The organism is Cutibacterium namnetense (assembly GCF_001642025.1).
GTDB classification, from domain to species: Bacteria; Actinomycetota; Actinomycetes; order Propionibacteriales; family Propionibacteriaceae; genus Cutibacterium; species Cutibacterium namnetense.
The window spans coordinates 154,621-212,291 of the sequence record NZ_LWHO01000003.1 but is presented as its reverse complement, the minus strand read 5'-3'; the positions used below and the strand labels follow the sequence as shown (position 1 = coordinate 212,291).

Below are 57,671 nucleotides of genomic sequence, written 5' to 3'. Positions count from 1 at the left end.
CGGATATTCGCAGAATTGTCGTAACGTACCGCGAGGGACTAACACCGTTTGTTCTCATCATCATGGTGATGACCGTAATACAGACTGCCCCGCACGCCCCTAACAACGTTATCATTGGCCGAGCGCCTGCACGCCCCAGGAAAACGATCGCGTGGAGGCAAATTGCCGAGACATCTGCCGCAGTAAGCATTGGCTTGGCAGTCGGTATGGCTGCACCGCTCATACGGGCCTCCGCATATAAGATTTATGGTACAGATATCGTCGCCCTTATGCGAGTTTTCTGCGGACTGTTCATGGCAACATGTGTTTCCTACGCAGCATGTCTGTTATTTCGTTTTCCATATTCAGCTTTGGGTGGTCCTCTGCTATCAGGAACACTCCTTGGAATTCCACTATTCCTCAACGATGTCGTGCTGAATAACACGGGATATTCAATCCTGGCGTCGTCACTGACCTGGGGTATGACAAGTCCGGAAGGAGCGTGGGATTTCTCTGCTTCAGTGGCGATCTACCGAGTCGCATTGTTCTGTCTAACCGGCGCGTGCATGCTGAACGTTACACTCGCGGTAACGGATTCCGGTTTGCCGCTAATCCGCCGTCTCACCACATCCGCAATAAACGTCGCAGTGCCGGTCACTCTCATCACCGCAATGACGGTGTTGTCCCCAAACATCGTCGTTCCCGGCCATCGTACCGTCACATGTACCCATCAGGACAGAGTACGAGTTTGCACTTTCCCTGGTGCGAAAAACCTTCAGACTCCGGCCTTCGAAGCGGCGAGGCAGGTACTCGCGCAAGTGCCAAAGGACCAGCGCCGTTCGCTGACAATGACCCAGGACAACAGCCCTGACGCCGTCGCAGATGTCTGGTTGCCGCCAGTTCCTAGCTCCGATTCCCAAGCTTTCCGGACCCAAGTAGCCGCAGATGTGGCACGGGTGATGACGGGATCTCCGGCGTGCCCACTCTCATCAGACTACCTCGCGTCCGCGCTCGAACTTGACGCGGTCCTCCTTCAGCGAAGCGGGTTCAGCCCCGAAAACGGAACTAGCAGCCCGTTAGCTGGTATCCCGAAGCGTGCCTTTGAAGCGTGGTGGAAAGCTCACGATACCAAGATCAAGCATTGTCAACTCACCACAGGGGATCTGGGGCAAAAGTGACAGCGCACCTCATCGCACACCCATGTACGTGGGTAGCCACGAACATGACCGGAGTGTTCATCACCATCATCTGGTGGTACGCGCGCGTCAATTTATACCTCGACCATTCGGAATGGTCCAGACCTATCCTCCTTATGGAGGTAGCCCCTGTGCTCATGATAAGTCTGAGCGTGTTTGCCGCGGTAATACCCGCAACATGGCTCATCATTACCTCACCGCGGCGGCTGGAGTTATCTTTCGCAGCCACCGCTCTCCTAGTCACCGCTCCTGCAATAGTGACACCGCTCATTATGACGAGCATTCTTAGGATGCTTCCCCTAAACCTCCTGCCCGGGGCACGCTATCTTGATCCATCCTCCCCCACCCCAGTAGCCGATCTATTCGGATGGGCAGATATGGCTGCGTTTGTACCAACCCTTATGATTTGCGCCGGAATAGCGCTCCTGACTGAGGGCATACTGGGCCGGCTCGTTAGCCTTCCTATAGCTCCCCTGACGCTTCTGTTGATCGTCATATTCCAGACACGTGGGTACTGCCGATTTCTACCCGGAGTACCGCATACCGCTACCACTTCGAACACGACAGGTTGGCTTGTGGGTATAGTCACATGGGTAATCGGAATAGCAATCTTTGGGACGACGCGCGGAGGTTCTCGCGGCCTCCTATCACGGTATTGAGGGAAGCCGCCGATTTGGTCCAACTCCGCCGCACTCACGCGCACGATTCACCGCGCTAACGACCGCGTTGAAGGAGGCCAGAGCGTCGATAAACGCCGACACCGCACCGCTGTCTTCGCCCCGGATCTGAACGTCCTCGCCATCAATCCGAAGGTTGGCGGTGAGCTGATAGGTACCGGTCTCGGTGGACGTCATGCGGCTCACCACCTTGCTGCCGGGCACCTGCAGGTACTCGCGGTTAAACAGATCCCAGATCTCGTCGTGGCTGACCTCGCGGGCTTGATCGTCAGTGTAATTCTGCACTGCACCGGAGAATTCGATCTGCAGACGACGCGGCAGGTCGACTTGGTGCTCGGTCTTCAGGAGGTAGGCCATGCCGCCCTTACCGGACTGACTGTTGACACGAATGACAGCCTCGTCGACGACCGGGACGCCACCGACGTCATGTGGGCAGACCGCGCTGATCGCTGCTTCCGGTTCGTCAACATGGTGAGAGCCGGGACCGAGTTAGCACTGGGATCAGACGCCCCAGTCTCCCCCGTCGATCCGTGGGGCGCGATCCGCGTGGCTGTCGAGAGAATCGGTGACCGGCGCCCAAGCTGGCACCCTGAGCAGGCTCTTACTTTGTCCCAGGCCATCACAGCCAGCACCCGTCACGTAACACAGGCGGTCACGGGCGGGCCAGGAGACGTCATCACTGTGGCCCACAATCCCTTCGACCTGTCCGGTGTGCATTGGCAAGCCTCACCAGCGACTTAACGGTCGTCGGTGGAGAGGTGAGGGCCGTAGCACTGTGAGACCGTCACTTCCCGCCGACCCAATATTTCAGAACCCCAATCGATTGAGATATTTCGGGTCGGACTGCCAGTTCGGCAACACCTTGACCTGAAGGTCCAAGTGGATTGGCGTTCCCAACAGGGCCGCGATATGTCGCCTGGCGTGGGTACGAACCTGCTTGATATGGGAGCCATGGTGACCGATCATGATGCCCTTCTGGGAATCACGTTCCACTATGAGGGATGCGTAGACGTCCAGTAGGGGACGATCCTCCGGCTGACCTTCGCGAGGCCTCATCTCCACAATCTCCACGGCTAGAGAGTGGGGAAGCTCCTCGCGCACACCTTCAAGCGCCGCCTCGCGGATCAGCTCGGCGACCAGGGTTTCGGTCGGTTCGTCGGTCACCTCACCATCTGGGTAGTAGGCCGGCCCTTTTGGCAGCAGGGAGGCAATGACGTCGCGGACCTCGTCAACCTGCTCACCAGAGACTGCAGAGCACGGGACAATTTCAACGAACTCGATGCCAACCTCCTCTTGCAGCTTGTCAATGGCGGCCAGATGCTCAGCCATCCGAGCTTTGGACACGAGATCGGACTTCGTTGCCACAGCGATGAGAGTGGGACGATGAGGAAGATCGGCGATTTGGGAGACGAGATAGGTGTCCCCTGGTCCAATGCGCTGGTTGGAGGGCAGGCACACCCCGATGACGTCGACCTGGGTCCAGGTGTCGAAGACGAGGTCGTTGAGCCGCTGACCCAGCAGGGAACGCGGCTTATGAAGCCCCGGAGTGTCGATGACGACGATCTGGGACTTCTCGTCAGTGACCACGCCACGGATGACGTGACGGGTGGTCTGGGGCTTCGAGGAGGCAATGGCGATTTTCGAGCCAACCAGGGCGTTAGTCAAAGTCGATTTGCCGGCGTTTGGACGCCCGACGAAGCACACGAATCCAGAGTGGAATCCGGCACGGGTGGACTCAGCCACCCTGGCAGCAACGTAATCGACGTCAGAAACCTCCTCGCCGTCACCATCCATGAGATCGGCCAGCGAAGGCATCTCGTCATCACTCATCGTCGTCCTCCTGATCGGGGGTTTCCTCGGGGGCCCGCTTCACCAGGCAAGTATCAACCTGGTGACGTCGACCGGTCGCCTTCTCGGCAGTGATCTCTAAGCCCTCCCAGATGATGACAGATCCCGGGATGGGTACCACGGACAGTTCCTTGGCCATGAGTCCACCAACCGTCTCGACGTCGTCATCATCGACCTTGAGGGCGAACAGTTCGCCCAAGTCATCGACCGGCAGACGCGAGGATATTCGGAAGACGCCGTCCTCGATCTCTTCAGTAAGGGTGGGCTCGGCGTCGTATTCGTCAACAATCTCGCCGACGATCTCCTCGACGATGTCCTCGATCGTCACCAGGCCAGCAGCGCCGCCAAACTCATCGACGACAATGACAAGGTGGTTACGATCTCGCTGCATCTCACGCAGCACCTGGTCGACGGGTTTAGAATCCGGGCAGAACGCGGCAGGCCGCATGATCGATTCGACGCTTTCGGTGGCGTAACCGTCAGGATTATCGAGCACCCGCTGGGAAAGGTCCTTGAGGTAGACGATGCCACGGATATCGTCAAACCCCTCGCCGACGACCGGAACCCGCGAAAACCCAGATCGCAGGGCCAAGGACATGGCCTGACGCAGATTCTTGGTCCGCGGAACATAGACCACGTCAGTGCGCGGAACCATGACCTCCTTAGTGAGAGTGTCCCCCAGCTCGAAGACTGAGTGGATCATCTCCCGCTCGCCAGCCTCAATGAGATCCGAAGCCTCGGCGTAGTCGACCATCTCGCGTAGTTCAGCCTCAGAAGTGAAAGGGCCATCGGCGTATCCCTTACCGGGGGTCAGGGCGTTGCCAATGAGGATAAGCAGGGCCGCGATGGGGCCAAGGACGTGGGCAAGTACTCCCCACGGACGAGACCAAAAGGTGCAGATAGCGGTGTCATGTTGGCGTCCCAAAGTGCGCGGAGCCACTCCCCACGCCAAGAAGTCAACGAGTACCATGATGGCCACGACGACGAGCACCTGCTGCCAGGGCAAGTCAAAGTGGCCGAAAATAAGCAGCGCGACAAGTGCCGTCGCCGTCACCTCGGATATGATCCTCACCAACATCGCAGTATTGATGAAGGGCGCGGGGTCGGCGACCATATCAAGTACTCGCTGATGAGCAGTCTTACCGTCGGCAGCAAGCTCCTCGGCCTTGGTGTGAGACATGTGCTGAAGGGCCGTCTCCATGGCCACATTGAGGCTTGCCAGCACTGTGAAGATGAAGGCAATCGCCAGAACGATCCATTCTTGCCGTGTCACCGCTGACCTGTCTGTTCTCGATGGTCATCCCATGCCGTGATGATCTCGTCGTTCAGTCCGAACATGACGCGCTTGTCTTCAGGTTCGGCATGGTCATGGCCGAGCAGGTGCAACAACCCGTGGATGAGGAGGTATTCCGCCTCCCCGTCGGGGGTACGGCCGTTCTCGGCAGCCTGGCGAGCGGTCACAGTCGGGCACAGCACGATGTCGCCGAGTAGCCCGGAAGGCGGGTCTTCGTCGTCGCCGGGAGCACGCATCTCGTCCATCGGGAAGCTCAAGACATCAGTCGGTCCAGGAAGGCCCATGAACTTTTCGTGGTAGGCCTCCATCGTTTGCTCGTCAACGAGAATGATCGACAGCTCCGAAGAGGGATGGATGCGCAACCAGTCAAGGGCGAATGTCGCCAGACCGATGAGCCCCTCCTCATCAGACGGGGAACCAGACTCATTAGTGATGTCGATCATCGGGTCTTCCTGTTCTTGCGCGGACTTTTGGCGCCATGCGGCTCGGTGGCGATGTCGTAACTGTCATAGGCGGCAACGATCTTGCCCACGAGGCGATGGCGAACAACGTCACGGCTGGTGAGATTACAGAAGGCAATATCGTCGATACCGTCGAGGATGCCCTGTACTACTCGTAGCCCAGACTTCATGCCACCGGGCAGATCGACCTGGGTAACATCGCCGGTGACGACGATCTTTGAGCCGAAGCCGAGACGGGTGAGGAACATCTTCATCTGCTGCGGCGAAGTGTTCTGAGCCTCGTCCAAGATGACGAAGGCATCGTTGAGAGTGCGGCCCCGCATATAGGCCAATGGTGCCACCTCAACAGTTCCGGCGTCGATAAGACGTGGCACAGTATCGGGGTCGACCATGTCGCGTAGGGCGTCGTAGAGCGGGCGCAAATAGGGATCGATTTTCTCCGACAACGTGCCGGGTAGGTATCCGATGTTCTCTCCCGCTTCAACAGCCGGGCGGGTGAGGATTATCCGGCTCACCTGCTTGGTCTGGAGAGCCTGAACCGCCTTGGCCATTGCCAGATACGTCTTGCCCGTACCGGCCGGGCCGATGCCGAAGGTGACGGTGTTAGCGTCGATGGCGTCGACGTACCGCTTCTGGTTCAGAGTCTTGGGGCGAACCGTTTTGCCACGATTACTGAGGATATCGACCGTCATGATTTCGGCCGGGCCTTCTCCGTTGCGGGTCATGGCGACGATCCGGTCGACGTCGTCAGCAGACAGGCCCTGACCGGTGCGGATGATCGTGATCATCTCCGACAGGATGTCTCCGGCGTCAGCCAGATCGGCAGGGTGCCCGGTGAGGTGAATCTCGTTACCGCGTACCAGAATGTCGGCGTCAAGAGCGTCCTCGAGACGTTTGAGAAATGCGTCGTTGGGTCCGACCAAAGTCACCATGGGAATCGACGTGGGGACCGCGACGACGCGACGCGTCGCGCCCTCTTTGCCGGTATCGGTGTTGTGGGTGTGCAAGGTCGTGGTCAGGGTTCTCTCCGGTGTGAGGGGTATGTGTACCCTCCCACTGTAGACGTAGCTAACGACGGCGTGACGTACCAGGAGGTAGCGATGGGACTGGGCTGGCTCGACGATGCCGCGTTCGCCCTGGGCACTGAGCTGTCGCTGGACAAGGTACTGCGCGAGGGGGTGCGCACCAGCACAGCCCGGTGCTGGGTAGATGGTTCGACGACGGCTACTGCAGGCGCGCGCACGGTCGTGGCAAAGTGCTTTCGATCAACATCGATGTTGCACAATTCCGGCGGGCTGGGGATTGTCCGCGAGGTTGCCGGTCTGAGGTGTCTGCCGGAGGCACCACGGCTGTATGCAGCCGACCTGGACCTGGGCGTGGTGGTCATGGAGGATATGTCAGGGGTGACCTTGGAATCGATCTTGGCCGGCAATGATCCCTCAGCCGCTCTCAGCGCCGCACAAATGTGGGGACGGGCGACGGCAACCGTTATGACGGCATCGATGCGGGAAGCATCTAATCGATCGGCACGTAACGACGCCATCTCGGCATTCCAGGATGTCATCCGTCATCTTGACCCCCGGACACGCTCGGCGGGTGGTCCAGCCTCGCCTCGTCTGCCAGGGCGAGGCCTGGAGAAAATGTGCGCAGCGCTAGAGATCGAGGTGCCCAATGATGCGGAGCTCGACCTGCTTGAGTCGCTGCGTGGCACCGAGGGGGCCGAGGTCGTCACCCAAACAGACCCCTGCCCCGCCAATGTGCTCGCAACCCAGACTCAGGCCAGATTTATCGACTTCGAGGCCGCCTCCGTGCACCACCCGGCGGTCGACGTCGTCAATCTCGTCATGCCGTGGAGCAGTTGCGACGGGCTCGTCGGAGTCCCTGCCGAGTTTCTCGACGCCGTCCGCGAAGGTTTTCTCAGTGGGTCCCCCTATGCCGCTTCCTGGCTATCCGATGAGCCGATGATTGGTTTGGCGGGCACGGCAGCCACCCTTCAACTCACCGAGCTATCTTTAGATTCTCTTCGTCGACGCCATCCGAATCAACGAGGCGACATGGCTAGGCGTGCAATGGTGCACCGCTGGACATGGGCCGCAACGCATGGCGTGCTGACGCCGGTCATCGCGGATCTGTGCGGGCGAATGGCTCATCGCGCAGTTCAAGGCTGGGGATGGTCCAAACATCTGACCGTTGCAAACTGTTTTTCACACGCGAAACTCAGGAATCAGAGATGAACAATTTAATCAAGATTATGTCTGCATGCAAGGAATTTGGTGACGTTATTACCTTCATCGTCCATCCAGATTTCATTCGGGATGGACGATTTTACCCGGTCATCCCGAAGACCATTCAAAAGGTCATCAACGAAGCTGCGGCCCGACCCGAGAAGCTGTACTTCATGGATCAGGACACGAGCACTCCTGTCAAAACTACGGACAGCGAGATGCTCGTCATGGAGGTCTCGATCTTTACCGTTGGCAGAAATCTCGACAACTTAGTGGCCATGATTAATTTAGGAAAGTACTGGGAAAGCGGACCGGACGACGTCCCCAGAGCCGTCATTCGCACCCTCAGCCGACCCTTGTCAGCAATCATGTTTGGAGAGATCCCCGAGCCACCACTAGAGAAGGATGAAGAGGGATACTACTCCTTCGTCTTAACATAGTCGGGCAAACCCACCCGTCTCTATTCACTGGCGGCGTGCTATCCCCACTCACCACGTCGAAGTCCAGTCGATTTGACCGTGAGTACTCGATCAAATCGACTGGACTTAGGCCTCGACACGCCTGAGCGACAATTCATCACTCGGCGAATTCGTCACACACCTTCACTAGTTCGGAGGCAATTAGCGGCTCAAATGCAGAGTGACCTGCCATCACGATTCGCAGATCGGCACTCGGCAGAGCTCGCGACAAATCGACGGCCGTGACGTCGGGGCAGCACATGTCGTAGCGGCCCTGGACGATAACAGTCGGGATGTCGGCCAACTTATGGGCGTCGCGCAGCAACTGCCCCTCAACCATGAACCCATGATTGACGAAGTAGTGGTTCTCGATGCGGGCGAAGGCCAGCGCGAAGTTTGGATCCGAGAACTCCTCGACGTGGGATGGATCAAAGGACAGCGACGTCGTCGCACCCTCCCACGTCGTCCAAGCCACTGCAGCAGGACCGTGAACGTCGGGGTCGTCGTCCCACAGCAGGTCGTAGTAGGCGGCAATGTTGTCGCGCGAGAAGTCATGCCCCGCGCGGCGCAGCGGCTCGCAGAATTTGTCCCACAGCTCCGGGAAAACCTCGGAGGCACCGAAGTTGTAGTACCAGTCCAACTCTTGCTCACGCAGGGTAAAGATGCCGCGCAGCACGAGTTCGGTCACCCGATCGGGATGGGTTTCGGCGTAAGCCAAGGACAGGCAGGACCCCCACGATCCGCCGAAGACCTGCCAGCGCTCAATGCCAAGCAACTCCCGGATCTTCTCAAGATCCTCGACGAGGTTCCACGTCGTATTGGTGGCCATCTCACCTGGGGTGCGGGCCTGGGCAATGTGCGGGGTAGACAAACCGCAACCCCGCTGATCTAAAACGACAATGCGGTAGGCATCAGGGTTAAAGAAGCGACGCCGCTCGGTACCGCCACCGCCACCAGGACCACCATGGAGGAAAACTACTGGCTTGCCGTCAGGGTTGCCGCACTGCTCGACGTAGAGCTGCTGGCCGTCACCCACGTCGACCATCCGGGTGTCGTAGGGCTCGATCGGCGGATAAAGATTCCGCTGCGGGGTAATGTCCAGCTCCGTCGTAGCAAGGGTCACGGAAACCTCCTGTGGTCATGGTCGTCATCTCGATGATATGCACCACGGTTACCATTTCGCCGTGACGTCAGACTCCACCAGCCTCAAATTATCTGCGACAGCTCGCCCTGCGTATGCCGATCGAGGGTCGGGACACTACGACATCCTGCTCACCCTCATGTGCGTCGTAGTCATCCTGTCTAATATCGGCGGTTCAAAGGGAGTGCAGCTAGGTCCGATCACCACCGACGGCGGCTTCTTCCTGTTCCCACTGGCCTACGTGATGGGAGACATCACCACCGAGATCTACGGGATCAAGGCCGCGCGCCGCGCGATCGTCATGGGGTTTATTTGCGCAATTCTCTCCGTGCTGTGCTTCTGGGCCATCATCGCCCTTCCTGGATTCACCGACTCCTACTCGGTGTCCCATGACGCCGCCCTCTCGATGGCCCTCGGTCCGCTGTGGCAGATGGTGCTCGCCGGAGTATGCGGATTCCTCGCGGGGCAGTTCACGAATTCGGTCATCATGGTTCGACTCAAGGCCAAGTGGCTGGAGCGCGGCCTGGTCGGCCGACTGATGGGATCCACCGGTGCTGGCGAGGCTGTCGACACCATCATCTTCTGCGCCATTGCCGCCCCGGTTGTCGGGATCAGCAGTTTCGGCCAGTGGTGCAACTACGCCTTCTTCGGGTTCCTGTGGAAGACCCTCGCTGAGTACGCCTGCATCCCCATCACGACCCGGGTGATTGCCTGGATCAAGAAGCACGAGCCGAGCTATCAGGAAAGACTGGCTCATCAAGAGGACTAGCCTTTGCCGGGTTCTGGCGGGGCCCACACGGGATGGCTGCGCAGCCACGCCGTGGTGCCCCAAGACACGCCTAGACCCCTATCGTCACGAGGGTGAGATTTGCCCCGGTCAATCGGCTCGCGTCAACCGGCCGCCATTGGCGTTCCACCGCCCCATGAACTCGGCCTCAAAAGCATCGAGGTCCCCGCTACGCATGGCGCCCCGAATCTGGTCGACCAGTCTTACCGTCCAGCGTTCGTTATGGATGGTCGCCAAGGTGTTCGCAAGCATCTCTTTGGCCTTGAAGAGATGGTGGATGTAAGCGCGAGAATAGTGGGTGCATGTATAGCAGTCGCAACCGTCCTCCAACGGGCCGAAATCTCGCCGGAACCGCGCGGTATCGACGTTGTAACGCCCATCGACGGTGTAAATGGCGGCATTGCGGGCTACCCGGGAGGGGTTCACACAATCGAAGGTGTCAGCTCCCGCGCGACAAGCCGCGAAGAGGTCATCGGGCTCCGAGATGCCCAACAGATGACGGGGACGGTCCTCGGGAAGCTCCTCGGCACACCACGTGACGATGCGTCCCAGGTTCACCTTCTCAATCGCTCCCCCCAGACCGAAGCCGTCGAAGCGCTGACCGTCAACTTCCATGCCTGCTAAATCCCGGCAAGCCCTGCGACGTAGATCCTCGTATTGGGCGCCCTGAATGACACCAAAAAGGGCCTGATAGGGCTTTTCGGGCCGGACCTCGGTGAGACGGTGATGCTCAGCCAAACAGCGCTCAGCCCAGCGTCGGGTACGCTCCAAGGCCTCCTCCTGGTAGCCACGGGTGTTCATGAGTGTGGTCAACTCGTCGAAAGCGAACATGATGTCGGCGCCGAGGTGGTGCTGGATGCCCATCGACACCTCGGGGGTAAAACGATGCAGATCTCCGTTCAAGGGACTGCGGAAGGTTACGCCGTCATCGTCGACCATCGCCTTGCGATCGGCGTCAGCGGCAATGACGTCGGCCTCGGTGAGCTGGGAGACGTCCATGGCTAGGGTCTTTTTGAAGCCGGCTCCGAGGCTGAGTACTTGAAAACCGCCAGAGTCAGTGAAGGTCGGGCCAGACCAGTTCATGAACCGTCCGAGTCCCCCCGCCTCATCGACGAGTTCCGGGCCGGGTTGCAAGAAGAGGTGGTAGGCGTTGGCCAGCACCGCCTGGGCACCTAGCTGCGCCACGGATTCGGGCAGCACGGACTTCACGGTCGCCTTAGTCCCGACGACTACGAAAGCGGGGGTCTCGATAGAACCATGCGGGGTATGAATGATCCCGGTACGCCCGCACGCATCGTCCAGACGACAGGTGACCTCGAAGCCGAATGTCATGGGGTCATTCTTGCAGGATGTCCGGATCGCGTCGTTGACGCCGGTTTGCAAGCTCGTCCGGGTGGGGACTTGGCAGCCACGGCGTTATGGTAGCGCTCGTGCGCGGAGCGATCTTGGTATTCATGGCCATTCTCTCGGTGCAGTTCGGGGGAGCCTTCGCCGCAACCCTCATCCCCCGTGTCGGAGCTTTGGGCACCGTAGCGCTACGGATGTCTTTGGCGGCCCTGGTCTTAGCTCCGATTGCCCGACCCCACGTGAGGGGCCACACCCGCGCTGACTGGAGGAAGGTGCTGGCGCTGACCATCGCCTTGGCTGGCATGAACACCGTGTTCTACTTCTCTTTGGAACGCCTGCCTCTCGGCGTCGCGGTCACCGTCGAGTTCCTGGGGCCACTGGGCATGGCAGCTCTCGGGAGCCGATCCCTACGTGACTGGCTCGCCATCCTGCTGGCTCTGTGCGGGGTGGTGGGGGTCTCAGGTGCGCTTAGCGCCGACTGGGTCCACCTTGACCTCCTCGGTCTGGTGCTCGCCCTCGTCGCAGGTATCTTCTGGGCCCTCTATGCCAAGTCGGCCCAGTTAGTGGGGATGAACTGGTCGAAACTGGAGGGGCTGTGGTGGGCCATCCTGCTCAGTTCGGTTGTGTTGGCGCCGACTGGCTTCATCACTGCGGGTATACGTCTCGTCGAGCCGTACCATCTCCTCACCGGAGCGGTTGTAGCAGTGATGTCGTCGGCACTGCCCTACAGCCTGGAAATGTACGCGCTGCGCCACATCGACACCACGGTCTACGGCATCCTGACTGGTGTCGAGCCGGCCGTCGCCGCAGCCGCAGGATTCCTCATCCTTGGCCAGAACCTCACCGGGCCGCAACTGCTCGGGATGGCATTCGTCGTCACCGCGGCCTGGCTCGTCATGGCCCGCGGCCGTCAACGGGAGTGACTAGGCTGATGGCAACGGATCACGACCTCGAAAGGATCATCGATGGACGTCAACTCCCGTGTGCTCGAACCACGCGGCCTGGAGAAGGTGGCCAAGCTCATCGACAAGGGGGTACGCATCCCGAATCCGCTGACCGTCGACATTGATGAGGCAGTCGACATCAACAACATCAGTAGTGATGGCGTGGTCATCGGGCCCGGATGCCGAATCCGTGGCCGTCGGACTGTCATCTCAGCTGGATGTGTACTCGGAGATGAAGCTCCCATGACGATCCAGGATTGCCAACTTGGCACCAAGGTCAAGCTCAAGGGTGGGTTCGCCCAGGATACCGTCTTCCTTGACGGGGCGAACATGGGCTCGGGTGCCCACGTTCGCGGGGGCACTATCCTCGAAGAACAGGCCAATGGAGCCCATACCGTCGGTCTCAAGCAAACTATTCTCATGCCTTTTGTCACCTTGGGAAGCCTCATCAACTTCTGTGATGTCCTCCTGGCCGGCGGTACCTCAAGGACGAACCATTCTGAAGTCGGTTCTTCCTACATTCACTTCAACTTCACTCCTGACGGCGACAAGACGACAGCCTCCCTTTTCGGCGATGTGCCGCACGGGGTGCTGCTCAACCGTCATCCAATTTTCCTAGGTGGTCAAGGCGGCACCGTCGGGCCAGTAGCCACCGGATTTGGCACCGTAGTCGGGGCAGGCTCGATCTTACGTGACGACGTTACGGAGGATGATCAGCTCGTGCTGTCCGCTCCCCCTGCGGGACGTCAACGCCCTGTGACCCCGAACAGCTACTCCAAGCTCAATCGCATCGTCGCCCATAACGTCACGTATCTGGGCAATTTGTCTGCTCTACAGGCCTGGTACTGCCAGATTCGCCGCCTCTTCATGTCTCGTGATCGCCTCTCCGGATTGGTCTGGCAAGGCGCGCTCGACAACCTCGTCTCAGCACGTAACGAACGGGTCAAGAGACTGAGTTCCCTCATCGGCAAGGTCCAGCCGACTGATGCCGGACGCGCTCAATTGATCGAGAACCGTGATGCTTTCCTGTCCTGCCTCGAGGCAGCCGATTCCCCCGCGCCGGCCGAGGTCATGCGTCTATGCAGTGCGGCCGCCACCTCTGGGGCCGAATACCTCGACGTTGTCCAGTCCTTTGACGAGGCCGCCCAAAATCAGGTCGTCGAGTGGCTGGGGGGTATCGTCTCCGCCCAGCAGGGTCGAGCGCAAAAGGTAGTTGACCGGTTGTCATTGCCGTTCTGACTAGGGTGTTCTTCCTTCGCGCCGAAGTCTCGCCACGAAACTGTCACTAGCCCCAGGAAGGATGACAGCGCAAGGAGGGACCATGACGACAACTAGCGACGCAATACCGGAAGTGGATGATTTACGCGCCCACGGGTTGGAGATCCTTCGCCGTCTCGTCGGTCGCAACGATGCCGATTTTCACCCCGGCCAGTGGGAAGCTATAGAGGCTTTGGTTGCCCATCACCGTCGAGCGCTCGTAGTCCAGCGCACCGGTTGGGGAAAGTCAGCGGTCTATTTCGTCGCCGCCTTGTTACAGCGTGCTATCGGCTCGGGGCCAACTCTCATCGTATCGCCACTCATCGCCCTCATGCGTGACCAGGTCGCTGCCGCAAAGCGGGCTGGAGTGCGCGCGGCGGCAATCTCATCGGCCAATGCCACCGAGTGGCCCGAGATAGCCCAACGCCTCGACGCCGACGAACTCGACGTCCTATTGGTCTCCCCCGAGCGCCTCGTCAATCCCACATTCGCCAGCCGGCAGCTGCCCGAGCTGGTGAGGCGAATGGGCATGTTGGTTATCGATGAAGCTCATTGCATCTCTGACTGGGGGCACGATTTTCGCCCCGATTATCGACGCATCCGTAACCTGGTCTCCGCCCTACCAGTCACGGTCCCAGTACTTGCAACAACGGCGACCGCGAACTCACGTGTAGTCCAGGACGTGGCCGAGCAGATTGCCTCCAGCACTGACGATGTGTTCATTCTTCGTGGGCCGTTAGCCCGGAAATCACTGCGACTCGGTGTACTCAACCTGCCTAATCCTTCCGACCGGCTCGGTTGGCTCGTCCAGCACCTCAGCGAACTTCCAGGGTCGGGAATCATCTACTGCCTGACGGTTTCGACGGCCGAGGACACCGCACGTGCTCTAACCATGGCTGGCCACAGTGTGCGGGCTTATACCGGACGCACCGATGCTGAAGCAAGAACCGAACTCGAAAAAGCCCTGCGCGATAACCAGGTCAAGGCCTTAGTGGCGACCAGCGCCCTAGGGATGGGGTTCGACAAACCGGACCTCGGTTTCGTCGTGCACCTGGGAGCGCCGAGCTCCCCGGTCGCGTACTACCAGCAGGTAGGCCGCGCCGGTCGTGCCACCGACAATGCCGATATCTTGCTGCTTCCGGGCCCGGAGGATCCTGATATCTGGACGTACTTCGCCGACGCCTCTATGCCGACCCAGGAACGAGCCGACGCCGTGCTCAGAGCACTAGCTGGCGGCCAGGCACTGTCTATTCCAGCACTGGAGACGCGGGTCGACATCAGGCGTAGTCAGTTGGGGCTCTTACTCAAGGTGATGGCCGTTGACGGCTCGGTCGTGAAGGTCCGAGATGGGTGGCAAGCCACCGGTAAGCCGTGGATACACGACACCGAACGGTACGAACGTATCTCCCAGGCACGTCATGAGGAGCAGCAGGCCATGCTCAGCTACGAGCACTCAAAAACCTGTCGAATGACCTTCCTTACCGGGCAACTTGATGACCCCTCCACGGCTCCTTGCGGGCATTGCGACGTCTGTGCTGGGCCGTGGTACCCATCCGAAGTCGATCAGTCCGCCTCCTCGACGGCCGTTCAATACCTCAATCGGGTGGGAGTCCCGGTGGAGCCACGCACCATCTGGCCCTCGGGGATGGACACCCTCGGTGTTGCGCTTAAGGGACGCATCGGTGCCGAGGAAACCGTTGACGAGGGGCGCGTCATCGCCAGACTCTCGGACTTAGGCTGGGGAGGTCCACTGCGCGCCCTACTTCGCTCCGACGCCAATGGTGTCCCCGTAGACACCGAGATCACCCCGGCTTTGGCCAAAGCGTGCTTGCGGGTTCTGGCCGAGTGGGACTGGCAGCAGCGTCCGGCCGCGGTAGTGCGGGTGCCATCGGTTACCCGACCGCACCTCATTGATTCCCTGGCCTCGGGAATCGCACGAGTTGGTCAGCTGCAAGACCTTGGGTGGTTGGACCTAGCGGATGGATCTGCCCCACTACAGTCCTCCACGAACTCGGCCTACCGGCTCCGTGACGTCCACGATCGGTTCAGCGTCGGGCCGGGACTGATGTCTCGGTTATCCCATCTTGGTGGAGCGTCAGTCCTGCTTGTCGACGACGTCATCTCTAGCCGATGGACGATGACTGTCGCTGCACGGTTGTTGAGACGAGCTGGGGCCGGGCATGTTCTTCCGCTGGCCCTCGCTCTCACGGCCTGATCTCCGGCGGGGCAAGACTACGGCGAGGGTCGAGATCAGCACCTCAACAGAAGCGGACTCATCGCCTAAACGCGAACGTTGCCACACCGACGAGCCGTCATGGGGGCACGATAGGACTAGCATCAAATCAGTCAGGAGGATTTTATGTCCCTTGCGAAGTTCACCGCGCGTTCCCTGCTGTCAACCATCTTCATCACCGGAGGCCTCGGCGAAGTTCAGAAAGCCGACCAGCTTTCTGACGCTGTTGACGGGCTCCTTGAGAAACTTCCAGAACTGGTCCGCTCCCAGATCTCTGATGTCGATTCGACCTTGCTGGTCAAGGTCAACGGAGCCACCATGCTGGCCGCTGGCTCCCTGCTAGCCCTTGGCATCAAGCCGCGCCTGGCCGCCACCGTCCTGGCCACCCAGCTCGTTCCAGTAACCGCTGCTGGACACGCCTTCTGGGAGAAGGAGGGCGCGGACAAGCAAGGAGATCAAATCCAGTTCTGCAAAAATCTCGGCCTGATCGGTGGCCTGCTCACCGTAGCCCTTAATGGCGCTAAGTGATGTCTCGCCCTGAGAGGCGAGACATCAGCGGGGTCGGACGGATGGCATCCGTCCGACCCCATTGTTCATATCCGCTATAAAAACAACAAAACACAACTCCTTGACAACACAAACTGACAGATCCAGAATTGTTCACAGATCGATGGGGATCCTGCCAATGATCGGCAGCTGAGCACACTGGAGCTCCGATGTCACTACCTGACGCGACGGTTAACAAGAACCTGCAGGGACACGGCGTACGTGCCTCCGTCCAACAGTTCGGAAGATTCCTGGCCGGCATGATCATGCCGAATATCGGAGCCTTCATCGCCTGGGGCCTGTTGACGGCTCTCTTCATCGAAACGGGGTGGACGCCCAATGCAACCCTCGCCAAGCTCGTCGACCCGACCCTGACCTATCTACTTCCCGTCCTCATCGGCTACACCGGTGGAAAGATCGTCAACGGGACACGTGGTGGCGTCATTGGCGCGATCGCCACGATGGGCGTCGTCGTCGGTGCCGACATCACGATGTTCCTTGGCGCGATGGTGATGGGTCCCTTTGCCGCGTGGCTCCTCAAACGGGCCGACAAGCTCCTTGAAGGCCGGATCCATTCTGGGTTCGAGATGCTTGTCGACAATTTCGAGATCGGCATCCTCGGCATGACCCTGGCCATCATCGGGCACCTGGGCGTCGAACCGATCGTCTCGACCCTCATGGACTGGTTGGCGAGTGGGGTCGGATTCCTCGTCCACCACGGCTTGCTCCCGCTCGCGTCTGTCCTCGTTGAGCCGGCGAAGGTCTTATTCCTTAACAACGCCGTTAACCATGGCATCTTCACTCCGTTGGGCACTCAAGAGGCCCACACCACCGGACGCTCGATTCTGTTCATGGTTGAGTCGAATCCTGGCCCCGGCCTCGGCTTACTCGTTGCCTACCAGTTTTTCGGTTCTCGTCAGATCCGTCAGTCGACTCCGGGCGCCATTATCATCCATCTCTTCGGCGGCATCCACGAAATCTTCTTCCCGTACGTACTCATGAAGCCCAAGACCATTCTCGCTACCATTGCCGGGGGCATGAGTGGTCTGGCTGTCGGCGTCGCGTTCCATGCCGGCCTCGTCGCCCCGGCCTCCCCGGGCTCGATCATCGCATGGTTCCTCATGTGCCAACCCGGGCACTACCTGGCCATGATTGCCGACTTCCTCGTCGCGACTGTCGTCTCCTTTGTGGTCGCCATGCTGCTCATCCGCACAGATCGCGCTAAGGATGACGTATCGGGTGAGGACAAAAACCCCACTGCCACCGCCGCAACCCGCCCTCAAGCCCCGCTTACCAACATCTCCAAAGTCGTCATCGCCTGCGACGCAGGTATGGGTTCCTCGGCCATGGTCGCCTCTACCATGAAGAAGAGACTGTCCCAGTATGGGGTTGAGGTCGACCACAAGGCCGTCGACCAGATTCCCTCAGACGCATCCCTCATCCTCACTCAAGAGGGCCTGGTCAGCCGCGCCCACAAGCGCGTCCCGAGCGCCCGTGTCGTTCCCTTTACTAACTACATCGACGATCCTGCTTTCGACCGCGTCGAGGCGGAGGTTCGCGCAGCACGTGGTGAGGCCGCCGAACCTGCCAATGACGGAGAACTTTCCCAGGCGTCTACTGCGAACGGCCCTACCCACGTCGCCGCCAGTGTGCTGCCCCGCGATGCCATCCGGCTCAAGCAGCACGCTGCGAGCAAGGAGGAGGCCATCACCATGGCTGGCCAGGTGCTCATTGATGAAGGCGCCGCAGATGATGCCTACGTCAAGGGCATGCTCGCCCGGGAGGAGCAGATCTCCACCTACATGGGTGAGGGAGTCGCGATCCCCCACGGCGTCAATGAGGTCCGCGACCACATCAGCAAGGCCACCCTAGGCTTTCTCCAGTTCCCCGACGGCGTTGAATGGGACGGGAACACCTGCACCGTCGTCATTCCTATCGCTTCGTCCAGCAACGAGCATTTCGAGATCATGGCAGCTCTCGCGGGACTCTTGTCTCACCGCGAAACCGCCCGGCACCTTCGTGAGGCGACATCCGCCGACGAAGTCCTTCATCTTCTCGATTCCCAGCAAACATAATCAGCGGATTATAGAAAGGCACACATCATGAAGGCATTGAGGTTCCACGCACCCGAAGACGTTCGTCTCGAGGACGTCCCCGAGCCGGAGTGCAAACCCGACGAAATCAAGATCAAGGTTCGCAACTGCTCCACCTGTGGCACCGACGTCAAGATCCTCCACAATGGCCACCAGAACATCACCAGAGTCACGACCATGGGCCATGAAGTTGCCGGAGAGATCATCGAGATCGGCTCCAAGGTAGCTGGCGACTGGCAGGTCGGCGATCGAGTCCAGTCGATTGCCGCTGTCCCGTGCGGCCAGTGCCACGAGTGTCGCAAGGGGTGGATGCAGGTTTGCCAAAACCAGACCAGCGTCGGTTATCAGTATGACGGTGGATTCGCGGAATATATGATCGTCCCGCCGCAAGTGCTCAGGGTTGACGGCCTCAATCGCATCCCCGACGGCGTCGACTTTGACGAGGCCAGTGCCGCCGAGCCCTTCGCCTGCGCCATCAACGCCCAGGAGCAACTCGGCATCGAAGAAGGCGACTTCGTCGTCATCTTCGGTGCCGGCCCGATCGGGTGCATGCACACCCGCATCGCGCGGGGTGTACACAACGTCGGCACTATCGTCATGATCGACATCAACGCGGAACGCCTCGCAATGTCGGCTACTGCTGTCAAGCCCGACATCACCATCGACGGTTCACAGCACGATGTCGTCGCCAAGATCATGGAGCTCACTAACGGTCGCGGTGCCGACGTCATCATCACCGCGACCCCGGCCAACATCACTCAGGAGCAGGCCTTGGCCATGGCGGCGCGCAATGGCCGTATCTCCTTCTTCGGCGGACTACCGAAGACAAACCCAACAATTACCTGTGACTCGAACCTGATCCACTACCGTCAGCTCCACATCCATGGCGCCAACGGTTCAGCCCCCGAGCACAACAAACGTGCCTTGCAGTACATCGCTTCGGGGCAGGTTCCAGTCAAGGATCTCATGACCCGTCACGTGAAACTCGACGACGTCATGACGGTCTTCGACATCGTTGCCAACGGCGAGGCCATCAAAGTGACCGTCGAACCCTGAACACGACCCGCCAGATCCTCAACCGCAGGCGGTGAGGTTGGCCATGGCCCGCAATTGGGCTAAGCCAACCACGCCGGCTGTCGAGGTTCTCAATACTCCGTCCGATATCGTCACAGGACGTGCACCGGCCGCGACGAAGGCCTCCACCTCACGGTCAGTGATGCCACCCTCTGGCCCGACGATGAAGATCACCTCACCGGATACCGGCAACTTCTGACGCACCAGCGGCTCGGTGGCCGACTCATGCAGAACGTAGGCGGCCTCGGCATTGCGAATCCGCTCCACAACCTCGCGAGTCGCCGCCAGTTCTACCTGCGGCACAAGAAAACGGCGAGACTGTTTGGTGGCCTCACGAGCAGCCGCTTGCCACCTCGCGACACCTTTGGCTTGCTTGTCACCCTTCCATCGCACGATGCTCCGATCAGCCTGCCATGCGAGGATCTCGTGAACCCCCATCTCGGTGAGGGTCGCCACGGCCAGCTCAGCTCTATCGGACTTCGGCAACGCTTGGACGCCCACCCACCGATGCGCGGTCGCGGGAGTTTCGAGAATTTCAACGACCTCGACACTAACCGACCCCTTTGTCACCTCAATGGCAGGGCCACGAACGGCATGACCCTGACCATCGGTAACGAGAACAGACTCACCCACCCGGATGCGTCGAACCGAGCCGGCATGATGGCCTTCTGCGCCGGTGATCTCCATCACCGATCCGGGCGTGGTTGCGGCGACCTCACCAAGGAAGCAAGGGTCACTCATCCGCCAAAAGCTTCCTTGATACGGGAAAACATGCCCCGACCGCCCGACTTCTCCACCGAGGCCGAGGCCTTGGTCTCATCGCGTGCCTCAGCCAGCTGACGCATCAGCTCCTTCTGGTGGGAGTCGAGCTTCGTCGGTGTCTGGACGATGAACGTGACACCAAGGTCACCGCGCCCGTTGCGGCGAAGCCTCGGCACACCTCGTTCGGTAACGACAATCCGGGTGCCGGATTGGGTGCCGGCCGGCACCTCCACGGTGACGGTCTTGGTGTCCTCGGGGAAGTCCTCGCGATCTGCCTCCAAAGTGTGCACCGGGACCTTCGTTCCTAGCGCTGCCGCCGTCATCGGGATGGTGACAACCATCTCGAGGTCGTCACCGTGACGGGTAAAGACATCATGGGGGCTGACCATCATCTCGATATACAGGTCACCGGCCGGGCCACCTCCGGGGCCAACCTCCCCCTGGGAATCAAGGTGAATGCGGTTACCATCAGCCACTCCGGCGGGAATCTTGACGTTGATAGTACGGGTGGTGCGCACCCGCCCTTCACCGGAGCATTCCTGGCACGGATCAGGGATGACCGTGCCGTAACCATGGCAGGTCGGGCAAGGCTGACTGGTGCGGATATCGCCTAGGAAGGAGCGCTGCACGGTAATGACCTCACCGCGCCCCTGACAGGTATCGCAGGTTACCGGCTCGGAACCAGACTGTGCGCCTTTGCCCTGGCATTTTGGACACACCACTGCGGTGTCGACTTCCAACGGCTTGGTGACGCCAAAGACGGCCTCGGCGAGACTGAGGCGCATCCGGACCAGGGCGTCCTGGCCACGGCGGGTGCGCGAGCGCGGACCACGGCCACCACCAGAACCAAAAGGAGAGCCGCCACCAAACATCGCGTCAACAAGATTGGTGAAATCGAATCCAGCGCTGCTGAAGCCGCTTTCCCCGAATCCTCCCATCCGAGCATTGGGGTCGCCGCCGCGATCAAAAACGGCGCGTTTCTGCGGATCCTGGAGGACCTCGTAAGCCTCTTGGACCTGCTTGAACTCCTCTTCCGATCCAGGCCCAGCAACATCGGGGTGGAGTTTCATAGCCTTACGGCGATACGCCTTCTTGATATCGTCGGCACTCGCATCACGGGAAACGCCAAGAATCTCGTAGTAGTCGTTACTCAAGAATCATCCTTCTGCCAGGAACCGGCCCACATAGCGGGCCACGGCTCGCACAGCTGCCATGGTTGAGGGGTAGTCCATTCTGGTGGGCCCGACGACACCCAAGCTCGACAAGGCATCTTCGGGACCATAGGGGCTGGCCACCACTGAGGTCGATTGGAAGGGCACATCGGTGTTCTCAGCGCCGATGCGAACCGTAACCTCGCCGGCCTCCCCTGCGGTTGCCTCGCCCAGCAGTCGCATGAGGACGACCTGCTCTTCAAGGGCCTCAAGGACGGGACGCACCGCTGTTTCCCACTGTGCACCGAATGCGGTGAGATTGGGAACTCCGGCAACCACAACCCGAGCAGATGGGTCGCCGGCGAGGATCTCGAGAACGGTAGCGATGACCGACGCCGCTCGCGGCCCTTCGGCTGGCCCTAGATCGTCAAGGAGGCGGTTGAGGGCGTCAATCGCCTCAGCGACTGTCAATCCGACGAGGGCCTCATTCAGCCGGGTGCGAAGCGCGGCGAGATTCTGCTCATCATGGCTCGGAAGCTCGACGATCTGCTGCTCTACCGATCCCGACGACATGATGAGCACGATGAGGATGCGGTCAGTCGACAAACTCACTAATTCGAGGTGTCGAATCGTCCCCGTCGTCGCCACTGGGTACCGCATAATCGCGACCTGGTGGGTAATTTGAGCAAGCAGGCGCACAGTGCGGCGCACGATGTCGTCGAGGTCCACTGCCCCAGTCATAAACGCCTGAATAGCCCGACGCTCGGGCCCCGACAACGGCTTGAGAGTGGCAATGCGATCGACGAAGAGGCGATACCCCTTGTCTGTGGGGATGCGCCCGGCGCTGGTGTGGGGGTGGGTGATGTACCCTTCCTCCTCTAGTACGGCCATGTCGTTACGGACGGTGGCCGGGGACACGCGCAACCCGTGGCGTTCCACCAGAGCTTTTGAACCCACCGGCTCCTTGCTGGAGACATAATCGGTGACGATGGCTTTGAGCACGTCGAGCTTGCGGTCGTCGAGCACAACTCCTCCTCACACGATTCGGCTGGATACACATCCCACTTTGGCACTCTCGAGTGCCGAGTGCCACCTTATCGCGTTCGTTCTCGGTCCTCTGCCCCTCTCGCCGGCAGCACATTCTTGCGAACGTGCCAGACTGGTGGCCATGTCAGCACATCCCGAGACTCCCCAATGGTCCTGCCTCACACCTCGAGTGTGGACAACCATTGTTGAACCGGAGAGTGTCTCCTGCGGGCTCGTAGCTGGTGAAGACCATGTCCTCCTCATCGATACCGGATCAGTTCCCGAGCAGGGGCGCGCCCTGGCGATGTCGGCAGCGTGCATGCTGGGCCGTCCTGTAGATCGAATCGTCATCACCCATCACCACTATGACCACAGCGGTGGCCTACCGGGGATCGACAATGCCGAAGTGTGGATGCACGAGGCCGCTCTAGCTCACTGTCCCGACCTCCAGGTCGACCACCCCGTATCTCTCATGGCGTATGTGAACTTGGGCGGATTGGGCGCCGAGATTATCCATCCCGGCCCGGCCCACACCGACGGCGACCTCATTGTCATTGTGCGTGACGAGAAGATCACCTTCGTCGGGGACCTCGTGGAGACCGCAGGAGAGCCACAATCTGACGAGACAACCGACGTCCGTGGTTGGCCGCGGGCGATCGATTCGGTCATTACGGGCACCGACGGAGCCGGCCTCTATGTTCCTGGGCACGGTCATCCCGTAGATGCCACCGCCGTCATGACTCAGCGTGCCCAGCTTGCCGAGCGAATACCCATGAACATCCCGCTCACTCGCCGGCACATCCCTCCTCAGCTATCCTGAGGCCCAGCCGGGACGACTCAGCGCAGCAATCTGGCAACCCTCTCGTAAGCCCCCTCATCGGCAGCGACAACGAGCTTTCCTGAAGTCTCTCGCGGTCCGTATTCCGCGCCATCGACAGTACGCACTACCCCACCGATCTCTCGTACCATGAGTGCACCAGGAAGGTGATCCCACAAGTAAGAGTGCTGATAGACGGTGACGTCGGTCTCGCCCAGGCACACCAGCGGATAGTCCACCGCACAGCACCATTTCGCCATCCGCCATTCCACCCCAGGCGAGGCAATTTTGTAGGCCTCATGAGTGGTAGCGGCACGAATCGGACAGTGGGCATCCCCACGTGTCACCTCGTCACCGTCGCACGTGACTCCGGCGCCATGCTCAGCGAACCACATATGTCCGTATTGCGGCTGCCAGATCCATCCTCTGACTGTTTCACCACGGCTGAGCTGAGCAAGCATGATGCCGTGATCAACAGACCCGTGCACGAAGTTCTTGGTGCCGTCAATAGGGTCAATGACCCAGGCCAGGTCAGCATCGGGGACGGCATCGAGGATGGCTGGGTCAGCGAAAGCTGATTCCTCCCCCACGACGACACCGCCGGCATACTTAGTCACGGCAGCGCCCAGCTCGCGCTCGGCCTGACGATCAGCGTCAGTAACGAAGTCCCCGGGCTTTTTCTGGTGGATTTGATGATCGTGAAGGGCCCGGAATCGGGGATCAATGACCCTGGCACTCACGTCCCGGATGAGATCAGACACCGTGTCGACGTCAATACTCATGTCATCTCCTCATTGTCCAGCTCCTCGACGTGGTCGCACGTGACGAAATCGATGAGTTTCTCCATTTCCGTGTTAAACCGGGGATCCAAATCGCGCCAGTCGCGTACTCGTGCCAGCATGGCTTGCCAGGCCTGACCAATGTCAGCTTGGGTCGAGTGAGGTAGACCGAGACGTTTCAGGGTGCCGAATTTGAAGTCTTCGTCCATCGGGACCTCAGGCCATTCTTGGCGGCCAATCCGCTGAGGTTTGATGGCCTGCCAGATGTCGATAAAGCGATGACCGGTAATCATGACGTACTCACCGTACCCACCACGGCGCACCTCATCTGCTACCCGTGACTCCTTGGTGCCGGCAACGAGGTGGTCGACCAGAACGCCAAGGCGATGCCCCGGGCCAGGTTTAAACTCGGCGACGATCCCGACGAGGTCATCCATGCCACCCATGTATTCCACAACGACCCCGACATGACGCAGATCGTCTCCCCATATTTTTTCGACGAGTTCGGCGTCATGACGTCCCTCAACGTATATCCGGCTGGGTAGGGCAACTCGGGCCGGTTCAGCCCCACCGGCGATAGAGCCAGAAGCAGTGTGTTTGATGCTCGCACTTCCCTGACGAGAGGGAATACACAGGTTCACGGGTTGTCCGTCCACCCAGAACCCCGGGCCGACAGGAAACGATTTGCGCTTACCCTTGCGGTCCTCAAGCACAACCAAGCCGTTTTGCCATCCGATGACGGCCCCCACGAATCCGCTGGAAGGATCCTCAACGACCATGTCGAGTTCCAGCGGCATATCAGCGCTCTTCTTCATGTGGGAGGTGCGCCAGCCGCGTGCAAGGACGTCGTGAGAGTAGCGATCAATCACGATAGCCACTGTATTGCCACACCTAGGCATAACGACAAGCCATGCTGGCGGCCAATATGACGATCTGTTGGACGAAATGGAGGAATACCGCTAGACAAGGAGATCGGTAATGATTCGGTCAGCCACCATCCGGCCTGACAAGTTGAGTACCAGCCGCTCCTCCTCCATCGTCGCGAGCCCCTGCTCAACGACCTCGGCAGCCCGCATACATTCGGCCTCGGACAGATCCGCCATCGGCAATCCATCAGCCAAACGCAACCGAAGAAGCACCGTCTCTTCATGGCGCTGCACATCGTCGAGAACTTCATAGTCGTCAACGGGCAGCGTCCTGTCACCCAGCAGGGTCCGGTAGGTGGCGGGGTGTTTGACATTCCACCACCGCGTGCCAGCAACGTGAGAATGGGCCCCCGGGCCAATTCCCCACCAGTCACGCCCCAGCCAGTACGCCATGTTGTGCCGACATTGGTGGTCCCGGCCGCTACGAGGACGAGCCCAGTTCGACACCTCGTAGTTGACGTACCCGGCCTCAGTGAGAATCTTTTCGGCGAGCAAGTATTTGTCGGCGAGATCGTCCTCGTCGGTCATCGGCAGCTCTCCCCGACGGATTCTGGCCGCTAGTCGAGTTCCTTCTTCAACGATGAGAGAGTATGCCGAAATATGGTCTGGTGCGGCCGTCAACGCGGCGTCGAGGCTGTGTCGCCACGAGTCAAGGTTCTCCCCGGGGGCGCCGAAGATGAGATCCAAGCTGACGTCGTCGAATCCCACCTGGCGCGCCAGCTGTGCCATCTCGACGGCGCGTCCTGGCCGATGACGACGATCTAAAACCGCCAAGACGTACTCGTCGGCGGACTGCATTCCCATCGACAACCGATTAATCCCGGCTTTCAACAGACCGGCTAAGACCTCTTCGCTGAGGGTTTCCGGATTGGCCTCAGTAGTGATCTCGGCGTCGGGGTCAATCCCCCATAATGTACGGACGTGATTGACGAGCTCCGCTAGCTGCACCGGGGAGAGCATCGTCGGAGTGCCACCCCCAAAGAAGATCGTCGAAACCGGGGGTTGTGCATCCCCCAGCGCGTCGGCAGCCAGCTCGAGCTCCCGGTGGGCGGCGTCGAGATACCTCGCCACCGCGTCATCTCCCATCGCTGACAGCACATAGGTGTTGAAGTCGCAGTACCCGCACCGCGATGCACAGAAGGGAACGTGGAGGTAGATGCTCCACGGCCCGTCAGCTGGATGAAGTTCTGGCAGGCTATTGCCGGCGTGCGTCATGGTCCTCCTCGTCATGCGGGGGTACGGGGTGCACTCTTGCATGATGCCACCTGACGCCCGCCACAGCAGTCGCCAAAGACATCTGCTACGCGCCGTAGCTGGTCGATTCATTCCGCGCATCATCGCGACACGGCAGCGAGGTGACGATTCAGACAGCTTTATAAACACCTCATAGATACCCACACTTCCGAATCAGCGTGTGAATATTCAACAGCTTGAGGATTTAACTGCCGAGAAAGGGGGTTCTCGCCCACATTTTCTTAACGCAGCCTCGGGTCTTGCTACCACTATCGCCGTGACCGGAGGTGGATTGAACGACCACTGCTTCTCAACTGGTACGAATTCTAGCGCCATGTCCGGTAGCTTTAGAAAGACAGAAAAGCGTACAACAGACCGTCAATCGCTGTACCAAAGAATCTAGCAACGATGTTGAGGCTGCAAAGAATTTTTCCCAATGGCTATAGATCACACCAAGCAGATAAACAGGTCGATTTTGCCAACTCCTACGGCACGCACATGCTGTCGCAGCCTGATCTCACCGACACGTGCTCACAGATCAATAGCGGGCCCGGCAAGGACACCGCTGACATGGTCGACAAGCACGAGGCGGCGAGGAGATAACATCACCCGCCCTTCCCGTAATAGCCTCAGTTCTCCAGGGTTGACAGGTCTCCCTCGTCTTCACCTAGAGCGCGAGCCTTGAGGACGCGACGCATAATCTTTCCGGAGCGGGTCCTCGACATCCACCTGAACGGTCTGACACTTACTTTTTTACGATCGGCAGTTTGCACAACTCGTGGAACCAGTGATCACGAGTCGAGTCCATCGAAATCTCGGACTTGGTGTTGCGCACCACGATGACGCTCTCGACCGGTGGGGAAAATTTCACTGCATCGTCGATGATCTGCTTCATCGGGAAGATTGTGCCGTTAATCCGCGATCCGTCAGCAGTGATAATAACCTTCGACTCCGAGCCGTCAATACGCGCGTTAAGAGCTTCCGAGGAGTAGCCCGCGAACACTACCGAGTGCACCGCACCGATCTTGGCGCAAGCCAACATCGCGAAGAAAATCTCCGGAATGCGGGCAGATAAATGGTGACGACATCACCCTTGCGCACGCCCATGGCCTTAAGAACATTGGCCATCTGCTCGGATTCGAAGGCGTCTTGCTGGTCCGCCATACGGTCCTCCTCGACCTTCCGCCGCTGTTGCGGCATCCGACATGCTGGAATAGGTAGAACCACACCAACAGGCCTTATGTGACGAAATTCACAGATTTTTCTTGATTCTTCTTTGCCACACTGGGTACATGGCTTCATATCTGCCTCCGTCGTCCGCCCCAGTCCGCCGGCGTCAGGCCCAACCTCCGACCCGCACCAATTCCATTGCCAGCAGCGCAGGCGTGATGGCCGTCGTCGTCGCGATCATGTGGATCCTCGAGGTCATCGACACCATGCTTGGCAACACTCTTGACCACTTCGGCATCCACTCCTGGACCATGCAGGGGCTATGGGAGATTTTCACTGCCCCATGGCTGCACTACGGCTGGCCACATCTGGTCGGCAACTCCGTGCCGCTGTTTATCCTCGGAATGCTCGTGTACCTGGAATCGACGCGAACCTGGATCTTCTCAGGGCTGATGATCATGGTGTGCTCGGGGCTTTTCGCGTGGTGTTTCAGCGCCCCCGGGACGATCACGCTAGGCGCGTCTGGAATCGTCTTCGGCTGGTTGACCTATCTACTAGTCCGCGGCCTCTTCACCAAGAGACTGCGTGACATCCTGGTAGCGATCGCCGTGTTCTTCATCTACGGATCAGTGCTGTGGGGAGTGCTGCCGGGCGCAGCAGGGGTCTCCTGGCAGGCTCACCTCGGCGGAGCGATCGGCGGCGTCATCTCGGCGTCGCGGCTAGCTCGTCATCCCAGGTAAGCCAGCAGTGGTAGCTTCCACGGGGTGAGCACCCTTCCGTTCGTTTCTGACACTTTTGACGCAGCTCGCTGGCGCGATGTTGACCTTCCTGGTGACCCGCTGACCGACATGACCTTCCATCGCCTCGTGTCTCGGGGCGAGTCTGACCATGCCCCGACTGGGGAGGATCTGCCAGTGGTGCGCATTGCCTTCGACCGCCCGACGATCCGCAACGCCTTCCGCCCGCACACCGTTGACGAGTTGTACCGCTGCATCGACGCCGCCCGTTGCACCCCAGACGTCGCGGCAATCATCCTCACTGGCAACGGCCCCTCCCCTCGAGATGGCGGGTACTCCTTCTGCTCAGGTGGCGACCAGCGGATCCGCGGGGCCGCCGGATACCAGTACGAGTCGCAGGAAGCCTCCGGGGACGAGGACCTGGCCACCGACGCCAGACGCGAACGCATCGAGAAGGGACGGCTGGGACGTCTCCACATCCTTGAGGTACAACGCCTCATGCGTGCCACCCCCAAACCGATCATCGCCGCCATCCCTGGATGGACGACCGGCGGGGGCCACTCCCTCATGGTGGTAGCTGATATGGCCGTAGCCAGCCGCGAGCACGCCAAATTTAAACAGGTCGACGCCAACGTCGGTTCCTTTGATGCCGGGTACGGTTCGGCCTTACTGGCACGCCAGATCGGTGACAAGCGAGCCCGCGAGATCTTCTTCCTCGCTGAAACATATGACGCCGAGCAGGCCGAAAGCTGGGGCGTCATCAACCGGGCCGTTGCTCACGCCGAACTGGAGAACACCGCCATCAACTGGGGGCTGACGATCGCTGGCAAGTCCCCGCAAGCCATCCGAATGCTGAAGTACGCCTTCAACATGGTTGACGACGGCATTGCCGGTCAGCAGGCCTTCGCTGGTGAGGCGACCCGGATGGCATACATGACCGAGGAGGCCCAGGAAGGACGCGACGCATTCCTCGAACGTCGCCAGCCCGACTGGTCGTCTTACCCGTACTACTTTTGATATCGGCTGGGATCACGGAAAGGACCGTCATGTCGATCGTCGAGACGTCGCGGGTGCGTGTCGTGCGGGTGGAGCGCACCACCACCGACGTCACTTGGCTGATGGGAAGGTTGGCACGCTTTCTCGAGGGTGAAACTTCGGTGCTCGTACCTGTCGGGGACGAAGACCTGCCCCCGGCTGTGTTGCAGGACGTTGAGAATCGGAGCGTATGGCTGCCTGAAGAAGTCGGGTTAGTTGTAAGAACCTCAGGGTCGACGACGGGAACCGGTCGCCTCGTCGGATTGTCTGCGGACCAAATACGGGCATCGGGAGCGGCGACGCGGCACCGTCTAGGGGGTCCGTGTACATGGGTGCTGGGCCTTCCCCCACACCACATCGCTGGGTTGCAGGTCGTAGCCCGCGCTGTCGGCGACGGGCGTGACGTCGTAACGATCCAGGGTCATGTTGACCCACCCTCGGTGATTGCGGCGATCGAACAGGCCGAGCAGCGCCACCCTGACGGTCGCGTGGCGATCTCACTAGTACCCACCCAACTGACCCATCTCGTCGATGATCCCCGATGCGCTGCTGCGCTGGCCCGGTGTGCAGCCGTGTTAGTAGGAGGAGCACCCCCCACAGCCGCCCTATTAGAACGGGCCCGCGACCGCGGTATTGCAGCGACCGTCACCTACGGCATGAGTGAAACCTGTGGAGGGTGCGTCTACGACGGGGTGCCGCTGGAAGGAGCACTGGTCGACCTGGCTGACGACGGTCGGGTGCGCATCGCCGGGCCGATGGTCATGAGCGGTTACCTCGACGAGGGGCCGGTAGGAGCTTGGCTGCACACCCAGGACCTGGGTCATTGGGAGGATGGGCGACTCATCATTGACGGCCGCATCGACGACGTCATCAACTCCGGGGGGCTGAAAATCTCAGCGAATGAGGTGCTCGATCAAATCCGAGCCAGTCATACGGTGCTTGATGGTGTGGTCGTCGGGATGGATGACGACACGTGGGGGCAAGTTGTAGCAGCTCTGGTTGTACCGAGTCCGCAATGGCAGGAAGGACAGGCTCTGCGCGACGCGGTGGCAGCCCGGCTGGGGCGCACTCACGCGCCGCGAATTGTCGTGGCGACGTCTGCGCTGCCCCTGCTGGCCTCGGGCAAGGTGGACCGCATGATGGCGCGTCACCTCATCGCTGAGGCACTCTCGAACGGGAGCGCGTGGCAGCGGTGAGCGAAGTAAGGCCAGGCTGCGAAGCCGATCACCTCTCGTCACATATCTCGCCAATTCTCAATCTGGTATTCGCAGTGCGACACTGTGCCGTTCTTGACTACGGCTAGAGTCAGGCCTTGTGCCCACGATTTCATGTTCTGCCACCATCTCCACCCTTCCCGGCGCGGAGTGGCTAGCCGAGGTCCTGCACTGGGTGCCCAATGGCATCGATCCGTGGATCTGGCTCGCTCCCGACTCCGACGATGCACCAGCCATGGTGGGCTGGGGGGTCCAACGGCGGTTCGTCGCCTCGGGGCATCGAGCCGTGGAATGTGCGTGGCATCGCATGGCGTCATGGGCCGACGACCACGTCGTCGCGTTCGGGTCCTTTCCCTTCTCCAAGGCGCAGGAAGGTTTCCTCGTCGTTCCGCAGGTACTCATCGCACGCCAGCACCTGGGTTCGCCAACGACCGTCACCGGAGACGTCTCGTCGCTAGTACGTCGCGATGTCCACCTGCAGCCTCCTCACATCCACACCGGTATCCCGGCCATCTCCGAAGCGCAGTGGACCGCCTCAGTCCAAGCAGCCACCCGCCATCTGCGAGAGGATCCCGAACTTGAGAAGGTCGTCCTAGCTCGATCAGTTGATGTCGAGGCCGACTCGCCAGTGAGCCGAAGCCTCGTGGCGTCACACCTCGCCTCACGATTTCCCGGGTGCTGGACATACAGCCATGACGGCCTTGTAGGAGCTACGCCGGAGCTACTAGTCGACTGCCGGGACGGGCTATTCCGTGCCCGCGTCTTGGCCGGCACCCGCAAGCCCGAATGGGCCGACGAACTGCTGTCGAATCCGAAGGAACGCCGCGAGCACGAACTGGCCGTAGCGTCGGTCACTGGCAAGCTCGCGGAGGCTGGTCTGAGCGACGCTACCGTTCGGGGTCCGTTCCGCCTCGAACTGCCCAATGTCGTGCACCTAGCAACCGATGTCACCGCTCGAGTGAACGGATCCAACGCAGCGCGGATCGTTGACGCCATGCATCCCACCGCCGCCGTGTGCGGCACCCCCCGAGAAAGCGCTTATCGGCTCATCACTGAGGTGGAGGGCCTGGACCGCGGACGGTTCGCTGGCCCGATTGGCTGGATGAGCTCAGATGGGTCGGGGCAGTGGGCGCTCGCGTTGCGCTGCGGGCAGTTCAGCGACGACTCACGACGCGTACGCCTGTATGCGGGAGCCGGAATTATGCCAACCTCCGATCCGGCCAAGGAATGGCTCGAGGTCGGTGCCAAAATGGAGGCCTTCAATGACTGTTTGAGACAGCCCACGGACTCGTGATGGCAACGGCCTCGAGACCGGTCATTCCTCACTTGTTTCGAGCGTTAATCCAGTCGAGGGTCTTGTCGATGACCTGATCGCGGACAGTCTCGTTGAGGATCTCGTGCATAAGACCCTTCCAGAAGATGGCAGTCTTGTCTTTCGAACTAATCGCGTTGTACCAGTTGACATCAGCGAACGACGGCGCCAATCCATCGGCTTCACCATGCATGATGAGGGTGGGAGTGGTGAAATCGCGGGCATTGAAGGTGGTGTACAGCTGACCAACCGCCATCTGGGTCAGAAGCCCTGCCGTCATGTACCTGTCGTTAAGCGGATCGTTAGCAAAGCTCTCGTAAGACCGCGGATCCGTGTTCACCCCATTGAAGGCGGACTTGGGGAAGATGACCAAGGTGTTCGGAATCTTAGTCCTGGCCGAAGCCGAGAACGGTGACGAGGTCAGGCGGAAATTTTTCGGATCCTTCTTGTACTGCGGCATCAGGGAGTTCCTGATACTCGTCAGCTGGTCGAGGGGCAGAAGCTGCGAAACCGTCGGTTTGGCGTTCTTCTCAGCCTCGGTGAGGTTCTTAGCCGTGATCTCCTCGGGCTTGAGGGTGTCTTTACCGTAAAGATTCATGGCAATGCCACCCGCTGTGGAGATGATGCCGTCGACGTCGTTGGGGTAGGCGATGCCATAGCCCTGCACAGCCTGAGCACCCATCGAGTGTCCGAGCAGGAAGGTCTTCTTGCCTGGTGTATCTTTCTTGGCAATTCCCACCAGCTGATGAATGTCGGCAAGGATTGAATTCCAGTCATCGATGTGGCCGCGCGGCACGACGTTGTTTACGTAGGGAGCGGCGCTCATGCCGTGGCCGCGATGATCTAGCCGGAACACGTTGTAGCCAGCCTCGGCGAACCGCTTGGCGACGTAGTCATAACGCCCCTGGTGCTCGCCAGCACCAGGGATGACGACGATACTGCCCTTGGGATGTGCCACCAGGTCCTTCTTGGTGAAAATCTTCGTGTGCCACTGATCCGTGGAGCTCATATACCCGGTGACCGTCTTAATGTGCGGTGCCGCGGTTTGGCTGGCACCAACGGGCGCCTTAGCTTCCCGTGCCGGCGCAGCCTGGGCAGAGATGCCTAGCCCGGCGAAAGCGGTGACTCCGGCGACGAGGCCGGCGGTCACCCGCGTCCGCAAGCTGTGCACCCCTCCGCATTGCATCTTCTGTTGTGACATCGGTGAGCCTCCTTTGGCTTCCATGGATCTCGACTTCGAGATCCATCTAGTGACCCTCACCTTAGGAGCCCAAAGTCTCACTCGCCCACAATAAGTGAGACTTTGTGCATTATGCACAACCGTTCGTTAGCCATGATTTCTATATGCTCATATGCGCGCCGATCGCATTGCGTCACACCTCACCCCCACTAGCCACGATGGGTTATACGGCAGGGAGGGAAATCTCGACGACGCTCCTGCCCTGGACCGGCTCGGCCAACAACCGGTGCATCTGGTCAGCCATAGGTTGGGAATTACTTGTCTCTACCGTGCAGTGGTGTGCACCGAGCCCGGCAGCCAGGGCCGCCAAATCCAAACCTTGTGGGGTAAGAAACATCCTCTCGAGGACAGGACGAGGCGCCGCAGAATGCTCCAGCCCACCAAAGATTGCGCCACCGTGGTCATCTACGACAATGACCTGCACGTCAGGTTCAGGCTCGGTCTCTCCCAGCAGCAGCGACGTCGCGTCGTGGGCAAAGGTGAGGTCGCCGACGACGACACGCACTGGCCGGCCGGTGCCCAGCCCCACACCGATCGCGGTTGCGATGGTGCCGTCAATGCCCGCCAGCCCTCGGTTAGCCAGTGCCTTCGGAGCAACGTCGCCGGGCACGGCAAACCGATCGAAACAGCGGATGACGTCGGAAGCGCCGATGACAAGCACAGGGGCGTCGGGCGCTGCGCAGGACCGCCAAATATCGCGGCAGAACCGCTGCTTGGCGGTCGGTGCAACGGGTCGGTCAGCGTCCTTCCAGCGGCCGAGCCATGCTGAGTCAATCTCGATCCCGGTCAGTTCGACCGGTCCTGTGACGACCCGGGCGACCCCGGCGACGTCGGTCCATCGACTGCGATCGGTTACGACGGTGACGCCAGGACGCGCCAGCAGCCGCGACACCGGGCGCGACAAAGTGGGGTGGCCCAAGACGAGGACAGCCTCGACGTCATCGACCAACTCGCTGCGCAGGACCGTCTGATAGTCGGTGAGGGCGTTGTCCCCGGCCCGAGAGCCCGACGTGGGTTCGGCCAACAGAGGCCATCCACCCTGCTGTGCCAAGTCACGGGCGACTGATCCGGCACCGTCCCCGGCCACGACGACCGTCCGGGCAGGCATTTTCAGCGGCGTCGGTGCAGTCGAGAAGGACCTCACCCGACGGGACACCAACGCCTGCGGCTGCGGCGACCACGGCCCGTCGGGCACAAGCGGATCACGGAAGCTCACGTTGAGGTGCACCGGACCCGGGTCGGCGCTCAGCACCCCGGTCGCGGCTGTCACGGCCCGCGCGACAAGAGCGTCGAGGCGCTCGTCGGCAGGAAACCCGGCCGGCACGTCAGTGCTGAGACGTGGCGCAGCCCCGAAAATCCCGGTTTGGACAGTCGTCTGGTTGGCCCCCGTATGCCACATCTCAGCAGGACGATCGGCCGAGACGACGACGAGCGGCACCCCGGCTGCGTCGGCCTCCAGAACGGCCGGGTACACGTTAGCCACCGCGGTACCCGAGGTTGTGACTACCGCAGCCGGGCGACCCGCGCGGCCCAGCCCAAGGGCCACGAAACCGGCCGACCTCTCGTCCAAACGCACGTACACCCGCAACCATCCAGCAGCTTCAGCATCAGCCAACGCGTACCCAATAGGGGCATCCCGGGATCCTGGGCAATACACGACGTGTCCGACCCCAGCCCCGACGAGAGCGCTCACCAGACGTCGGGCCACTGCAGTAGAAGGGTTCAACTCAACTCCGTTCTAACTCTGCCAGGGCGGCCACAGTGAGGCCCAGACGCTGTGACCACCTTGGGCACAGATCCGTATCCGGCTCCTCAACCTCAACGTCAACCTCCCCGCGTCGCGGTCTTAGGTAGCCGTTGATCGGAAGGAGTGGCGAGGCACTGACATCCCCCTGAAAAAGACGAATCGTCCCCAGCCCGCAGGCGTGATCAAGGCTAGGCAGGGCCGCCGCCAGATGAGTAGCCAAGCCGATCCCGATACTGGTGTCCAAGGCCGAGGAGACAACAGCCGGTAGCCCGGCAGCATCGATGACTTCAAGGGCCCGGGCAACCCCAGCCAGTGGTTGTGCCTTGACGATGATGAGATCGGCAGCGCCGGCCCGTGCCACCGCTAGTGGGTCTTCAGCTCTACGCACTGACTCGTCAGCTGCCACCGGAACGTTCACCTTGCGCCTCACCTGGGCCAGGTCCGCCACGCTTGCACAGGGTTGCTCGACATATTCCAGCCCTTCGGCTGCTGCGTCGAGCTCGGTGATCGCGCGGACCGCGGTCTCAACATCCCAGGCGGTATTGGCGTCCACCCGGATGCGTCCGTCTGGCATAGCCTCGCGCACTGCGGCGACCCGTCGGCAATCCTCGCGCAGATCGCTACGGGGGTCAGCAACCTTAACCTTGGCCGTCAGGCAGGCCGACTCGGCAGCCATCCGCCGGGCACGATCCGCATCGACGACGGGAATGGTGACGTTGATCGGTACCTGATCTCGTCGCGCCACGGGTAGGCACCGGGTGGCACCCTCGATTCCCGCGCGCAGCCAGGACGCCGCCTCGACCGGGCCGTAGTCCCAAAACGGCGACCACTCTCCCCAGCCTTCTGGACCGTGGAGCAGGGCCCCCTCTCGCACCTCGATGCCACGGAACCTCACTGTCAGGGGCACGGCAAATGCGAGCATCCGATCAATACCACGATCGGCCAACATCGGCGGAACGTCTAATCGGTACGCCTTCAGGCCCTTCACTTTTTCTCCGTAGACTCTCCGGTACGCAGAGCGGCCACAAAGGCTTCCTGAGGCACCTCCACCGAGCCGACGACCTTCATGCGTTTCTTTCCGGCCTTCTGCTTCTCGAGCAGCTTGCGCTTACGGGAAATGTCACCGCCATAGCATTTGGACAGCACATCCTTACGGACGGCGCGGATGGTCTCGCGAGCGATAACCCGCGCGCCAATGGCGGCCTGGATCGGCACCTCGAACTGTTGACGGGGAATGAGTTCCTTGAGTTTGGCGGCCATCGCGACGCCATATGAATAAGATTTGTCGCGGTGGACGATCGAGCTCAGAGCGTCCACTGGGTCTCCGTTGAGTAAAATGTCGACTTTGACGAGGTCAGCGGCCTCCTGGCCGGCTTCGTGGTAGTCCAGCGAGGCATACCCCTTGGTCCGCGACTTGAGCTGGTCGAAGAAGTCGAAAACGATCTCTGAGAGCGGCAAGCGGTACCGAATCTCCACCCGATCAGAGGACAAATAGTCCAGGCCCTGTTGCACACCACGACGCTGCTGGCATAACTCAAGGATGGTGCCGATGTACTCGGCCGGGCTGAGAATAGTGGCGTCAACGATGGGCTCACGCACCTCGGCTATCCGCCCGACAGTCGGGTATTCCGACGGGTTTGTGACGGTGACAGTGGACCCGTCCTCCATGAGAACGTGGTGAACCACCGAGGGAGCCGTGGAGATGAGGTCGAGGTCAAATTCGCGCTCCAAACGCTCACGCACGATCTCCATATGCAGCAGACCGAGGAATCCGACCCGAAAACCAAAGCCCAGGGCCGTCGAGGCTTCAGGCTCGTAGACCAGGGCAGCGTCGTTGAGCTGCAACTTGTCAAGGGCGTCACGCAGCTCAGGAAAATCCTTGGCATCGATCGGGAAGAGCCCCGAATACACCATTGGCTTGGGATGCCGATAGCCGCCAAGATCCTTCTCAGAGGGCTTGGAAGCATTGGTAACAGTGTCGCCAACCCGGGATTGACGAACGTCCTTGACGCCGGTGATGAGGTATCCAACCTCCCCCACCGACAGCCCTTCAGCAGGCACCATTTCTGGGGATATGACGCCGATCTCAAGCACCTCGTGGGCTGCACCGGTGCTCATCATAAGAATCTTCTCACGGTGACGCAGGGCACCGTCGACCACACGGACATACGTGACGACACCTCGGTAAGTGTCGTAAACCGAGTCGAAAATGAGGGCCCGAGCAGGCGCGGCAGCCACCCCCTCGGGGGCTGGCACCTTAGCGACGATGGTGTTGAGCAGATCGCTGACACCATCACCAGTCTTCGCCGAGACTCGCAGCACCTCCGACTCGTCGCAGCCAATGATTCCGGCAATCTCGGCGGCATGGCGATCCGGCTCGGCCCCAGGCAAGTCGATCTTGTTGAGCACTGGAATGATCTCCAGATCAGCCTCCAGAGCCAAATACAGGTTGGCTAACGTCTGGGCCTCGATGCCCTGGGCCGCATCGACGAGCAAAATCGCTCCCTCACAGGCCTGCAGGGACCTGGATACCTCATACGAGAAGTCAACATGCCCAGGAGTGTCGATCATATTGAGAAGGTGAGTAACACCGTCGACCTCCCATGGCATCCACACTGCCTGGGACTTGATGGTAATCCCGCGCTCCCGCTCAATATCCATGCGGTCCAAGTACTGGGCGCGAGCGCTGCGCTCGTCAAGAACTCCAGTGATTTGCAACATCCGGTCGGCCAGGGTCGACTTGCCGTGGTCAATGTGCGCAATGATGCAGAAGTTCCGAATGATGGCCGGATCTGTACTGCCAGGCTGGGGCGCGGACATCTGCTCCCTCATATATCGACGATGGTGCCGGGGATGCCCGGCTCAAGATGTAGTCTCTCACGCACCAACGACACTGTGCTCTCGGCTACTATCGCCGCCAATCTCTTCAGCGCGCACGCAACCCGGCTAGGCTCAAACTATGGTCGCCGACGACAGCCTCGGATACGTGAGCCTTGATCCGCCTACCCAGCAATCCTTCAACCTCCGCTGGGAGCACTATCTGCCTGATCTATGGATCGGGCTGAACAGGGTTTACGGTGACCGCGCCGATGAAACCTTGCAACGAATCCGCGCCATCCTGCTACGACGGTCTGCCGAACGCCCTGACGACCTCAAACGCCTTGACGAAGCCCGGCTCCTGGAACCCGACTGGCTGCAACAGCCGACGATGATCGGTTACGCAACCTATACCGACCACTTCTCCGGCACTCTCAAAGGTGTAAATGACCACCTTGATCATCTCTGCGACATGGGCGTGCGCTATCTGCATCTCATGCCGCTGCTGCAACCTCGCCAAGGCGCTAACGATGGTGGCTATGCGGTTGCAGACCATCACACTATCCGCGCGGATCTGGGCACCATGGATGACCTAGCCGATCTCACGGCTACCCTGCGCGCCCATGGCATATCCCTCGCCATCGACCTCATCGTCAACCACGTGGCGGCCGAGCATAAATGGGCTCAACTGGCTCGCGCCGGCCAGCAAAAGTACCGCGACTACTTTCACATTTTGTCGACTCAAGACGAGGTTGACGCTTGGGAGAAGAACCTTCCGGAAATTTTCCCGGACTTCGCGCATGGCAATTTCACCTGGGACGACGACTGTCAGGGGTGGGTGTGGGCGACTTTCAACAAGTTCCAGTGGGATCTCAACTGGGCTAATCCTGACATTTTCTGCGAATTCCTCGACCTGATGTGTGTGCTAGCCAATCGCGGCGTCGAGGTGTTCCGCCTCGACGCGATCGCCTTCATCTGGAAGAAACTCGGCACCAACTGCCAGAACCTTCCCGAAGTCCACGACATCACCCAGTCACTACGCCAGGCGATGCGGATCATCGCACCCGCCGTCGCTTTCAAAGCCACGGCCATCGCCGGCCCCAACGATCTCACGGGTTATTTCGGATGCGGGCGTCATTGGGGAAAAGTCTGTGACATGGCCTACCACAACAGCCTCATGGTGCAGCTGTGGAGTGCTCTAGCTACCCGCGACGTCAGCCTCATGGAAACAGCCTTGAGCCGGATCCCTGACAAGCCCTCGACGACAACCTGGGTCACCTACGCCAGATGCCACGACGACATAGGGTGGACCGTTGACGACGCCGACGCTCGTGAAGCTAGCCTCGACCCCGTCGCCCACCGGCGGTTCCTTTCCGACTTCTATTCCGGAAAGTTCCCTGGGTCCTTCTCCCGCGGTCTGGTCTTCCAAGACAACCCGGTTACCGGCGACCGTCGAATCAGTGGCTCCTTAGCGAGCCTGGCCGGGCTGGAGTCTGCCTTGGAGACCGACGACCCAGCTGATATCGACGCTGCCATCGCCCGGATCATCATGCTGCACACCGCGATCCTCGGGTATGGCGGAGTACCGCTGATCTGGATGGGCGATGAGGTCGGGATGCTCAACGACGACTGGCAACGCGATCCCAACCATGCCGACGACAACCGCTGGGTCCATCGACCTGTGATGGACTGGTCGGTAGTCGAGCAGGCCCACGCCGAACCGCATAGCGTCCCTGGCCGTATCTGGAACGGGGTGCGACGGGCCATCAATGCCCGACGTCGCAGCCCCGAATTCCATGCCTCCATCGAGACGGTGGTCCTGCCCTCCCCCCACCGCAAGGTCATCATGTGGGGGCGTCCGCATCCCGAAGGCCGCATGATCGAGCTATACAACGTCAGTGAGCACGAGGTGTGGTTCCCGATGGAAAACCTGCGCTCTGAGCTCGCCGACGTCGTCACCGAGTTGCTGAGCGGGTTCGATTATGACCTGACCCCTATGAATCTGCGCCTCGCTCCCTATGAGTGCCTTTGGCTAAGCGATCGCTGCCAGGCCTAGCATCGCCACGCACAACTCACAGCGGTCGGCTGATTTGGGTGCAGCCGCATTGATTTGGTAACGTGTCCTGTCGCGCCTGTCTGGCGCGTTCCACGTACATCGACCAAAGAATCAGAGGCTGCCCAGTGCCGAACATTAAGTCGCAGATGAAGCGCGTCAAGACCAATGAGAAGTCGCGCCAGCGCAACAAGGCTGTCAAGTCCGCCCTGCGCACCTATGTGCGCAATTTCCGTCGCGCTGCTGAGGCCGGCGACGTCGAGGCCGCCGCTAAGGCTGCCAGGGTCGCTAACCGTCAGCTCGATAAGGCCGCGTCAAAGGGCGTCATTCACAAGAACCAGGCCGCCAACCGCAAGTCGGCCATTTCTAAGAAGCTCAACTCGCTGGCCGCCTGATTTTCCTCCCTCCTGAGTTTGTGGAGGATGCACATAGCGCCTCGATCCACTGGGTGGTCGGGGCGCTTGGCGTGCATCCCATAGCAACGGGAGATGCTAGTCTGCCTAGCTGATGGGCGGCTCCGATCAGGCTTGGCGGGCCTCCTCGATGGCGATAAGCATTGATTCCAGGGCATAATCGGCGTCAACAGCAGCCCCCTTGACGGCAGCATCGCAGGTATTGACGAGCCGGATGGCCCTCGCAACGCCAGCCTTGTTCCACGACCGAGCCTGCTTGTTGAGGGACTTAAGTTTCCATGGCGATACGCCAATAGTCTGGGCGAGTTGCTTGTCCCCCATCCGTTGGCTTCGCAAATCCAAGTAGAGGCCCAGGGACCGTAGTCCACGTGCCATCGCAGCCGTCACTGCGGCCGGTTGCACCCCTATTGACAACGCCCAGCGCAAGGTCTCCAACGCATCGGGGAGTCGTCCTTCCAAGCTGGCGTCAGAAACATTAAAAGACGAGATCTCCGCCCTTCCACCGAAGTAGGTCGTGACAGCCTCAGCTCCAACTCGCCCATTCGGGGAATCGCTCGCAAGCTGGCCGACGGCTGCTGCTAATGTGCGCAAATCGTTGCCGAGGGCCTGGTGCAGAGCATTGATGGCGTCGTGATCCATATCAAGATGGCTCCGACGTGCCTCTTTCGCAATGAAGTCCGGGATCGCCCATGGTTTGGGAACATCGGCTTTGACGATCTCCACCTTGGCCTTCGTGAGCCTAGTTAGCAGCCCTTTACCCTTGACCCCGCCCGGATGAACCAAGATGAGACACAGCGTGTCAGGAGGATTGGCTGCGGTGGTGGCAACAAGGTCAAACAAATCCTTGTCGAGCTCAGATACAGCATTGACGACGACGATCGCCGCCTGGCTAAACAGCGATCCCCCGGTGGCCTCAACGAACCGCCCAGCGTCGACTTTCCGGCCTTCCAGCTCGATGAGCTCGGCTTCCGGAAGCTCCCGGCGAGCAGCCTTAACCCGGGCTTCAACAGCCCTATCCGACAACAGGGTCTCCGCGCCCTGGATCAACAAAGCCGTGCCGTAGACCGAGTTCACTTGTCTAAGGATGCCTCAGGATTGCTGGCCACGCCAGTGGCCGAGTGAAGTCTGCGTGCAACAAAAGTCACTTTGCCACGAGACCGACCCAAAATTAGAGGTTTCGCTCCAGGGCTCGATTCCATTGGTTCAGTGAGAATGCAGCCACTCCAACCGAGTACGCAGCAGGTCCATCGAGGCCGATTCGTTCTTTGGACCAGGAACTTCTCGGTATAGCTGGCCCCAACCGGCCTGCGGAGTTAGATCATGGTGGCGGGAATAATCAAGTAAGGCGCGATGTATTTCGCGTCGCATCTCACGCGGATCACTAATGGTGTCAATAACGGACCCACCGCGACGCTGTAAGGCAACCATCTCGTCTCGCCGAGCTTGCCTCTCCTCGGCTTCCTTCGATGCCTTAGACGCGCGGCGGGCCGAGGCAACGCGACGAGCCTGCTCGGCGCGAATCTTCTCGTCGCGGGCTAGTAGAGCCCGCTCCTGCTCAGGGCTGAGCAGGCCGTCGAGGGCGAAAAGGCCGCCATCCGAGGGGGTATAAGTGTCGATAACCTCGCCGAGAATGGCGTCGGAGGCGACGGCCTGCCAGCTACCGGCGTCAGAATCCGGCTCGGACCGCTCACGAGTGTCAACCTCCTCAATGAGGTCGGCCTCGGCGGGCGGGCCGATGACGTGGTCACGCACCTCCTCCATCTGGGAGGCGAGGTCAAGGAGCCGTCCCACTGCCGGCAGGAAGACCGTGGCCCGTTCACGACGGTTACGTGCTCGGACTACACGTCCCACCATCTGGGCGAAAAACAGCGGAGTAGACGCCGTCGTCGAGTAGATGAGAACAGCTGCATCCGGGACGTCGACGCCCTCGGTGATGAGGCGCACACACACCGCGCAGATCTTGTCCGGATCATCACGGTAGGCAGCAAGTTTCTTAGCCGAGGCCGCGTCCTCCGAGAGGATCACGGACGGCTCATTGCCGGTGACATCTCGCCAGACTTCGGCATATTCCTTAGCAACCTTCTGATTAGAGGCCGGGATAAGCACCTTGGCATGCGGAATCGTCCCCGAATCGCGTAGCTGGTTCACTCGTGCCCACGCTGCCGCCATGACATGGGCAATCCACTCGCCGTCAGAATCCAAGGCGGTGCGCCAAGCCATCTCCTCATGAGCCTTGGTGAGTTCGGAATCACCGAGGATCGCCGTGTGGGTCTCGCCTACGGCATCAGTCCAGGTGGAGCGCCCGGTGTACGTAGCGAAGGTAACGGGACGCACCACCCCATCACGGAGGGCGTCGCCGTACCCATAGGTGTAGTCAGCTACCGACTCGAAAGCTCCGTCACCGACCTCCTCATACCGAACGTGGGCGATCCTAGCCTCGTCAGACCGGAAGGGGGTTCCTGTCACGCCAAGTCGCCGCACCGCTCCCGAGAACGCCTCAATGACACCGGATCCCCAGCTCATGACGTCGCCGGCGTGGTGGATCTCGTCAAAGATGACCATGGTGCGCATATTGGTGGTCCGGGCTGCGTGTAGAGCCGGTTTTTGGGCGACCTGGGCATAAGTAACAACGCACCCGTGGCAATCGGATGGGAGCGCCTCAGCATTAGTCGTGTCGCGCAAGTCCAGCCCAAGTCCACGGGCCGCAGCAATCCACTGGGAACGCAGATGGTCAGTCGGACACACTACGATGACGCGGTTGATGACATGGTCCTGCCACAGGTGTGCAGCAACGGCCAAGGTGAACGTCGTCTTACCGGCTCCCGGGGTGGCACAAACCAGCCAGTCGCGTGGGCTAGTAGCCAGGTACGAATCCAGCGCTTCTCGCTGCCAGGTGCGCAAACGCATCGGCATACGCGGCCCTTGAGCCGTGAACCGTGACGCCACCTGTTCTCCTTCCCGCGACAACTTCACTTCGAACCGACCGCTCAGGTTAGCGCGACCTGCCGACATCTATCGACGACCCTCCTAACGACGCGGAACGTCACGACCGCGTCTGGACTAGTACTGACCCACCGTTGCGCGCCAACAGCACCGTCCCCTCAAGATCAGTGCGATGCAGCTGCATCCCCATTCGTTTAGCCAGAGACATTGCCTTGTACGAAGGATGTCCGAAGGGATTGCCTTGGCCAGCGGATGCCACCGCCACGCTGGCACCGGTTGCCGCCCAGAAGCCCTCGTCCTGATGAGCCGATCCGTGATGAGGCAGGACAAGAACATCACTTGACAGGTCCATGCGTCCGGCCAGAATGTGGCGCTGTTCCTCAGGCTCGGCATCCCCAGGCAACACAACTGTCAACCCGTTAACCGTCGCCTTGAGCACAACTGAGGAATTGTTCTCGACAGCAGACTCCTCCCCCGGCTCATCTGTACCGGCATCGGAAAGCTGGATCCCTCCCCATAGCTCAAGCTTCGCGGTTCCGGCCGTCATCACATGACCCGGGTGAGCCACGAGAACTTTGGCGCCCAGCTGCGCAGCAGTTTGCGCCACTCGCTTTGCTGACCACGGCGGGGATGCCAGTTGGGACACGACGATGGCCCTCGTCAGACCATGATCACGGACGGCGTTAAGGCCGTCGACATGATCGGCGTGGAAATGGCTGAGGATTACTACCGGCACCTGGGCAACGCCGAGGTCGTCCAGGCAATGACTCAATCTGTGCGGATCTGGCCCGGTATCGACGACGACGGCCTCATGCGGACCAGCACGCACCAAGGCGGCGCTGCCCTGACCGACGTCACAGATCGCCACCTGCCACTGCCCCGGCCAACCCGGAACAGGAGGACGCACGACCGTCGCCACTACGACTGCTAGTCCCGCGAGCGCGGTCAGCCAAGGCCTCGCCAAGACCGTTGGAGTGATCAAAGCCAATCCCACACATAGCCCGGCCAGCACCCCGAGAGCCCATCCACCTGCTGGCCACCTAAGCAGACCAGACGGTGCCTTGGCACCGAAGTGAGCTATCCAGATAATCGGTTGGACGCTCCATCCGGCAAGCCGTCCGAACGGCATCCCCAACGGTGGCCAGATGAACGCGAGCAACCCGGTCGCCATCCCCAGCGCCGATGCTGGCGGCACAAAGGGGGCTGCCGCGAGGTTGGCGACAAGGCCAATAGTCGATACCGTGCCGGCCATCCAGGTAACGACGGGCTGAGTTGCCAGCTGGGCCGCCCATGGCACTGTGACGGCTACTGCTAGCCAAGCTGGCGCCCACTCCATCACGGCCGACCACGGTTGGGCCCACCACAAGATGCCAGCCGTGGCACAGGCTGACAACCAGAAACCTACTGACCTCACTAGCCACGGATCTATGAGCATCAGCCCGGTCACCGCGACAGCTAAGGTTCTGATTCCACCGCGTCGGTCGAATGCGATCCCCGTCGCGGCCATGGCGACCACCCCCATCGCGGCCGCTCTCACCACCGAGGCTTCGGCTCGACACACCACCACAAATACGACGACACCAGCTACCGACATCATCCTCAGCCCTCGCCGCTTCAGACCGCACCACGCACCTATCCACCACAGCAGGGCCGTCGTGGAGGCAAGGTTGGCCCCAGACACGGCCATGAGGTGAGTCAACGCCGTCACCCGGAAGTCCTCGGACATCTCCTCAGAAACCGCTGCGGTATCCCCTACAACGAGCGAAGGTACGATAGCCCGTTGATTCTCTGGACATCCCGCAACAGCGCTGACCAGGCTGGCACGAAAACGATTAACCCCACGGTCAAAGGGCCCCGGTGGTGCAACGATCCTCGGCGGGGTCCGCAGCTTCAGGACCCCGGCTTCAGCCCGCCCTTCCCGTGGTGGAGTCAGCAAGCCTTGCACCTGAATCTGCTGCCCAACGGCCACCTTCGCCGCTGGGCTCGATGCAGATCCCGACGCCATGACGACGACCCTCACCGACTGCTCGATAGCCTGGCCCTCTGCAACGATGCGATGGGCTGCCAGGGTGATCATGACGGTGCGCCCACCTGAACCACTCACTTCGAAGATCCGCGGATCGACGGTGACCCGACCTGTCACCGTCACCAAGGCTCCTTCCTGAGCCAGCTCAGCAACGCCAGTGTGGTGGACAACGTGGTCGCGCATTCCGGCGCTCGCGAGAACTGTTAACCCCACCGCGGCGGCTACAACAACCAGCCAGGCCTGACGCCTTACCGCGATCGTGCCTGCCATGAGGCACCCAATCCCGGCACTAAGAGTCATCCAGTAATGGCCGCCGGTGCCAACGGTGGCCATCCCACATGCGGTGATGGCCACCGGAGCCATGCGCACATCGGGGGTCACAACGACCTGGTGGCCGTCATGACGAGGTTTAGACAGTGACATGCGGCTTGATCTTCTCGAACGTCTTCGCCCCGATCCCAGAAATCTCCCGTAACTGGTCAACCGAGGCGAACTGTCCGTGTTCCTGACGCCAAGCCATGATCTTGCCCGCCATCACTGGACCGACCCCGTCAATCGTCTCAAGCTCGCTCTGATTTGCGGTGTTGAGATTGACCGAGGCTTTACCGGTATCCGAACCCGTTGCTGAGCTACCGCCACTCCCTGACCCGCTAGCAGCCCTCGGCGAACCGCCAGCACTATGGTCGGGTGGCGTCACCGTCCCGTCTCCACTGGCGGGGATCCATACCTGGCACCCGTCACACACTGGAGCAGCAAGATTGAGACGACCGGGGTGAGCGCCCGCCGTCATCCCTCCCGCGGCTTGGATGGCATCAGCGACACGGGCATTGGGATTAACCGTGTACACACCAGGGTGCTTCACCTGCCCAGCCACGTGAATCTGGATGGGTACACCTGCGGCGGGCGTCGTCGATGTGACCGGGAGTGCGGCTGGCGTGGTGCCTTCAGGCGACGTCCCTGCCTCGGCTGCCTCCCGACCGGGCATAGTCGTACCCTCAGGCACCGTTGACACCATCACAGCTCCCGCCGGCACTTCGGTAGGTTTCGAGCGCATCAGTATGACAGCAACGACAGACAGCACCACAACAAGCAGAATCCCCACAGCTGAGGCGTGACCTCGGGTCACTGCCCGTCGAGGAGGTGGAGTCTCCTCCTGCGTCGGTTCCTCCGCGGGGGTCGCTGACCGCCGAGGGCCCAGGTTTCGGGCAGGCAGCCGCGCCATGAGGTCCTCAAGACGTTCTCGGTAGTCGTCACTCATACCTTCAGTTGTCGTCGGGGCAACTGAATTTCGCCAGGCAATTCCAAATTTGTGGATAACACGATCTGGCGGCGAGCCTGCTATCCACAGACTCGCCGCAGCTCCATCACGGCGTGACGGAATTGATCAAATCGTCACTTCGCGACGATTGAAATCATCTTCGGCAGCCTGGCAATGACCTTGACGATCTCCTTGCCTTCAGTGAACCGCTGCACATTGGCGTCGGCCAAAGCCACCTCGAGAGCCTCGTCCTCGGTGATACCGGGGCTCACTTGAACTTTGGCGCGTACCTTACCCGTCACCTGGACGACCATGGTCACCTCCTCGGCGACCAGCAACTTCTCGTCAGCAGTGGGCCAATGAGAGTTGGCAACGGAGGGTTCCAAGCCGAGCATCTCCCACATCTCCTCAGCCAGGTACGGAGCCACTAGGGACAGCGCCTGGGCAGTAAAGGTGACAGCCTCGCGCACGGCAGGATCAGCGGGACCGCACCCCGAATCAATGGCCTTACGGGTGGCATTGACCAGTTCCATGATCCGCGCCACAACGACGTTGTACCGCCCACCCTCCAGCAACATGGTGATGTCGGCGATACTGCGATGGGTAACCCGACGCAAGATAGCGTCACCCTTCGTCAAATCGACGCCGGGGTCGCTCGTGACCTCGGAGGCCACGCGCCAGGCACGCTGCAAGAACTTTAGAGTCGAAGCCGGGGAGACGTCGGCCCAATCGATGTCCTCGTCTGGCGGGCCGGCGAAGATGACAGTGGTCCGCACTGCGTCGACGCCGAACTCGTCGATCTGCTTGCCGAGGTCCACACCGTTGCCCAGCGACTTCGACATTGCTCGGCCCTCATTGATGACCTGGCCTTGGTTCATGAGCCGTTCGAAAGGCTCGGTGAAGTCGACCATACCGAGGTCATACAGCACCTTGGTGAAGAACCGGGAGTACAGCAGGTGCATGGTGGCATGCTCGACGCCACCGATGTATTGGGCCACCGGCATCCAACGACGAACTGCCTCCACGTCAAATGGGCCTTCTTCATAGTGCGGAGAGCAGTAGCGCATGAAGTACCACGACGAGTCCACGAAGGTGTCCATAGTGTCGGTGTCGCGCTGGGCAGCTCCCCCACACGACGGGCAAGCAACCGCACGCCATTCACTGGCCTCTTCGCCGGCCAGCGGTGACGTTCCCTTGGGGGCGAGTTCGGCACCACGCAGATCAGGCAGTTTGACCGGCAGCTGATCGTCAGGGACCGGGACGTCGCCGCAGGAGTCACAGTGAATAATCGGGATAGGGCACCCCCAGAAGCGCTGACGGCTCAGCAACCAGTCGCGCAGCCGGTAGGTGATTGTCGGCTCACCGATCTCCTTCTCACTAAGGAACTCACACATCTTCGCGATGGCCTCAGCCTTAGTGGTGATGCCATCGAGGAATCCAGAATTCTGGTAAGCGCCATCACCGGTCGTGGCGATCCCAGACTCGCGAGGATCGGCCTCGCCAGTGTCGATGACCGGGATGACATCAATGCCATATGCGCGGGCGAAGTCGAGGTCGCGCTGGTCGTGGGCGGGCACAGCCATGACAGCACCCGTCCCGTAGTCCGCCAGCACATAGTCACCAGCCCACACCGGAACCTTGGCTCCATTGACAGGGTTAGTGGCCTCAACCCCAAGGGGCACACCGGTCTTCTCGTGATCTGTGGCCTGTCGCTCAATCTCGGTCTTCTTCTTGACCTCATCAAGGTAGGTTTCGAAGGCTGGTCGTGCCGCATCGGAGACGATCTCCTGAGCCAGGGCCGAGTCAGGAGCCACGACCATGAAGGTGGCTCCGTACAAGGTGTCCGGACGGGTGGTGAAAACCCTCACTGGCTCGTTACGGCCGTCAATCGTGAAATCCACATAGGCGCCCTCAGAACGACCGATCCAGTTGCGCTGCATCGATAGCACGCGCTCGGGCCATTTGCCCTCGATCTGGTCCATATCGTCGAGCAGGCGCTGAGCGTAGTCAGTGATGCCGAAATACCACTGGTTGAGCTGACGCTTGGTGACCACAGCACCACAGCGCTCGCAGCACCCATCTTTGACCTGCTCGTTGGCGAGCACCGTCTGGTCGTTGGGACACCAATTAGCCCAGGAGTCTTTGCGGTAGGCCAATCCTTTTTCAAAGAAACGGTTAAACAGCCACTGGGTCCAGCGGTAGTACTCCTCGTCGGAGGTGTGCAGCCTCATCGACCAGTCAAAGGAGACCGCATATCGCTTAAAAGAGGCCGCCTGCGTGTCGATATTGCGGTAGGTCCATTCCGCAGGATGGGTCCCATGCTTGATTGCGGCGTTCTCAGCCGGCAGACCGAAGGAGTCCCAACCCACCGGGTGCAGGACATCGAAACCACGCAGTCGCCAGTAGCGGGCCAGCACATCGCCAATGGCGAACGCCTCAGCATGCCCCATGTGAAGGTCGCCGGAGGGGTAGGCGAACATGTCAAGCACGTAGCGACGCTCTTGGGAGCCGTCGTCGTGGGAGGCGAAGGTGCGGTGCTCCTCCCAATACTTGGACCACTTCTCTTGGGCTGCGACTGCGTCGTAGCCCGTCGTCTCACGCACTTGGTCGCTCACGTCATACCTCTCGGATCCACTACGGGTCTAGCCAGACCCGCGACACATACGGGCTTGAGTCTAGCGAAGCCGCCCCACACCTAACGTCAGAGCTCCCAGTGCCCCTCGTGGACAGTCGTTGGACAAGAGCACGGTAAGGGCACGAGCACCGCTTTCGCCTCCCAACCGCCGGCGCCCTGGGACCGCTGCCGATGCGTTCTCGACGACGACCCGGGTCTACATCACCATTGCCGCAACGATCATTTCTCGCTGGCTCAGACTCGCCCATCTGTCTCCTCCGCCGCCTCGTCGGTACCCGAGGGTAGCTGCCGTCGCTACGCCGATAAATTGAGCTTCTCACCCATCTGCTCCTCCAGAAGTGGGTGAGCGATCACTGTTGGGTCATGCTCCATAACGTCCCACAACTTGGGCGGCACGAAAGCGTCGACGATGGCTGCCAGCGCAGCTGGCAGATCGGCTGTTCCCACCATGAATTCGCATCGGCGAGCGCACACCGCAGCCACGGCCCCGTCACCGTTCAACCATCCCGCCAGCCCACAAAGAGACAGCGGGGCTGGCGCCATCCGATCTGGGATGATCTCGACTGCTCGGCTCCATATCGTGAGCCAGCGCGACGCGTCAGCCCGTTCCATTGACACCCACAGCCTGCGCGCTACGTCGGGACGCTGGACGGCAACCGCTAGCTCCGTCACAACCGCATCGTTGATCTCATCGTCAGACTCGAACAGGACGCGACACCTCGCGGCCACGGCGTCGTCATCCTTGCGGGAAAGCCGCCGTCGGGAATTGGCTAGGAATCTGCGGGTATCTGGATCACACACCCGCCCAGGACCGGAGAGCGTCTTAACGAGACTGGTGCGACTGGGCAGAACGGTCAGCCCGCGGTAGACCGCTTCGGCTGCAATAGTCGGATCTGGAGCAAAGTGGTGGTTCTCGCCACAACCCTGTTCATCACAGAAGATGCTGCGCCAATACTCACCGTCAGTCCACGCAGCGTCACCAATATTCATGCCTTTCATCGCTTGGATGGCCGATGCTAGAGCCGCCATGCCGCGATCTTGATCTTCACTGAACGCTAAGACAACCGTTCGACCCCGCCCTGCCAAGGGGCCGACTCGTGAGGCGAAGGCATCCATTGCCAGAGCGGATTTGAGGTCGTCAAGATCGACTCGGGCAACGAAACCCTGACATGCAGCACCGTCGTCGGCGACGATAATGAGCAGGCTCTCAGTAGGCTGGAACCCCAAGAGGTACGGTGCCAAGGTCACCGCTTCTTCGACGGTCCTGACGGTCAACGGGTCACGGTCACCAGTGGTGGAGGAATGTAGTGCTGTCATACCTCCAGTTGTCGTCTCGACCCCGCCAAATTCGCCAAGCAATTTCGAATCTGTGGACAACACCCATTTGCGCCATCTCGTATCGACGCCAAGCTGTGGACAACATCAGCCGCCCGCAACAACGTACAGTGGAGCCACCATGAGCCAACCGCCTGACATTAACCAGTACCAGCCGCCGAAGCGCCACGGCGGCTGGATCGCCGTCATCATTGTGACAGCGGTCGTCGTCGCACTGGTCATCGTTGCACGCCGAATCACCAGCGAGCCCGCGAGCCCCGCCGCGCCGACACCATCTTCCGTCGCGACGTCCGCGTCTTCTACCCCGACGCCCATCCCCGCATCGGCCACTGCAGTCGCCTCTTCACTGCCCTTCTCCTCGAAGGATGACGACACCCAGGGAAGGTGGTCGATCGACCATGTGAAATGGGGGCCTAGCACCGTCACCCTGACAGTGACCATTGAGGTCACCAAAGGTTCTCTGACCGATTACACCTTCTTCATCATGGAGAACGAGTCAACCGATATCCATCAGGCGAACCGACCTGCCACAGGCTCTCTCGGCAGCGGCGTAACCCAAGGCCACAAGGTCCACGGCACGATCACCATTGATTGCCCACGAACTGATGCCACCGTCATGCTCACTCACGGATCGGGGATGTCCTCCCCCATTTCGGCATTAACGATCAGGGCGTAGCTCGCGCCTCATACGAGGCATGCGCATGAGGCGCGAGCATGGCATCAGCCGAACCCCTTCGTCAACGCATCAGACAACCGCGATGCGCGGGTAACGCGGTTGCCACATTGCCGAGAACACCTTCTCAACTGGATTGTCCGTGACCTCGGCTGCCACACCCTCCTCCATCGCCTGTTGAGCAACAGCAATGGCCACAGATGCCGACAGGGGCCTCAGGCTCTTGATCGACGGCAGCAGCGAGGCCCCCACAACGGGGGTATCGATATGCAACGCCACCGCCTCAGCAGCAGCTGCGATCATGCCACTAGTAACCCGGGACGCCCGAACAGCGATAGTCCCCAAACCGATTCCTGGGAAGACCAGCGCGTTATTAGCCTGCGCAATCTGATACGTCACGCCATTGACCATGACTGGCTTGAACGGCGAACCGGTAGCAACTAAAGCGCGTCCGTCAGTCCACGCGAGAATGTCGGATGGCAGGGCTTCGGCCTTACGAGTTGGGTTCGACAGCGGCATGATCACCGGGCGCTCACACTGGGCAGCCATCATCTTGACGATGTCCTCAGTGAACGAACCAGGCTGGGCAGAGCAGCCGATAAGGATCGTCGGGTAAACGTTTCGTACCACGTCACTGAGCGTGTACTGGTCGGGGGTGTCAAGGGTCCACCCTTCCAACTCTTCTTTATTACGAGCGAAAGGTTGCTGAAAGTCCCGCAGCCGTAAACCTTCGCGCAACAGTCCATGTGATCCAAGCCCCCAGAAATGAGAGCGAGCCATCTTTTCGTCAGCACCCTGGCTCACCATAAGCTGTACCAGCAAGTTGGCAATTCCGGTACCAGCCGAACCCGCCCCATGGATGACAATGCGATGCTCGTTCAGCGGGATTCCCGATGATTTGACGGCACTCAGCACCGCCGCGACGACGACAGCTGCGGTGCCCTGGATGTCGTCATTAAACGTGCAGTAGTCGTCGCGGTATTTGTTGAGAATCCGGGTGGCATTGCCGGCCGCAAAATCCTCCCAGTGCAGTAGAGCGTGAGGGAACATCCGGTGAGCGGTCTCGACATATTGCTGGACGAACTCGTCGTAACGTTCGCCGCGCACGCGGGGGTGGCGCACCCCAAGATAACCATCGTCGTTAAGGCGTTCCATATTGTCGGTACCGACGTCGAGAATGACCGGGAGTACGCGGTGGGGGTGAATCCCTGCGGCCGCGGTGTATACGGCTAGCTTTCCTACCGTGATCGCGACGCCACCGACGCCTTGGTCGCCGATACCCAGAATGCCCTCCGCATCGGTGGCTACGATGAGGTCGACATCGTCAGGACCATGACCCAGTTGCGCGAGGGCCTGCTCCATGTCTTCCGGATCGTCGATAGACAGGTAGATACCACGCGGACGGTCGTACCAGTGGCTGTACTCCTCAATCGCCTTGCCGATGGTTGGCGTGTAGACGATCGGAAGCATCTCCTCAATATGCTCGGCAAGGAGTCGGAAATACAACACCTCATTGCGGTCATGCATGTGGTTGAGGTACAGGTACTTGGCCAAGTCATCAGGCTGTGCCGAATACTGCGCATAGACCCGCTTAAGCTGATCGGTGATCGTCATGACACCCGACGGCAGCAAGCCGGTGAGACCAAGCGCCTTCCGCTGCTCGATGGTGAAGGCAGTGCCCCGATTGGCCAGGGGGTTCGTCAACACCTCCTGGCCACGGGCCGCAATCCTTAGAAGGCCTCCATCGTCATCGTGCGCGTACTGAAAGGGAACTGACATACTCCTAGCTTATGCGGTCAGCAGCACAGATGTTCATCAGGTTATGCGATCGATGACAAAGTGTCGCGCAGTCGTTCTGCTGAAGCCCTGAGAGAAGCGATCTCCTCGGTATCCATGGCGACAGGGACAACCCCCTCAATGCCATCACGGGAGACGATGCAGGGCATCGATAAGGCCACCCCCGAAATTCCGTGCATGTCCGTCATGACACTCGACAACGGCAAGACGGAACGGCCGGGGCGAAGCAAAGCCTCAGCCAGACGTGCGCCGGTCAAGCCAATGGCGTAGTTCGTAGCGCCCTTGCCCTCAATGATCTTGTAGGCCGCGAAAGCCGCCTCGTGGGCCAAGTCAGCCAGCACTTCCTCGGTGAACACCCGGCTACCGTCGACCGTCCAGTCGCGGATGGGCACACCGGAGATATTGGCCGTCGACCACAGCGGGAACTCCGAGTCGCCATGCTCGCCCACAATGGTGGCGTGAACGTGACGCTGCTCAACATTGGCCCATTGACGAATGAGCCAGCGCAGCCGAGAGGTATCGAGCATCGTGCCCGTGGAGAAGACACGGTTGGCGGGCAGCCCGGTGGCCTGCTGGGCAACGACGGTGAGAACGTCGCACGGATTGGTCACCAGCACGAACAGGGCGTTCGGTGATTGCTCAACGAGCTGCGGCATAAGGGAGCGCAAAATGCTGGCGTTGACGCCAGCGAGGTCCAGACGAGTCTGGCCCGGCTTCTGCCTGGCCCCAGCAGTGATGAAGACGACGTCAGAGTCAGCAGTATCGTGGACGTCAGCACCGCCCATAACCGAAGCCGGGGTGAACTGAGTGCCGTGGGCGAGATCCGCCACCTCGGCCTCGACCTTGTCCTTGGCAATGTCATAGAGGGATACCAGGCCAGCCGATCCACGGATGAGGCAAGCGTAGGCCAGTGAAGAACCGACTGAACCAGCACCAACAACGGATATTTTGGAGGCGCGACGAGTGGCGTCAAAAGTGCTCATAGCGGTCATCCTAGGGTGCTCACGCCCCTGATTCAGAACGCTGCGCACCAGGGCCGCTCATCTGAACAAGATGCCAGCGACTATGGCCGTTTGTGCACATCCCGATGTCAGGACCCGGTCATCATTTCTTCGCTGCGCGCCATGCCTCCGCGAGTTCCCGTGCTCTGGACTGGGGGTCGGTGCTCCGGCAAATCGCCGAGACGACACTGAGGCCATCACATCCCACCCGGGCTATGTCTTGAGCATCGGATGCGCTCACGCCACCGATGACACATACCGGCCATGGGCTGGCATCGACGACATCGCGTATCCCAACCAAGCCAAGCTCTCCAGCCTCAGGCTTAGTTCCACTGCCGTGCAGGGCACCAACTCCCAGATAGTCGACGATGTCACGACCATGGGACAGGGCGGCCTCCACATGGGCGGGGGTTTGCGCAGACAAGCCGATGAGCAGATCGTCGCCCAGAATCGCACGGGCCTGGTCGACCGGCATGTCAGATTGCCCGATATGGGCGCCATCGGCCCCGATTTCGGTAACGAGGTGCACCCGGTCATCAATGATGAGGGGCACCCCGCCAGACACGCAGATCTCTCTGACGCGTCGCCCCAACGTGACGAACTCGTCATCGGGCAAGTCGTGGTCACGAAACTGAACCAGGGTCACCCCACCAGCGATGGCGCGGCGCACCGTCTCGACGACCTCGTCAGGCCCGCCGCACTGGGCGGTATCGGTGACGAGGTAGACCGACAGATCAAATTTCGGCCGTGACATCGCGAAGCCCTCCCCGCTCGCCGACCTCGTCGGGTGACACCAGAAAGAGTTCGTCCACGAGAGCTTGAGCGAAAGCACCCGGACCAACACTGCGCTTGGCTGCCCGTTCGGCAGCTACGCACAAGAGGGCGGTCGCGGACGTGGCCGCGATCAGATAGTCATTCTGGACGCCGGCGAAGGCCGCTGTGAGGGCTCCCAGTGAACATCCAACTCCGGTAACCCGCGTCATCCACTCATGCCCCGATGACACGGTCACATGCCGATCCGCGTCGAGGATGTGATCGACGGGGCCGCTAATGGCCACCACGCAGCCGTGAGTGCGCACGAGCTGAGCTGCAGACGTCAAGGCATCCTCGACAGCATCTCCGGCCTCCGGGCCTCGAGCGGAGGCATCAGTACCCGCCAATGTCAACACTTCGGAAGCGTTTGCCCGAATGACGGCTGGAGTGGCGACGTGTAAGGCCGCAAGGGCCACTTGAGTGCGCCATGGCATACCCGCCCCTACCGGGTCGAGTACCCACGGCGTGTTGCTATTTGCGGCACCGCGCGCAGCAGCAACCATGGCCTCGGCGGTCTCCCGGTAGGGAGTTCCGGTGTTGACGAGCACGGCATCGGCAACGGAGGCGAATCCCTCAGATTCCTCGGGATTGTCGACCATGGCGGGAACCGCGCCTGCGGACAACAAGACATTGGCGGTGAAATTGGCAACCACAATATTCGTCAGGCACTGCACCAGCGGCTTGTCCCGGCGCAGTCGCTCCACAGATTCAGCCACCAGATTCGATAATTCGGTCATTCCAACCACTCCCTTCGCCGGCATGATCCGGACAGGTTCAGGCGGTCGGCACCTTCGCAGCACCCTCTCAGCCCACGGCGATCAGTGGGCTCCCGCGTCGTTACCCTCCAACTTACCGCCATGGCGTGTTAGTGGTCTCATGTGCACGGTTGAAGACGTCAAGCCGGTTCATCACGGTATGGACTCACGGACGCCGTCAAAACCACCGGGAAGTCTTCAGAAGGCCGCTGTCATCATCGTCTAAGTGACTCCGTAGCGTTCGATCTGGCGTGTCGAGGGCCCTAGCCACCCGCAAGGTGGCGACTTCGGTCAACCTTCGGGCAAGGTGCAGGCCCTCGACATCAGGATCATCTGAGTGGTCAGATCGTATCGAGCGAGGTGCCACGAGTCTCGCGGGCAAACATGTACGTCACACCGCCAATGACCAGCAGCACAGTGAATAGGACGAACGCCGGGAATACTGCGTCCAGGGTGACATTCTGCTTGACGGCTGATCCGCCCACCATGAGCCCCATGAGCGCCGGACCGATGATCTTGGCGGTGGCACCGATGCCATAGCCCAGCCCCAGGCCAGTCGAGCGAGCCTCGTTGGGGAACTGTTCGGCACCAAAAGCATTGAGGATGCCGAAGGCGCCGTCGGCGAAGGCCATCGCAATGAGGACACCGACGAAGAAGACTTGCCAACCCCAACCTAGGCGAGCCGAAAGGGCGATGATGAGAGTCCCGCCAGCACCGATGAGGCCGAACGACAACATGGTGGCCCTTCGACCAATGCGGTCTGCCAGCCATGCTGACAAGAAACGCCCGAGGAGATCGGCAAGGGAGACGAACATGAACAGGGTCCCGACTTGCTCAGGAGACTTACCAAAGCCGGTCTTGAGCAAGGTCTGGCCCCACGACTGAATCGTGAACGAGCCCAGAATGAAACAAAACGATCCCAAGCTGACCACCAGGAGGCTCTTGCGGTACTTGCCAAAGACGAGCGAGTAGGAGGCGTCCTCGACGTGCTCGACGACAGGCAGGTCTCCAATTTCGTCAGCGGACATATCGAGCGCCCAGGCCAGGGCCTCGCGAGCTTCCTTCTCACGTCCATGACTCTGTAGAAACCGTGGCGATTCGGGCACGAAACGGATCCACACCAACAGGAAGACAGGAATGGCTCCCAAGGCGATGAGGGCGCGCCAATTATCACCCAACGCATTTTGTGCTAGAGATCCCAGGAACAAGCCGAGGGGGATGAATACCGACGCCAGACCAGCGAGAAGGCCGCGCTGCTTGGCGGGTACGAACTCCTGAACGTAGGGAATCGAGGTGATGTTCAGCCCGCCGACTCCGATCCCCACACCAATACGCAAAATGGCGAGCATGATCCAGCCACGGTCCGGGGTGAACACGGACACTACGGTGAACACGACGAACAGAAGGACGCACCAGAAGAACGAGGAGCGGCGTCCGATCTTGTCAGCGAGGCGTCCCCACATGATGGCGCCGATGACCGTACCCAGACCGGAACAGGCGAGGATGACGCCTGCCTCGGTGCCAGTCAGGTTCCATGGCTTAGTCAGCACGGATACGACGAACCCGATAAGGAAGATGTCAAAGAACTCGGAGATATTTCCGACGATGGCTAGGGCAACAAGATTCTTCTGATTGCGCGTTAAAGGACGCGAATCGATGAGATCTAGAGCTGATTGTTTGGTTGCTGTTGAGGTGGACATGTGAGTGTGTCTCCTGTCTGCGCTGTGATCGGGTCAGCGCAGAATGTCGGTATTCGGGGGAATGTTGAGCTCGCTAGGACTCACACGAGTCAGGTCACCATAATGGGTCAGAGCGTACGCGGAGGTTCGCTGCCCATAATGGATTCCCTGCACGACGTCACCTCCGAGGTACCCGTGAAGGGTTCCCGCGACGAAGGAGTCTCCCGCGCCCGGACGGTCGACGACCGGCATCTGGACTACCGGGAAGGTGCGCTCTCCGCGCTCGGCGTCCGAGAGGTACACACCATTGATCTGATCAGTAGACACGACCGTGGGGACCCCGAACAGTTCGCGCAATTCGCGGCATGCCTGCTCCCCATCGGATTCGATATCGAAGACGGCCTTGCCGTCACGCACCGAGCAGAAGACAATGTTCGACATCCTCGCAATTGGTTCCAGCACCTCACGAGCGCGCTCCGGGCCCCACAGCAGAGACCGGTAGTTGACGTCGAGAGCGACGGTAATGCCACGGCAGTGGGCTTGGTCAACAAAGTGTCGCACCACGGCCGCGGTGTTCTCGGTCAGGGCAGCGGTGATGCCGGTGACGAAGACCAGACGGGTGTCGAGCAGGGCCTCCCAATCGAGGTCCTCGATGGTGACGTCGCGGAACGGGGTGTGCTCGCGGTCGTAGAGCACGCGGGCGGGCATCGGATATTCACCGGGCTCCATGAAGTACAGCGCGACGCGCCCCTCGGGCTTCATAC

The 57,671-nt window shown here is 60.5% G+C and carries 49 protein-coding genes, 2 pseudogenes and 1 riboswitch (1 of these 52 running past the window's edge); of the genes and pseudogenes, 19 read left to right on the top strand and 32 right to left on the bottom strand.

Annotated elements, in window-relative coordinates:
• The first annotated feature begins 545 nt into the window (after positions 1-545).
• A complete protein-coding gene (locus tag A5483_RS04580; protein ID WP_153023074.1) occupies positions 546-1,157 on the top strand; it encodes a hypothetical protein in 612 nt (203 codons plus the stop codon).
• 683 nt (positions 1,158-1,840) lie between these two features.
• On the opposite strand, the pseudogene A5483_RS11865 reads toward A5483_RS04580, so the two are convergent.
• Positions 1,841-2,338, bottom strand: a pseudogene (locus tag A5483_RS11865) (2-isopropylmalate synthase); the annotation flags it as partial.
• Between A5483_RS11865 and A5483_RS04565 the strand changes: the two are divergent.
• Positions 2,249-2,631, top strand: a pseudogene (locus A5483_RS04565) (amidohydrolase family protein); the annotation flags it as partial. The pseudogenes A5483_RS11865 and A5483_RS04565 sit on opposite strands and share 90 nt — an antisense overlap.
• Before the next feature lie 28 nt (positions 2,632-2,659).
• On the opposite strand, the gene era reads toward A5483_RS04565, so the two are convergent.
• From era to A5483_RS04545, 4 genes are read right to left on the bottom strand one after another with little or no spacing between them, the layout of a single operon-like run.
• The gene (gene era / locus A5483_RS04560; protein WP_063811124.1) at positions 2,660-3,682 is read right to left on the bottom strand and encodes a GTPase Era; all 1,023 of its coding nucleotides are present in this window, start codon (positions 3,680-3,682) and stop codon (positions 2,660-2,662) included.
• Complete coding sequence (locus tag A5483_RS04555; RefSeq protein ID WP_002548765.1) at positions 3,675-4,973, bottom strand: hemolysin family protein; 1,299 nt, start codon at positions 4,971-4,973, stop codon at positions 3,675-3,677. The genes era and A5483_RS04555 overlap by 8 nt, the downstream gene beginning before the upstream one ends.
• Positions 4,970-5,437, bottom strand: coding sequence for an rRNA maturation RNase YbeY (gene ybeY / locus A5483_RS04550; RefSeq protein WP_002548674.1), 468 nt, complete (start codon positions 5,435-5,437; stop codon positions 4,970-4,972). Before ybeY ends, A5483_RS04555 begins: the two co-directional genes overlap by 4 nt.
• Complete coding sequence (locus A5483_RS04545; RefSeq protein ID WP_002548502.1) at positions 5,434-6,462, bottom strand: PhoH family protein; 1,029 nt, start codon at positions 6,460-6,462, stop codon at positions 5,434-5,436. Before A5483_RS04545 ends, ybeY begins: the two co-directional genes overlap by 4 nt.
• Before the next feature lie 36 nt (positions 6,463-6,498).
• Between A5483_RS04545 and A5483_RS04540 the strand changes: the two genes are divergently transcribed.
• A complete protein-coding gene (locus A5483_RS04540) occupies positions 6,499-7,689 on the top strand; it encodes a phosphotransferase (RefSeq protein ID WP_193790440.1) in 1,191 nt (396 codons plus the stop codon).
• Positions 7,690-7,706: 17 nt separating this feature from the next.
• Positions 7,707-8,120, top strand: coding sequence for a hypothetical protein (locus tag A5483_RS04535; protein WP_063811313.1), 414 nt, complete (start codon positions 7,707-7,709; stop codon positions 8,118-8,120).
• A gap of 136 nt (positions 8,121-8,256) precedes the next feature.
• Here A5483_RS04535 and pip read toward each other — a convergent pair whose 3' ends face one another.
• Positions 8,257-9,261, bottom strand: coding sequence for a prolyl aminopeptidase (gene pip / locus A5483_RS04530; RefSeq protein WP_002548804.1), 1,005 nt, complete (start codon positions 9,259-9,261; stop codon positions 8,257-8,259).
• Between the two features lie 37 nt (positions 9,262-9,298).
• Here pip and A5483_RS04525 point away from each other — a divergent pair, with 37 nt between their 5' ends.
• Entirely contained in the window at positions 9,299-10,048 is a 750-nt protein-coding gene (locus A5483_RS04525; RefSeq protein ID WP_063811122.1) for a queuosine precursor transporter, read from the top strand.
• A 108-nt stretch (positions 10,049-10,156) separates the two neighbouring features.
• Here A5483_RS04525 and tgt read toward each other — a convergent pair whose 3' ends face one another.
• The gene (tgt, locus tag A5483_RS04520; RefSeq protein ID WP_042842630.1) at positions 10,157-11,398 is read right to left on the bottom strand and encodes a tRNA guanosine(34) transglycosylase Tgt; all 1,242 of its coding nucleotides are present in this window, start codon (positions 11,396-11,398) and stop codon (positions 10,157-10,159) included.
• An 86-nt stretch (positions 11,399-11,484) separates the two neighbouring features.
• Between tgt and A5483_RS04515 the strand changes: the two genes are divergently transcribed.
• From A5483_RS04515 to A5483_RS04490, 6 genes are all read left to right on the top strand, one after another.
• Positions 11,485-12,336, top strand: a complete 852-nt coding sequence (locus A5483_RS04515) for an EamA family transporter (protein WP_063811121.1) — start codon at positions 11,485-11,487, stop codon at positions 12,334-12,336.
• Between the two features lie 42 nt (positions 12,337-12,378).
• Positions 12,379-13,596 (top strand): hypothetical protein, encoded by a 1,218-nt coding sequence (locus A5483_RS04510; protein ID WP_063811120.1) that lies wholly within the window; start codon positions 12,379-12,381, stop codon positions 13,594-13,596.
• A gap of 61 nt (positions 13,597-13,657) precedes the next feature.
• Positions 13,658-15,829 (top strand): RecQ family ATP-dependent DNA helicase, encoded by a 2,172-nt coding sequence (locus tag A5483_RS04505; RefSeq protein WP_063811119.1) that lies wholly within the window; start codon positions 13,658-13,660, stop codon positions 15,827-15,829.
• 144 nt (positions 15,830-15,973) lie between these two features.
• Positions 15,974-16,375 carry a DoxX family protein gene (locus A5483_RS04500; RefSeq protein ID WP_063811118.1) on the top strand — a complete coding sequence of 134 codons (402 nt, stop codon included), beginning with the start codon at positions 15,974-15,976 and terminating at the stop codon, positions 16,373-16,375.
• 188 nt (positions 16,376-16,563) lie between these two features.
• Positions 16,564-18,468, top strand: a complete 1,905-nt coding sequence (locus A5483_RS04495) for a PTS mannitol transporter subunit IICBA (RefSeq protein WP_063811117.1) — start codon at positions 16,564-16,566, stop codon at positions 18,466-18,468.
• Between the two features lie 27 nt (positions 18,469-18,495).
• On the top strand, positions 18,496-19,542 hold the full coding sequence (locus A5483_RS04490) for a zinc-dependent dehydrogenase (protein ID WP_063811116.1): 1,047 nt from the start codon (positions 18,496-18,498) through the stop codon (positions 19,540-19,542).
• A gap of 18 nt (positions 19,543-19,560) precedes the next feature.
• Here the strand turns inward: A5483_RS04490 and A5483_RS04485 are convergent, their stop codons facing one another.
• The 3 genes from A5483_RS04485 to hrcA are packed head-to-tail and all read right to left on the bottom strand — an operon-like array spanning position 19,561 to position 22,499.
• A complete protein-coding gene (locus tag A5483_RS04485; protein ID WP_002548590.1) occupies positions 19,561-20,301 on the bottom strand; it encodes a 16S rRNA (uracil(1498)-N(3))-methyltransferase in 741 nt (246 codons plus the stop codon).
• Positions 20,298-21,476 carry a molecular chaperone DnaJ gene (dnaJ, locus tag A5483_RS04480; RefSeq protein ID WP_063811115.1) on the bottom strand — a complete coding sequence of 393 codons (1,179 nt, stop codon included), beginning with the start codon at positions 21,474-21,476 and terminating at the stop codon, positions 20,298-20,300. The genes A5483_RS04485 and dnaJ overlap by 4 nt, the downstream gene beginning before the upstream one ends.
• A 3-nt stretch (positions 21,477-21,479) precedes the next feature.
• Positions 21,480-22,499, bottom strand: a complete 1,020-nt coding sequence (gene hrcA, locus A5483_RS04475; RefSeq protein WP_002548383.1) for a heat-inducible transcriptional repressor HrcA — start codon at positions 22,497-22,499, stop codon at positions 21,480-21,482.
• Between the two features lie 142 nt (positions 22,500-22,641).
• On the opposite strand from hrcA, the gene A5483_RS04470 reads away from it, so the two are divergent.
• Positions 22,642-23,319 (top strand): MBL fold metallo-hydrolase, encoded by a 678-nt coding sequence (locus tag A5483_RS04470; RefSeq protein WP_042842737.1) that lies wholly within the window; start codon positions 22,642-22,644, stop codon positions 23,317-23,319.
• Between the two features lie 17 nt (positions 23,320-23,336).
• Here the strand turns inward: A5483_RS04470 and A5483_RS04465 are convergent, their stop codons facing one another.
• The 5 genes from A5483_RS04465 to A5483_RS12350 all read right to left on the bottom strand — a co-directional run bounded on the left by A5483_RS04465 (position 23,337) and on the right by A5483_RS12350 (position 27,418).
• The gene (locus A5483_RS04465) at positions 23,337-24,098 is read right to left on the bottom strand and encodes an inositol monophosphatase family protein (RefSeq protein ID WP_002548973.1); all 762 of its coding nucleotides are present in this window, start codon (positions 24,096-24,098) and stop codon (positions 23,337-23,339) included.
• Positions 24,095-24,973: a DUF3097 domain-containing protein gene (locus tag A5483_RS04460; RefSeq protein WP_002548702.1), complete on the bottom strand. Its 879-nt coding sequence runs from the start codon at positions 24,971-24,973 to the stop codon at positions 24,095-24,097. The genes A5483_RS04465 and A5483_RS04460 overlap by 4 nt, the downstream gene beginning before the upstream one ends.
• 81 nt (positions 24,974-25,054) lie before the next feature.
• Positions 25,055-26,236: a radical SAM family heme chaperone HemW gene (hemW, locus tag A5483_RS04455; protein ID WP_002548933.1), complete on the bottom strand. Its 1,182-nt coding sequence runs from the start codon at positions 26,234-26,236 to the stop codon at positions 25,055-25,057.
• A gap of 763 nt (positions 26,237-26,999) precedes the next feature.
• Positions 27,000-27,269, bottom strand: coding sequence for a hypothetical protein (locus tag A5483_RS12355; protein WP_233500910.1), 270 nt, complete (start codon positions 27,267-27,269; stop codon positions 27,000-27,002).
• Complete coding sequence (locus A5483_RS12350; RefSeq protein ID WP_241497677.1) at positions 27,257-27,418, bottom strand: hypothetical protein; 162 nt, start codon at positions 27,416-27,418, stop codon at positions 27,257-27,259. Before A5483_RS12350 ends, A5483_RS12355 begins: the two co-directional genes overlap by 13 nt.
• A gap of 224 nt (positions 27,419-27,642) precedes the next feature.
• Between A5483_RS12350 and A5483_RS04440 the strand changes: the two genes are divergently transcribed.
• The 4 genes from A5483_RS04440 to A5483_RS04425 all read left to right on the top strand — a co-directional run bounded on the left by A5483_RS04440 (position 27,643) and on the right by A5483_RS04425 (position 31,704).
• Positions 27,643-28,164, top strand: coding sequence for a rhomboid family intramembrane serine protease (locus tag A5483_RS04440; protein WP_063811312.1), 522 nt, complete (start codon positions 27,643-27,645; stop codon positions 28,162-28,164).
• 24 nt (positions 28,165-28,188) lie between these two features.
• A complete protein-coding gene (locus tag A5483_RS04435) occupies positions 28,189-29,178 on the top strand; it encodes a 1,4-dihydroxy-2-naphthoyl-CoA synthase (protein WP_002548823.1) in 990 nt (329 codons plus the stop codon).
• Between the two features lie 29 nt (positions 29,179-29,207).
• Positions 29,208-30,392, top strand: coding sequence for an AMP-binding protein (locus tag A5483_RS04430; protein ID WP_063811113.1), 1,185 nt, complete (start codon positions 29,208-29,210; stop codon positions 30,390-30,392).
• A 118-nt stretch (positions 30,393-30,510) separates the two neighbouring features.
• A complete protein-coding gene (locus tag A5483_RS04425; RefSeq protein ID WP_063811112.1) occupies positions 30,511-31,704 on the top strand; it encodes an isochorismate synthase in 1,194 nt (397 codons plus the stop codon).
• 28 nt (positions 31,705-31,732) lie between these two features.
• On the opposite strand, the gene A5483_RS04420 is transcribed toward A5483_RS04425, so the two are convergent.
• The 4 genes from A5483_RS04420 to lepA form a co-directional block, all read right to left on the bottom strand.
• Positions 31,733-32,923: an alpha/beta hydrolase gene (locus A5483_RS04420; protein WP_002548375.1), complete on the bottom strand. Its 1,191-nt coding sequence runs from the start codon at positions 32,921-32,923 to the stop codon at positions 31,733-31,735.
• Positions 32,924-33,125: 202 nt separating this feature from the next.
• The gene (gene menD / locus A5483_RS04415; RefSeq protein WP_241497676.1) at positions 33,126-34,688 is read right to left on the bottom strand and encodes a 2-succinyl-5-enolpyruvyl-6-hydroxy-3-cyclohexene-1-carboxylic-acid synthase; all 1,563 of its coding nucleotides are present in this window, start codon (positions 34,686-34,688) and stop codon (positions 33,126-33,128) included.
• A gap of 1 nt (position 34,689) precedes the next feature.
• A complete protein-coding gene (locus tag A5483_RS04410) occupies positions 34,690-35,697 on the bottom strand; it encodes an o-succinylbenzoate synthase (RefSeq protein ID WP_002548584.1) in 1,008 nt (335 codons plus the stop codon).
• On the bottom strand, positions 35,694-37,541 hold the full coding sequence (lepA, locus tag A5483_RS04405; protein ID WP_193790439.1) for a translation elongation factor 4: 1,848 nt from the start codon (positions 37,539-37,541) through the stop codon (positions 35,694-35,696). Before lepA ends, A5483_RS04410 begins: the two co-directional genes overlap by 4 nt.
• Before the next feature lie 127 nt (positions 37,542-37,668).
• Between lepA and A5483_RS04400 the strand changes: the two genes are divergently transcribed.
• Complete coding sequence (locus A5483_RS04400; protein ID WP_002548447.1) at positions 37,669-39,582, top strand: alpha-amylase family protein; 1,914 nt, start codon at positions 37,669-37,671, stop codon at positions 39,580-39,582.
• 125 nt (positions 39,583-39,707) lie between these two features.
• Positions 39,708-39,974 carry a 30S ribosomal protein S20 gene (gene rpsT / locus A5483_RS04395; protein WP_002548493.1) on the top strand — a complete coding sequence of 89 codons (267 nt, stop codon included), beginning with the start codon at positions 39,708-39,710 and terminating at the stop codon, positions 39,972-39,974.
• Positions 39,975-40,100: 126 nt separating this feature from the next.
• Here the strand turns inward: rpsT and holA are convergent, their stop codons facing one another.
• The 7 genes from holA to A5483_RS04360 form a co-directional block, all read right to left on the bottom strand.
• Positions 40,101-41,078, bottom strand: coding sequence for a DNA polymerase III subunit delta (gene holA / locus A5483_RS04390; RefSeq protein WP_241497681.1), 978 nt, complete (start codon positions 41,076-41,078; stop codon positions 40,101-40,103).
• A gap of 117 nt (positions 41,079-41,195) precedes the next feature.
• Positions 41,196-42,938 (bottom strand): DEAD/DEAH box helicase, encoded by a 1,743-nt coding sequence (locus tag A5483_RS04385; protein ID WP_465249463.1) that lies wholly within the window; start codon positions 42,936-42,938, stop codon positions 41,196-41,198.
• Between the two features lie 97 nt (positions 42,939-43,035).
• Positions 43,036-45,324: a ComEC/Rec2 family competence protein gene (locus tag A5483_RS04380; protein WP_042842743.1), complete on the bottom strand. Its 2,289-nt coding sequence runs from the start codon at positions 45,322-45,324 to the stop codon at positions 43,036-43,038.
• 46 nt (positions 45,325-45,370) lie between these two features.
• A complete protein-coding gene (locus A5483_RS04375) occupies positions 45,371-46,219 on the bottom strand; it encodes a helix-hairpin-helix domain-containing protein (RefSeq protein WP_042842635.1) in 849 nt (282 codons plus the stop codon).
• A 134-nt stretch (positions 46,220-46,353) separates the two neighbouring features.
• Positions 46,354-48,834 (bottom strand): leucine--tRNA ligase, encoded by a 2,481-nt coding sequence (gene leuS / locus A5483_RS04370; RefSeq protein ID WP_063811109.1) that lies wholly within the window; start codon positions 48,832-48,834, stop codon positions 46,354-46,356.
• Positions 48,835-49,148: 314 nt separating this feature from the next.
• Complete coding sequence (locus A5483_RS04365) at positions 49,149-50,171, bottom strand: DUF4192 domain-containing protein (RefSeq protein ID WP_042842636.1); 1,023 nt, start codon at positions 50,169-50,171, stop codon at positions 49,149-49,151.
• A gap of 105 nt (positions 50,172-50,276) precedes the next feature.
• Positions 50,277-50,630 (bottom strand): hypothetical protein, encoded by a 354-nt coding sequence (locus tag A5483_RS04360; RefSeq protein WP_042842637.1) that lies wholly within the window; start codon positions 50,628-50,630, stop codon positions 50,277-50,279.
• On the opposite strand from A5483_RS04360, the gene A5483_RS04355 reads away from it, so the two are divergent.
• Positions 50,623-50,865, top strand: a complete 243-nt coding sequence (locus A5483_RS04355; RefSeq protein ID WP_042842638.1) for a hypothetical protein — start codon at positions 50,623-50,625, stop codon at positions 50,863-50,865. The genes A5483_RS04360 and A5483_RS04355 overlap by 8 nt on opposite strands.
• A gap of 69 nt (positions 50,866-50,934) precedes the next feature.
• Here the strand turns inward: A5483_RS04355 and A5483_RS04350 are convergent, their stop codons facing one another.
• The 6 genes from A5483_RS04350 to A5483_RS04325 form a co-directional block, all read right to left on the bottom strand.
• Complete coding sequence (locus A5483_RS04350) at positions 50,935-52,641, bottom strand: NAD-dependent malic enzyme (protein ID WP_063811108.1); 1,707 nt, start codon at positions 52,639-52,641, stop codon at positions 50,935-50,937.
• Between the two features lie 41 nt (positions 52,642-52,682).
• A complete protein-coding gene (locus A5483_RS04345) occupies positions 52,683-53,651 on the bottom strand; it encodes an L-lactate dehydrogenase (protein ID WP_063811310.1) in 969 nt (322 codons plus the stop codon).
• Positions 53,652-53,763: 112 nt separating this feature from the next.
• The gene (gene thiE, locus A5483_RS04340) at positions 53,764-54,414 is read right to left on the bottom strand and encodes a thiamine phosphate synthase (RefSeq protein WP_063811107.1); all 651 of its coding nucleotides are present in this window, start codon (positions 54,412-54,414) and stop codon (positions 53,764-53,766) included.
• A complete protein-coding gene (gene thiM / locus A5483_RS04335) occupies positions 54,395-55,234 on the bottom strand; it encodes a hydroxyethylthiazole kinase (RefSeq protein WP_042842639.1) in 840 nt (279 codons plus the stop codon). Before thiM ends, thiE begins: the two co-directional genes overlap by 20 nt.
• Positions 55,203-55,316, bottom strand: a riboswitch (TPP riboswitch). (Overlaps the previous gene by 32 nt.)
• Before the next feature lie 253 nt (positions 55,317-55,569).
• Entirely contained in the window at positions 55,570-56,928 is a 1,359-nt protein-coding gene (locus A5483_RS04330) for an MFS transporter (RefSeq protein ID WP_002548909.1), read from the bottom strand.
• A 33-nt stretch (positions 56,929-56,961) separates the two neighbouring features.
• Positions 56,962-57,671, bottom strand: the 3' portion of a protein-coding gene (locus tag A5483_RS04325; RefSeq protein WP_002548969.1) for a sugar kinase. It continues 241 nt past the right edge of the window; 710 of the gene's 951 nt are visible here — the last part of the coding sequence; the start codon falls outside the window, past its right edge; its stop codon occupies positions 56,962-56,964.

Bases quoted from the DNA above. Each gene is read 5' to 3' on its own strand.
- A5483_RS12350 (WP_241497677.1), bottom strand. From the start codon at position 27,418: ATGGCGGACCAGCAAGACGCCTTCGAATCCGAGCAGATGGCCAATGTT.
- A5483_RS04525 (WP_063811122.1), top strand. From the start codon at position 9,299: ATGCACCACGGTTACCATTTCGCCGTGACGTCAGACTCCACCAGCCTC.
- ybeY (WP_002548674.1), bottom strand. From the start codon at position 5,437: ATGATCGACATCACTAATGAGTCTGGTTCCCCGTCTGATGAGGAGGGG.
- A5483_RS04495 (WP_063811117.1), top strand. From the start codon at position 16,564: ATGTCACTACCTGACGCGACGGTTAACAAGAACCTGCAGGGACACGGC.
- A5483_RS04535 (WP_063811313.1), top strand. From the start codon at position 7,707: ATGTCTGCATGCAAGGAATTTGGTGACGTTATTACCTTCATCGTCCAT.
- A5483_RS04375 (WP_042842635.1), bottom strand. From the start codon at position 46,219: ATGAGTGACGACTACCGAGAACGTCTTGAGGACCTCATGGCGCGGCTG.
- thiE (WP_063811107.1), bottom strand. From the start codon at position 54,414: ATGTCACGGCCGAAATTTGATCTGTCGGTCTACCTCGTCACCGATACC.
- tgt (WP_042842630.1), bottom strand. From the start codon at position 11,398: ATGACATTCGGCTTCGAGGTCACCTGTCGTCTGGACGATGCGTGCGGG.
- A5483_RS04365 (WP_042842636.1), bottom strand. From the start codon at position 50,171: ATGACAGCACTACATTCCTCCACCACTGGTGACCGTGACCCGTTGACC.
- A5483_RS04500 (WP_063811118.1), top strand. From the start codon at position 15,974: ATGTCCCTTGCGAAGTTCACCGCGCGTTCCCTGCTGTCAACCATCTTC.
- lepA (WP_193790439.1), bottom strand. From the start codon at position 37,541: ATGAGGGAGCAGATGTCCGCGCCCCAGCCTGGCAGTACAGATCCGGCC.
- era (WP_063811124.1), bottom strand. From the start codon at position 3,682: ATGAGTGATGACGAGATGCCTTCGCTGGCCGATCTCATGGATGGTGAC.
- A5483_RS04505 (WP_063811119.1), top strand. From the start codon at position 13,658: ATGACAGCGCAAGGAGGGACCATGACGACAACTAGCGACGCAATACCG.
- A5483_RS04330 (WP_002548909.1), bottom strand. From the start codon at position 56,928: ATGTCCACCTCAACAGCAACCAAACAATCAGCTCTAGATCTCATCGAT.
- A5483_RS04380 (WP_042842743.1), bottom strand. From the start codon at position 45,324: ATGGCTCCGGTGGCCATCACCGCATGTGGGATGGCCACCGTTGGCACC.
- A5483_RS04485 (WP_002548590.1), bottom strand. From the start codon at position 20,301: ATGAGTGACCCTTGCTTCCTTGGTGAGGTCGCCGCAACCACGCCCGGA.
- A5483_RS04420 (WP_002548375.1), bottom strand. From the start codon at position 32,923: ATGTCACAACAGAAGATGCAATGCGGAGGGGTGCACAGCTTGCGGACG.
- A5483_RS04350 (WP_063811108.1), bottom strand. From the start codon at position 52,641: ATGTCAGTTCCCTTTCAGTACGCGCACGATGACGATGGAGGCCTTCTA.
- A5483_RS04470 (WP_042842737.1), top strand. From the start codon at position 22,642: ATGTCAGCACATCCCGAGACTCCCCAATGGTCCTGCCTCACACCTCGA.
- thiM (WP_042842639.1), bottom strand. From the start codon at position 55,234: ATGCCGGCGAAGGGAGTGGTTGGAATGACCGAATTATCGAATCTGGTG.
- A5483_RS04580 (WP_153023074.1), top strand. From the start codon at position 546: ATGCTGAACGTTACACTCGCGGTAACGGATTCCGGTTTGCCGCTAATC.
- A5483_RS04345 (WP_063811310.1), bottom strand. From the start codon at position 53,651: ATGACCGCTATGAGCACTTTTGACGCCACTCGTCGCGCCTCCAAAATA.
- A5483_RS04430 (WP_063811113.1), top strand. From the start codon at position 29,208: ATGTCGATCGTCGAGACGTCGCGGGTGCGTGTCGTGCGGGTGGAGCGC.
- A5483_RS04515 (WP_063811121.1), top strand. From the start codon at position 11,485: ATGGTAGCGCTCGTGCGCGGAGCGATCTTGGTATTCATGGCCATTCTC.
- A5483_RS04360 (WP_042842637.1), bottom strand. From the start codon at position 50,630: ATGGTCACTGTCAGGGTGACGGTGCTAGGCCCCCATTTCACATGGTCG.
- hemW (WP_002548933.1), bottom strand. From the start codon at position 26,236: ATGACGCACGCCGGCAATAGCCTGCCAGAACTTCATCCAGCTGACGGG.
- A5483_RS04440 (WP_063811312.1), top strand. From the start codon at position 27,643: ATGGCCGTCGTCGTCGCGATCATGTGGATCCTCGAGGTCATCGACACC.
- A5483_RS04490 (WP_063811116.1), top strand. From the start codon at position 18,496: ATGAAGGCATTGAGGTTCCACGCACCCGAAGACGTTCGTCTCGAGGAC.
- A5483_RS04510 (WP_063811120.1), top strand. From the start codon at position 12,379: ATGGACGTCAACTCCCGTGTGCTCGAACCACGCGGCCTGGAGAAGGTG.
- A5483_RS04400 (WP_002548447.1), top strand. From the start codon at position 37,669: ATGGTCGCCGACGACAGCCTCGGATACGTGAGCCTTGATCCGCCTACC.
- A5483_RS04465 (WP_002548973.1), bottom strand. From the start codon at position 24,098: ATGAGTATTGACGTCGACACGGTGTCTGATCTCATCCGGGACGTGAGT.